This is a genomic window from Vibrio sp. D404a (assembly GCF_030248535.1).
Classification (GTDB): Bacteria; Pseudomonadota; Gammaproteobacteria; order Enterobacterales; family Vibrionaceae; genus Vibrio.
The window spans coordinates 57,672-110,503 of record NZ_JAHGAJ010000018.1; the positions used below are offsets into that span (position 1 = coordinate 57,672).

At 46.5% G+C, this 52,832-nt stretch carries 39 protein-coding genes (1 of these 39 only partly in view); 23 read left to right on the top strand and 16 right to left on the bottom strand.

Annotation, left to right across the window (positions count from 1 at the left end; translation table 11 throughout):
- On the bottom strand, window positions 1-38 hold the start of the coding sequence (locus tag KI655_RS11515) for an efflux RND transporter periplasmic adaptor subunit (RefSeq protein WP_285404973.1). It extends 1,072 nt beyond the left edge of the window; 38 of the gene's 1,110 nt are visible here — the first part of the coding sequence; its start codon is at window positions 36-38; its stop codon lies beyond the left edge, outside the window.
- Between the two features lie 277 nt (window positions 39-315).
- Window positions 316-657 (bottom strand): iron-sulfur cluster insertion protein ErpA, encoded by a 342-nt coding sequence (erpA, locus tag KI655_RS11520; RefSeq protein WP_032551754.1) that lies wholly within the window; start codon window positions 655-657, stop codon window positions 316-318.
- A 297-nt stretch (window positions 658-954) separates the two neighbouring features.
- Here erpA and hemL point away from each other — a divergent pair, with 297 nt between their 5' ends.
- The 14 genes from hemL (at window position 955) to KI655_RS11590 (ending at window position 23,796) form a co-directional block, all read left to right on the top strand.
- On the top strand, window positions 955-2,244 hold the full coding sequence (gene hemL / locus KI655_RS11525; protein WP_285404978.1) for a glutamate-1-semialdehyde 2,1-aminomutase: 1,290 nt from the start codon (window positions 955-957) through the stop codon (window positions 2,242-2,244).
- 310 nt (window positions 2,245-2,554) lie between these two features.
- A complete protein-coding gene (locus KI655_RS11530; protein ID WP_285404980.1) occupies window positions 2,555-3,640 on the top strand; it encodes an AI-2E family transporter in 1,086 nt (361 codons plus the stop codon).
- 91 nt (window positions 3,641-3,731) lie between these two features.
- Window positions 3,732-4,754: a 16S rRNA (guanine(1207)-N(2))-methyltransferase RsmC gene (gene rsmC, locus KI655_RS11535; protein ID WP_285404982.1), complete on the top strand. Its 1,023-nt coding sequence runs from the start codon at window positions 3,732-3,734 to the stop codon at window positions 4,752-4,754.
- A gap of 218 nt (window positions 4,755-4,972) precedes the next feature.
- Window positions 4,973-8,362: a response regulator gene (locus KI655_RS11540; RefSeq protein WP_285404984.1), complete on the top strand. Its 3,390-nt coding sequence runs from the start codon at window positions 4,973-4,975 to the stop codon at window positions 8,360-8,362.
- 857 nt (window positions 8,363-9,219) lie between these two features.
- The gene (locus KI655_RS11545) at window positions 9,220-10,902 is read left to right on the top strand and encodes an ABC transporter substrate-binding protein (protein WP_285404986.1); all 1,683 of its coding nucleotides are present in this window, start codon (window positions 9,220-9,222) and stop codon (window positions 10,900-10,902) included.
- Window positions 10,903-11,072: 170 nt separating this feature from the next.
- Complete coding sequence (locus KI655_RS11550; RefSeq protein ID WP_032551522.1) at window positions 11,073-12,059, top strand: ABC transporter permease; 987 nt, start codon at window positions 11,073-11,075, stop codon at window positions 12,057-12,059.
- A 2-nt stretch (window positions 12,060-12,061) separates the two neighbouring features.
- Window positions 12,062-13,087, top strand: a complete 1,026-nt coding sequence (locus KI655_RS11555; protein ID WP_150869236.1) for an ABC transporter permease — start codon at window positions 12,062-12,064, stop codon at window positions 13,085-13,087.
- A gap of 2 nt (window positions 13,088-13,089) precedes the next feature.
- Window positions 13,090-14,073, top strand: a complete 984-nt coding sequence (locus tag KI655_RS11560) for an ABC transporter ATP-binding protein (RefSeq protein ID WP_150869237.1) — start codon at window positions 13,090-13,092, stop codon at window positions 14,071-14,073.
- An 84-nt stretch (window positions 14,074-14,157) separates the two neighbouring features.
- Entirely contained in the window at window positions 14,158-15,153 is a 996-nt protein-coding gene (locus KI655_RS11565) for an ABC transporter ATP-binding protein (RefSeq protein ID WP_150869238.1), read from the top strand.
- A gap of 120 nt (window positions 15,154-15,273) precedes the next feature.
- Window positions 15,274-16,995 carry a glycoside hydrolase family 9 protein gene (locus tag KI655_RS11570; protein ID WP_285404990.1) on the top strand — a complete coding sequence of 574 codons (1,722 nt, stop codon included), beginning with the start codon at window positions 15,274-15,276 and terminating at the stop codon, window positions 16,993-16,995.
- Between the two features lies 1 nt (window position 16,996).
- On the top strand, window positions 16,997-17,866 hold the full coding sequence (locus KI655_RS11575) for an N-acetylglucosamine kinase (protein ID WP_285404992.1): 870 nt from the start codon (window positions 16,997-16,999) through the stop codon (window positions 17,864-17,866).
- 21 nt (window positions 17,867-17,887) lie between these two features.
- Window positions 17,888-19,801: a beta-N-acetylhexosaminidase gene (locus KI655_RS11580; protein WP_285404993.1), complete on the top strand. Its 1,914-nt coding sequence runs from the start codon at window positions 17,888-17,890 to the stop codon at window positions 19,799-19,801.
- Between the two features lie 104 nt (window positions 19,802-19,905).
- Window positions 19,906-22,311, top strand: coding sequence for a GH36-type glycosyl hydrolase domain-containing protein (locus KI655_RS11585; RefSeq protein ID WP_285404994.1), 2,406 nt, complete (start codon window positions 19,906-19,908; stop codon window positions 22,309-22,311).
- A gap of 72 nt (window positions 22,312-22,383) precedes the next feature.
- Window positions 22,384-23,796, top strand: coding sequence for a phosphoglucomutase/phosphomannomutase family protein (locus tag KI655_RS11590; protein ID WP_285404995.1), 1,413 nt, complete (start codon window positions 22,384-22,386; stop codon window positions 23,794-23,796).
- A 125-nt stretch (window positions 23,797-23,921) separates the two neighbouring features.
- On the opposite strand, the gene KI655_RS11595 is transcribed toward KI655_RS11590, so the two are convergent.
- The 10 genes from KI655_RS11595 to hrpB all read right to left on the bottom strand — a co-directional run bounded on the left by KI655_RS11595 (window position 23,922) and on the right by hrpB (window position 40,467).
- Window positions 23,922-24,950 carry an ABC transporter ATP-binding protein gene (locus tag KI655_RS11595; protein ID WP_285404996.1) on the bottom strand — a complete coding sequence of 343 codons (1,029 nt, stop codon included), beginning with the start codon at window positions 24,948-24,950 and terminating at the stop codon, window positions 23,922-23,924.
- The gene (locus tag KI655_RS11600) at window positions 24,950-26,575 is read right to left on the bottom strand and encodes an iron ABC transporter permease (RefSeq protein WP_285404998.1); all 1,626 of its coding nucleotides are present in this window, start codon (window positions 26,573-26,575) and stop codon (window positions 24,950-24,952) included. Before KI655_RS11600 ends, KI655_RS11595 begins: the two co-directional genes overlap by 1 nt.
- 248 nt (window positions 26,576-26,823) lie before the next feature.
- Complete coding sequence (locus tag KI655_RS11605) at window positions 26,824-27,840, bottom strand: Fe(3+) ABC transporter substrate-binding protein (protein WP_285405000.1); 1,017 nt, start codon at window positions 27,838-27,840, stop codon at window positions 26,824-26,826.
- Window positions 27,841-27,987: 147 nt separating this feature from the next.
- On the bottom strand, window positions 27,988-29,217 hold the full coding sequence (locus KI655_RS11610; RefSeq protein WP_285405002.1) for an ammonium transporter: 1,230 nt from the start codon (window positions 29,215-29,217) through the stop codon (window positions 27,988-27,990).
- Between the two features lie 25 nt (window positions 29,218-29,242).
- Window positions 29,243-29,581, bottom strand: coding sequence for a P-II family nitrogen regulator (glnK, locus tag KI655_RS11615; RefSeq protein ID WP_004738200.1), 339 nt, complete (start codon window positions 29,579-29,581; stop codon window positions 29,243-29,245).
- 214 nt (window positions 29,582-29,795) lie between these two features.
- Window positions 29,796-30,164: a YacL family protein gene (locus KI655_RS11620; protein ID WP_285405066.1), complete on the bottom strand. Its 369-nt coding sequence runs from the start codon at window positions 30,162-30,164 to the stop codon at window positions 29,796-29,798.
- 152 nt (window positions 30,165-30,316) lie between these two features.
- Entirely contained in the window at window positions 30,317-32,905 is a 2,589-nt protein-coding gene (gene acnB, locus KI655_RS11625; RefSeq protein WP_285405068.1) for a bifunctional aconitate hydratase 2/2-methylisocitrate dehydratase, read from the bottom strand.
- A gap of 272 nt (window positions 32,906-33,177) precedes the next feature.
- Window positions 33,178-35,445, bottom strand: coding sequence for a patatin-like phospholipase family protein (locus KI655_RS11630; protein ID WP_306416377.1), 2,268 nt, complete (start codon window positions 35,443-35,445; stop codon window positions 33,178-33,180).
- 103 nt (window positions 35,446-35,548) lie between these two features.
- Entirely contained in the window at window positions 35,549-37,972 is a 2,424-nt protein-coding gene (gene mrcB / locus KI655_RS11635) for a penicillin-binding protein 1B (protein ID WP_285405070.1), read from the bottom strand.
- A complete protein-coding gene (hrpB, locus tag KI655_RS11640; protein WP_285405099.1) occupies window positions 37,969-40,467 on the bottom strand; it encodes an ATP-dependent helicase HrpB in 2,499 nt (832 codons plus the stop codon). Before hrpB ends, mrcB begins: the two co-directional genes overlap by 4 nt.
- A 34-nt stretch (window positions 40,468-40,501) precedes the next feature.
- On the opposite strand from hrpB, the gene sfsA reads away from it, so the two are divergent.
- From sfsA to panC, 7 genes are all read left to right on the top strand, one after another.
- Entirely contained in the window at window positions 40,502-41,224 is a 723-nt protein-coding gene (gene sfsA, locus KI655_RS11645; RefSeq protein ID WP_285405072.1) for a DNA/RNA nuclease SfsA, read from the top strand.
- A 137-nt stretch (window positions 41,225-41,361) separates the two neighbouring features.
- Window positions 41,362-41,808: an RNA polymerase-binding protein DksA gene (gene dksA, locus KI655_RS11650; RefSeq protein WP_032551504.1), complete on the top strand. Its 447-nt coding sequence runs from the start codon at window positions 41,362-41,364 to the stop codon at window positions 41,806-41,808.
- Between the two features lie 87 nt (window positions 41,809-41,895).
- Window positions 41,896-42,771, top strand: coding sequence for a tRNA glutamyl-Q(34) synthetase GluQRS (gene gluQRS, locus KI655_RS11655; protein WP_285405075.1), 876 nt, complete (start codon window positions 41,896-41,898; stop codon window positions 42,769-42,771).
- A 183-nt stretch (window positions 42,772-42,954) separates the two neighbouring features.
- On the top strand, window positions 42,955-44,310 hold the full coding sequence (gene pcnB, locus KI655_RS11660; RefSeq protein ID WP_285405077.1) for a polynucleotide adenylyltransferase PcnB: 1,356 nt from the start codon (window positions 42,955-42,957) through the stop codon (window positions 44,308-44,310).
- Window positions 44,307-44,792, top strand: a complete 486-nt coding sequence (gene folK / locus KI655_RS11665; protein ID WP_285405079.1) for a 2-amino-4-hydroxy-6-hydroxymethyldihydropteridine diphosphokinase — start codon at window positions 44,307-44,309, stop codon at window positions 44,790-44,792. Before pcnB ends, folK begins: the two co-directional genes overlap by 4 nt.
- Window positions 44,793-44,815: 23 nt before the next feature.
- The gene (gene panB, locus KI655_RS11670) at window positions 44,816-45,610 is read left to right on the top strand and encodes a 3-methyl-2-oxobutanoate hydroxymethyltransferase (protein WP_285405081.1); all 795 of its coding nucleotides are present in this window, start codon (window positions 44,816-44,818) and stop codon (window positions 45,608-45,610) included.
- An 8-nt stretch (window positions 45,611-45,618) separates the two neighbouring features.
- Window positions 45,619-46,509 (top strand): pantoate--beta-alanine ligase, encoded by an 891-nt coding sequence (gene panC, locus KI655_RS11675; protein ID WP_285405083.1) that lies wholly within the window; start codon window positions 45,619-45,621, stop codon window positions 46,507-46,509.
- A 135-nt stretch (window positions 46,510-46,644) separates the two neighbouring features.
- Here panC and KI655_RS11680 read toward each other — a convergent pair whose 3' ends face one another.
- From KI655_RS11680 to KI655_RS11690, 3 genes are all read right to left on the bottom strand, one after another.
- On the bottom strand, window positions 46,645-47,415 hold the full coding sequence (locus KI655_RS11680) for an ABC transporter permease (protein ID WP_285405084.1): 771 nt from the start codon (window positions 47,413-47,415) through the stop codon (window positions 46,645-46,647).
- Between the two features lies 1 nt (window position 47,416).
- On the bottom strand, window positions 47,417-48,334 hold the full coding sequence (locus KI655_RS11685) for an ABC transporter ATP-binding protein (RefSeq protein WP_285405086.1): 918 nt from the start codon (window positions 48,332-48,334) through the stop codon (window positions 47,417-47,419).
- Window positions 48,335-48,563: 229 nt separating this feature from the next.
- Window positions 48,564-50,234: a SulP family inorganic anion transporter gene (locus KI655_RS11690; protein ID WP_285405089.1), complete on the bottom strand. Its 1,671-nt coding sequence runs from the start codon at window positions 50,232-50,234 to the stop codon at window positions 48,564-48,566.
- A 243-nt stretch (window positions 50,235-50,477) separates the two neighbouring features.
- Between KI655_RS11690 and can the strand changes: the two genes are divergently transcribed.
- Window positions 50,478-51,146: a carbonate dehydratase gene (gene can, locus KI655_RS11695; RefSeq protein WP_285405091.1), complete on the top strand. Its 669-nt coding sequence runs from the start codon at window positions 50,478-50,480 to the stop codon at window positions 51,144-51,146.
- A gap of 83 nt (window positions 51,147-51,229) precedes the next feature.
- Here the strand turns inward: can and hpt are convergent, their stop codons facing one another.
- Complete coding sequence (gene hpt / locus KI655_RS11700; protein WP_285405093.1) at window positions 51,230-51,760, bottom strand: hypoxanthine phosphoribosyltransferase; 531 nt, start codon at window positions 51,758-51,760, stop codon at window positions 51,230-51,232.
- 337 nt (window positions 51,761-52,097) lie between these two features.
- Here hpt and KI655_RS11705 point away from each other — a divergent pair, with 337 nt between their 5' ends.
- The gene (locus KI655_RS11705) at window positions 52,098-52,703 is read left to right on the top strand and encodes a LuxR/HapR/OpaR family quorum-sensing transcriptional regulator (protein WP_285405095.1); all 606 of its coding nucleotides are present in this window, start codon (window positions 52,098-52,100) and stop codon (window positions 52,701-52,703) included.
- Window positions 52,704-52,832: the final 129 nt, after the last annotated feature.

Here is a 52,832-nt window from a genome sequence, read left to right on the forward strand (position 1 = left end):
CAAAAAGAGAGTCCGATATGAGAGAGTCGGTGTGGCATAACACGTCCTTTTACTTTTCACAGCCCGATGATGCAGCGTCAAATATTCGCTTTGCGTTGTGGTGTGCTACTTCCTGATACACAACCTCAACCATAACAGACCCATTAGAGGCAAAATTCGATGAGACCGACACTTTATTCAATATATCGTTTACTTAAAAGTTAGCCGACCTCCTGTAAAGACAGTTACTTAGATCAAAACTTCGAATCTAAAAGACAAAAAAAACGCCGAACCTAAGTTCAGCGTTTCTATATAACAATACGTTTTTGTCAGCTTTTACACGCTGAACGATGCACCACAACCACAAGTTGTTGTTGCATTTGGGTTGTTTACAAAGAAGCGTGCGCCTTCAAGGCCTTCTGTGTAATCCACAACACCGCCAATCAGGTACTGAAGGCTCATTGGGTCAACCACTAGCGTTACACCACTATTTTCAATAGTCATGTCACCATCATTTACTTTTTCATCGAATGTGAAGCCGTATTGGAAACCGCTACAACCACCACCTGTAATGTATACACGCAGTTTTAGATCTGGGTTTTCTTCTTCAGCAATCAGCGTTTGTACGCGGGTAGCTGCTGCATCAGAAAAAGACAATGGGATATTTGCTTCGCTCACGACAACCTCTCTTACCTGTGTCAAAAACAACATGATACAAATCGAGTTCGAGATCATAGTTGTTGAATATATTTTTCTATTCCGGTGATTATCCAATACCTGACTGAAACGTTCAAGTATTCACCATCTGATCGCCGTTTTTCCTGCTAAAAACTCATCAAATAAAAATAAATTAGCCGCTTAACCCCTCAAAACCACCAGATTCGGGCGATTATCTCAGCGAAACCATTCCTAGTTGGTTTATGGATAGGTACAATGCGAGCCAATTGGTCCCGACAGTCAAAAGAGGATATATCAATGACCAAATCAGCAGAGCTGTACGAAAAAGCACAGCAAACTATTCCGGGTGGCGTTAACTCTCCTGTACGTGCATTCAACGGTGTAGGTGGTTCTCCAATCTTCATCGAGCGCGCTGATGGCCCGCTAATTTTTGATGCTGATGGTAAAGCATATATCGACTACGTTGGTTCTTGGGGCCCAATGATCTTAGGTCACAACCATGCGGTTATTCGTGATGCTGTAATTGAAGCGGCTCAACGTGGTCTTAGCTTCGGTGCTCCAACGGAAACTGAAATCAAAATGGCTGAGCTTGTATCTGAGATGGTTCCTTCAATGGAACAGCTACGTATGGTGAGCTCAGGTACTGAAGCAACAATGAGTGCGATTCGCCTTGCTCGTGGCTTTACTGGTCGTGACAAAATTCTTAAGTTTGAAGGCTGCTACCACGGCCACGCAGATAGCCTACTTGTAAAAGCTGGTTCTGGTGCTCTGACTCTAGGCCAACCAAGCTCTCCAGGCGTGCCAGAAGATTTTGCTAAGCACACGCTAACAGCGACATTCAACAACCTAGACTCTGTACGTGAACTGTTTGAGGCAAACAAAGGTGAGATCGCTTGTATCATCGTTGAACCAGTTGCGGGCAATATGAACTGTATCCCACCAGTTGAAGGCTTCCACGAAGGTCTGCGTGAAATCTGTGACCAAGAAGGCGCACTACTGATCTTTGATGAAGTAATGACGGGTTTCCGTGTTGCTGAAGGCTGTGCGCAAGCTTACTACAACATCAAGCCAGACCTAACGTGTCTTGGTAAAGTGATTGGTGGCGGTATGCCCGTGGGTGCTTTTGGTGGTCGTAAAGAAGTGATGCAATACATCGCACCAACGGGGCCTGTTTACCAAGCAGGTACACTTTCAGGTAACCCTGTGGCAATGGCAGCAGGCTACGCATGTTTGAACCTTCTACGTGAAGAAGGCAACGAGAAGCGTCTAGCAGCAAAAACTAAGCAACTGGCTGATGGTTTCAAGCAACTGGCTGACAAGCACGGTATTCCAATGCTAGTGCACCAAGTTGGCGGTATGTTTGGCTTCTTCTTCACTGAGCAAGAATCAGTGACTTGCTACGAAGATGTAACTAAGTGTGATGTAGAACGCTTCAAGCGCTTCTTCCACCTAATGCTGGATCATGGTGTTTATCTTGCGCCTTCAGCATTCGAAGCAAGCTTCACATCTCTCGCTCACGGCTCTAAAGAGATCGATGCAACACTAGAAGCGGCTGATCGCTGTTTCGCAATCATTGCTGCAGAATAAGGCTATTTAGCTTTAACATATTGATTATAAAGGCTGCCAGGTGCAGCCTTTTCTTTTGGGATTAAAGCATTGTCTCAAAGAGTTGATCGCACAACACTATCATTTCCCCTAGCGTTCCCAGAACAAAAATACCAATAGCATTAAAGTTCCCAGCAGCATTCGAAACCACGGGATCGCTTTTTTCGGTTGTTGCTCATTCTCTTGGCATTTTTTGTCGTTATTACAGCATCCCATAATGAAAAGTCCTCATTGCTAACTCTCTGTTTTGCAGCCATTATAAACTGAGTTAGCAAACATAGAGACCACTACCGTGTCAGAAAAGATCAAAATTAACTCAAGTCATTGGGTGATTATTGTCGCCCTACTTGCGGCGGCGTATGCCTGTTATTTATTGATTGAACCTTACGTCAACTCGATCGTGATGGCGTTCATCATCTCGCTATTGATGTTTCCTATCCATGAATGGCTTGAGAAAAAGCTTCCTAATAAAGCTAATCTGGTCTCTTTGCTCTCGTGCATTATTCTCACATTCATCATTGTGATCCCTTTGCTCGCCGTCTTTGCTGCAATTGTTCAGCAAGGTTCACTGTTCTCGCAAAACACTTATAAATGGGTTACGCACGGTGGTATCCAAACCCTGTTTGAACATCCTTTGGTGGTTAAAGCGCTCGCCTTCATCAATGACTACCTGCCGTTTGATAACATTGAACCACAAGCAATTGCGCAGAAAGTCGGTGAATTTGCTACTAGCTTTGGCTCCAAATTGGTTGGGATCAGTGCCAAGATCTTAGGTGATGCGACCAACTTCTTAATGGACTTTTTCTTAATGTTGTTCGTGCTGTTCTTCCTACTGCGCGACCATGACAAGATCATCAGTGTGGTTCGCCACATATTGCCTCTGTCTCGCAGCCAAGAAGACAAGCTGCTTGCAGAGATCGAACAAGTCTCTAAATCCGCTGTGATGGGGTCATTCCTAACCGCAATTGCACAAGGTTTTGCCGGTGGTTTAGGTATGTGGATTGCAGGATTCCCAGGCTTATTCTGGGGCACCATGATGGGCTTTGCATCCTTTATTCCGGTCGTTGGTACCGCTCTGATTTGGGTTCCAGCAGCAATTTACTTATTCCTGACCGGTGATACCACGTGGGCTATTTTCCTCACGGTTTACTGTGTTGCTGTGGTTGGCTCTATTGATAACCTGCTGCGCCCACTACTGATGCAAGGCAGTGCGGGGATGAATACCCTAATGATCTTCTTCTCGCTATTAGGTGGTATTCAACTGTTTGGCCTAATCGGTTTAATCTACGGTCCACTGATTTTTGCCATCACTATCGTACTGTTCAACATCTACGATGAAGAGTTTAAAGACTTTCTCAATCAACAAGACAAAACGTAAGCGACGTCGAGAACATTAAAACTTCAAGCTTGGGGCGGATTATGCGAAAATCCGCCCCTATTTTTTGCTAACGATTCAATAGAGAGTCCCTATGTCTGCCTATATCGCCCCAAGCCAAATTGCTCAACGCCAACTCGCCTACTTCGAAGGCAAACATGTTCTGGTTGCAGGTGAGGCTGAAGATCTATTCCCTGTTGAATTGGCGAAACACTGTGAATCAGTGACCGTGTTTACCTCTAACTACAGCTACTACCGTCAGTTAGAGAACAGCAAGGGCATTCAACGATTCTACGGCGCTGAATTTACTGAAGAGACACAAGCAGACCTCGTTCTACTTTACTGGCCAAAAGCCAAAGCAGAAGCAGAATTTTTGCTTGCGATGCTAATGGCAAAACTCGGTAAAGGTACTGAGATTGTCGTGGTAGGTGAAAATCGCTCAGGCGTGAAGAGCATTGAGAAGATGTTCAAGCCTTACGGCAAAGTGGTGAAATACGACTCTGCACGTCGCTGTTCATTCTATTGGGGTCAATGCCTAGAGCAAGCTCCAGCATTCAATCTTCAAGATTGGTTTAAAACCTACTCGGTGAATATTGGTGAACAATCACTGACTGTTAAAAGTCTGCCAGGCGTATTCAGCCATGGTGAATTTGATATCGGCAGTAAACTACTACTCGATACACTACCAAGCTTGAAAGGTAAGGTATTAGATTTTGGTTGTGGTGCCGGTGTATTAGGTGCTGTCATGGCCTCACGCAATCCAGAGATCGAACTAGAGATGTGCGATATTAGCGCTTTTGCCGTGGAATCAAGCAAGGCGACACTGGCAGCCAATGGTTTAAACGGTAACGTGTTTGCTTCTGACGTCTACTCTGATACCTCGAAAGACTACCAGTTCATCATTAGTAACCCTCCTTTCCACTCAGGTTTAGACACCAGCTACAGCGCGACTGAGACGCTACTTGCTGAGGCTCCGAGCTACTTGAATGGACAAGGTGAAATGATCATTGTGGCAAACAGCTTCTTAAAATACCCACCAATCATTGAGCAAGCTTTTGGTAAATGCGCGACTCTAAATAAGACCACTAAGTTCGCCATCTATCACGCTGCTAAATAACATCCTCCAGCAAAGTGCAGGACAGTTCCTGCACTTTTTGTTCATATTGCTAGCAAAATTTAATAAATTTGCGCGACTGCACACGCTTTAAATAGCACTTACTTGTCAAAGTAAAAAAACTCGTTAATTTCGTTAAATTAGAAACCACTCAATCTATTCTTTGTACTCAAATTTCAAACATTTTCAGAAGTACATTCAAGGAAAGTAGTACCTAATTTATGTTTAGATTCTATCGAAAGCAGAAGTTTAAGCGCCTTCAAAGTACGCTCATGCTGGCGTTTCTCGTTTTAAGTTTGACTCCTGTTACCCTCATTGCTGTCTTTTTCCTGCAGTCTCATAGCCAAGATCTTCAAGAACAGAGTACCTCTCACTTGGTGTCTGTACGTGATACCAAACAGCAACAGATCATTGATTACCTGCAAGCTCAAGAGTCTCAAGTGATTGGCTTTGTACGTTCAGAGTTGGCTATCGCCAGTGGCGGACGCTTTTACGGTCTAATCAACGCTTTTCAACGTCTCGGCTTAGACATCGAAGAAGCACGCAGTAATGCACAGCAACGCTATATCCAAGGTTCTGGCAATGAGGTAAAAACGTCAATTCTTCCTGAATCAAGCAGTTATGTGGGCAGCGAACGTTACCGATTGCTGCATAAGCGCTACCACAACGCCTATTTAGAGCTGATTAAACGTGCCGATTTTGACGATATTCTTTTGGTCGATATTAACGGTAACGTCGCCTATTCAGTGTTTAAGCAGGACAACTACGGTACTAACCTACTTACTGGCAAATACAAAGACTCAAACCTGGGCCTGACTTTCCAAAAGCTGGCTAAGGATGTTACGGAAAAGCGCAAAACTAACGAAGATTACACGCCTGTTATTGTTTCCGATTTCTTAGATGAAAACGGTAAGCAGAGTGCTTGGCTCGGTGCGCCTATTGTTCAACAAGGCTACCTACACAGCTACGCCATGTTTAGGCTGCCAATCAACGGTATTACTAAGCTGATTGCAGATCTCAACAAGAGTTCAAACATGCAGACGCTACTGGTCGGCAGCGATCATCTACCAAGAAGTCTGGCGCATTCTCAACAAGCCATTGACCTCAGTCTCAAGGTCATTGATAAAGCGTTAGCTGGTGAAACAGCGGTTGGCACCTTTGACAACAGTTCAGATCAAGCCATCATTGCCGCATACGCTCCGATTGAGTTGGATTATGCAAACTGGGCACTCGTGGTTGAACTACCTGAAAAAGAAGCCTTCGCTCGTATCCATCAGCTAGAGAAGATCTTTGTGATCGTAATGCTGACCGCGATTGTGTTGGTATTTGTCGCATCTCATTACTTGTCTAACTTCATTACCTCCCCTCTTCTCAAGCTCACTTGGGCGGCAGAGAAAGTGTCGGCTGGTGACCTTGACGAGGCGATGATCAACACCGAGCGTAAAGATGAGATTGGCCGATTGGCGGTGAGCTTTGAACGCATGCAGCGCTCGATCCGTGAAAAGATGGGCCTGATCAAATCCCAGAACGAAGAGCTTGAAGACAACCTCAAGACCATCCAAAAGCAGAATGAAGAACTTCAACTAGCCAACAAGTTAAAAGATGAATTCCTAGCGACCACCTCACATGAGCTGCGCACACCGCTGCACGGTATGGTTGGTATTGCAGAAGCGCTTATCTCGGGAGCAAATGGTCCGATTCCCGCCAATCAAAAGTACCAGCTGGATATCATCATCAACAGTGGCCAACGACTAGCGACACTGGTTGACGATCTGCTGGATTACCACAAGATGCGTTATGGCAGCCTAGACATTAAAAAGTCAGCGGTTGACCTATCTGCAGCAACTAGCTTGGTGCTTGAGCTGTCGCATCACCTGCTTGGCAATAAACCGATCCGCATCATCAATCAAGTCCCTGCTAATTTGGGTCTTGTTTCATCAGACCCGCAGCGCTTAGAACAGGTAATGTATAACTTGGTAGGCAATGCCATTAAATATACCACTGAGGGTAAGATCGTTATTTCGGCGAGTGTGATTGACGACAATATCCGCGTTCAAGTGGTCGATACCGGCCAAGGGATCCCTGCAGAGCACCTAGAGCATATCTTTGAGCCATTGATTCAAGCGGGTCAAGATGCTAGCTCTTACCGACAAGGTGCGGGGCTTGGTCTGTCGATCAGTCGTCAATTGATTGAACTGATGGGAGGCTCACTCTACGTCAGCAGTCAGCCTATGGTCGGCACGACATTCAGCTTCACTCTGCCACTCGCAACACCGGAAGAACTTGAACACTACAACGAGTCGAGCAGCTACTCACACTTCCAAGCTCCAGAAGTATTGGAGAGTGCACAGCAAGATAATAGTGAAATCAATGAGAACCCAGACGGCCCGTTATTGGTTATCGCCGACGATGAGCCGGTTAACCTGCGTGTACTTGATAGCTTCTTAAAGCTTGAGGGTTACCGTGTTCGCACCGCTTGTGACGGTCCAGAGACCATTGAGCTGATTGAAAAAGAGAAACCAGAGCTGCTGCTTCTCGACATCATGATGCCGGGGATGAGTGGCTACCAAGTGTGTGAAGCGCTAAGAAAGCAGTATGACCACGCTCAATTGCCAATCATCATGCTAACGGCGTTAAATCAAGCTGAAGACCGAGTGCGCGGATTCGAAGTCGGTGCCAATGACTACCTATCAAAACCGTTCAATAAACAAGAGCTGGCAGCGCGCATTACCGCTCACTTGTCAGCAAGCAAGGCTGAGCAGCGACGCATTGAGAACGACCAGTTACAACAAGAGCTCAGACATAGAGCGATGGTTGAAGCCAACCTGCTTGAAACCCAAGGGCGCTTGCTTGAACAATTAGAATCGGCACCAGAAGCTATCATCTGTATTCGTGATGACCAACGTATTCGCTTTGCTAACGAAGCCGCTGCTAAGCTGTTTAAACGTAGCCAAGAACAGCTCAAGCGCTCTATGGCGGATGAAATCATTGCACCTAAGTATCTGCGTGTAGAACAAGCGCACTACTGTGGTGAGATTGATATCTACATCAGTGATACACGTCAGCGAGTCTCTAGCGACATTCTAAAACTGCCAGAGGGTTCAGGATTAGACACCATGTACATTTTCAATGTTGGTGGTGGAGTGAACTCAAATCGCATCAATAACCTAGAAACGGCGGTAGAAGCGCTCTCAAGTTACGCTTTTGAGGGTGATAAAGACAAGCTTCAACAACTTAAAGAACTAGGCGGTGAATTCACTCGCCTTGCAGATAAAGCCGCAGGAGAAGGCAAGAACAAACAAGAACTGATGCGCGAAGTGCTTGTGGAAGCGATGACCAATGCCATCATCTATTGGGAGTCCGTTACTGGAGAGAGCAAGTTTGCGTTTGCCGAGAAGAGTGGCTTGTGGCGTGTTTATCTCGACCGAAGCACGTTACAAACACGAACTCTCGATAAGTACTTGCGCGTTGAGACCCTTCCGAAAACACCTCGATGGCGCACGGTATTAAGCTCTCTAGAATTTATTCTTGAGCACTGTAAAGAACAAACTCCTGAAAGAACGCACATTGAGATGCTCCGAGACAAGCTACAAAAGCTCCTCACTAGCTAAACTGCCTCTTAACCTCTTGACTGTTTAAGGAACTTAGCCCGCTGACCACCAGCGGGCTTTTTTGTGCTTCCAGTCTTGTGCTCTCTCTTTCCGATTGACCATTACTTTCATTTATCCAGCTGGAATCTCAAAAGCCATGTCTAGTGTTCTATCTTGATTCTGAGATACACAAGTTAGCCTCTTGGTCGTCATTTAAAGAAGCGCTAGCACACCAAGTGGCTATCCTTTGTGACGTGCTTAAATCGCTTCACAAAGCACTTATTTAAAGCTATAAAACAAGCCAAAATCCATGTTAATCAGAGCGCTGTAATAGGGTGAAAAACCGGCCCTACACCGCAGCCGTGAGCACTATTTTAAGTCCAACTCTGACTATTTGTTGCACTTTGAGAAGCGAGTCACAACAGAACGGCAGATTTAATTTTTTGTGGAAATTTAACGTCTTTGGCCGAAGTGATAGAGATCTACATATATAAGAAAACAGGTAGAGCCCATATATTGAAAACCCCAAGGGGTAAGTAAACACTTACATAATTTAGTCACCGCTTATTAACTGCGACTCATATCACCCAAGCAACAATTGTACATTTATCCATCACAAGTACACTTTTTGACGTTAATGACGTGTCGATTTGTGGTTTTAACGTTTTTAACGGGAAACGAGTTTGATTAATTCATGAATAAGGTGTTTTCTTACTCCTGCCAAAGGTCTACAGGCCACTCTTAATACTTCACAGAAGCAGCAATGATTCTTGGAACAATGACAAAGAGGTAGACCTTGAACAGAGTGTATATCTACGAATAGCAAAAGATTACATTCAATCCATTAGTGAAATGAAAGCAAATAGTAAGGAACAGCTATGCTTGCCAATATAAAAAAAACAGCACTAGCAACAGCAATTATTGCAACTGCTACGACAGGTTTTGCATCGGTAGCAACAGCTGCAGAACGCAGCGAACTGACTATCCACCCAAAAGAGTACACAACGTTTGTACGTAACTTTAACCCGTACCTAGGTGCGACTAACCTACATACAACGACTGACTTCTTGTACGAGCCACTTGTTGTTTTCAACGAAATGCACGGTAACACTCCTGTTTTCCGTCTAGCTGAAAACTTCAAAATGGCTGACGACCTAATGAGCGTAACGTTCGACATCCGTAAGGGTGTGAAATGGTCTGACGGTGAAACCTTCTCAGCTGATGATGTTGTTTTTTCTTTCAACCTTGTAAAAGAGAAGCCAGAGCTTGACCAATCTGGTATCAACTCTTGGGTAACTTCAGTAGAAAAACTTAACGACTACCAAGTTAAGTTCAGCCTAACAGAAGCAAACTCAAACGTACCTTACGAGATTGCTAAAGTACCTGTAGTACCTAAGCACATCTGGAAAGACATCAAAGATCCAGCAACTTTCACCAATGAAAACCCTGTAGGTTCTGGTCCATTTACTGAGATCGATACCTTCACAGCACAACTCTACATCCAGTGTGAAAACCCGAACTACTGGGATGCTGATAACCTAGATGTTGACTGTCTGCGTGTTCCACAAATCGCAAACAACGACCAGTTCCTAGGTAAAGTTGTAAACGGTGAAATGGACTGGACATCTTCTTTCGTACCAGACATCGACCGCACATACGCTGCAGCAAGTCCTAAGCACCACTACTGGTACCCGCCAGCAGGTACTCAAGCATTTGTTGTGAACTTCAAGCACCCAGATGCTGCGAAGAACGAAGCGCTAAACAACGTTGAATTCCGTCGTGCATTCTCTATGGCTCTTGACCGTCAAACTATTATCGATATCGCGTTCTACGGTGGCGGTACAGTGAATGACTTCGCATCTGGCCTTGGCTATGCATTCGAAGCTTGGTCTGATGAAAAGACTCACGACAAGTACAAAGGCTTCAACACTTACAACGCTGAAGGCGCGAAGAAGCTTCTTGCTGATGCAGGCTTCAAAGACGTAAACAAAGACGGCTTTGTTGATACACCATCAGGCAAATCTTTCGAGCTATTGATTCAATCACCAAACGGTTGGACTGACTTCAACAACACAGTACAACTTGCTGTTGAGCAACTAAACGAAGTTGGCATCAAAGCAAAAGCTCGTACACCAGATTTCTCTGTGTACAACCAAGCAATGCTTGAAGGTACGTACGACGTAGCTTACACAAACTACTTCCACGGTGCGGATCCATACACTTACTGGAACAGCGCGTACAACTCTTCACTGCAATCTGGTGACGGTATGCCTCGTTTCGCGATGCACTTCTACAAGAACGACAAGCTAGACGGTCTTCTAAACAGCTTCTACAAAACAGCTGATAAGAACGAACAGCTAGACATCGCTCACGGTATCCAGAAGATCATCGCAGCTGACCAAGTAACGATTCCTGTAATGTCTGGTGCTTACATGTACCAATACAACACAACTCGCTTCACTGGTTGGTGGAACGAAGAGAATCCAAAAGGTCGTCCAAACATCTGGGCTGGTATTCCAGAGCGTCTACTTCACGTACTGGATCTAAAACCAGTTCAATAAGCAGTCGTTCAATCCTTGCGGCGTAATCCCTTACGCCGCTTATAAAAATCCCCACACTCTCAATTGAAAGTATGGCGCTCGTCGTCAGGGGATTTCTCGTTCCAAATTTTCGCTAGGAGCGACCTGAATCCAGAAACAGGGAAACAATCTGGGTGAGTAAGGTGTGAGTTATGGGTTATTTTTTAAGACGTTTGTCATTTTATTTTGTCGCGCTATTAGTTGCTGCGACGTTAAACTTTGCAATTCCGCGAGCAATGCCGGGCGACCCGGTGACCATGATGTTCGCTAACGCTTCTGTTCAGGTAACCCCTGAGCGTATCGCAGCAATGAAAGAGCTACTCGGCTTCGTCGATGGCGGTCTATTAGTACAATACATTGCTTACATGAAGAACATCCTCAGCTGGGAGCTAGGTACTTCAATTCAATTCTACCCACTGTCTGTAAACTCGTTACTTGGCGGTGCATTCGGTTGGTCACTGTTCTTAGCGGGTACGGCGGTTGTTCTATCGTTCTCTCTAGGCTCTATCTTAGGCATCTTCGCAGCTTGGAAACGTGGCAGTAAATATGATGCATTCGTGACCCCAGGTATGCTAATTCTGCAAGCGGTACCTCAAGTGGTTATCGCAATGATTGCACTGTTCACCTTCGCAATCGGCCTTAAGTGGTTCCCGACTGGCTACGCATATACCGCGGGTACAGTGCCAGATTGGACAAGCTGGGAATTCATTAAAGACGCAGCTTATCATGCTGTTCTCCCTCTATTTTGTGCTTCTGTGGTTCAGATTGGTGGCTTCCTAGTCAACATGCGTAACAACATGATCAACCTTCTTGCAGAAGACTACATCACTATGGCTAAAGGTAAGGGCCTAAGTGAAAACCGAGTGGTATTCAACTACGCGGCACGTAACGCACTGCTACCAAGTGTAACCGCACTTTCAATGTCACTAGGTATGGCAATCGGTGGTCAGCTCATCATCGAAATCATCTTCAACTACCCGGGTCTTGGTACGGTTCTATTCAATGCGATTAACGCGCGTGACTACCAAGTTCTTCAAGGTCAGCTGCTTATCATGACGCTGTTCATGCTGTTCTTTAACCTTGTCGCTGACATGCTTTACGTTGTTCTTGACCCTCGTCTACGTAAGGGTGGTAAATAATCATGAAAGACTTTCTAAAACTCATTTGGCGCAACCCGATGGCACTGACTGGTGTAATCATTCTTGGCGTCTTCATCTTCGCAGCGCTGTTTGCACCATTAATTGCAAAGCACGCCCCAGACAAACGTACGGGTAACCCGCACGAGTACCCAAGCTTCGTAGTGAAATCGGCTCAATCTAACCCTGATGGCTGGGTAGCAACAAACCTAGCAGATGACCGTCGTACGCTGATCATGTCTAAAAAAGCAGACCACGTACTGGGCACAACTCGTATGGGTCGTGATGTTTGGTCTCAAGTAGTACACGGTGCTCGCGTATCACTAGCAGTAGGCTTCGGTGCAGGTATCACGGTATGTCTACTTGCTACTGTAATCGGTGTATCGGCAGGTTACTTTGGCGGTCGTGTTGACGACATTCTTACCGCAGCGATGAACATCATGCTGGTTATTCCACAGTACCCATTGCTCTTTGTAGTCGCAGCATTCATTGGTGAGGCGGGCCCATTAACCATCACCTTAGTTATCGGCTTTATGTCCTGGGCTTGGGGCGCGAGGGTTATCCGCTCACAAACACTGGCTCTGCGTGAAAAAGAGTTTGTGAAAGCTGCTGAGGTATTGGGTGAGTCTTCTTTCCGCATCATCTTCGTTGAGATTCTGCCAAACCTTATCTCTATCGTAGGTGCGAGCTTCATCGGCTCTGTGATGTACGCAATCATGATGGAAGCGACGCTGTCGTTCCTAGGTCTTGGCGACCCGAATACTGTTAGCTGGGGCATCATGCTTTACAACGTACAAGCTTCTTCTTCAATGCTAATCGGCGCTTGGTGGGAACTGCTAGCTCCATGTATCGCACTAACGCTACTTGTAACTGGCCTAGCACTGCTGAACTTTGCTGTTGATGAGATTGCAAACCCACAACTGCGTTCGCACAAAGGTATGAAGCGCTGGAAGAAACTTGCTGCACAAGACAAGCAAGAGCGTGAGCCTGAACTACCACCACAAAATGCACTTTGGAGCGGAGATAAATAATCATGACAGCACCACTCATTTCTATCCGCAACCTTTGCGTAGATTACATCACAGACGCGGGCGATGTCCGCGCCTGTAACAACGTGAGCTTTGACATTGCACCCGGAGAAGTCTTCGGTCTAGCTGGAGAATCTGGTTGTGGTAAATCAACCGTTGCATTTTCACTGATGCGCCTTCATAAGCCGCCAGCGTTTATCACTGGTGGTGAGGTTATCTTCAACGGTGAAAACATCTTAGATTACAGCGACGACCGCATGCAGGCATTCCGCTGGAGCGAGATGTCGATGGTATTCCAGAGTGCGATGAACGCATTGAACCCTGTCTTACCAATGGAAGAGCAGTTCTGTGACGTAATTATGCGTCACACCAACATGACTCGTGAACAAGCAAAACAGCGCGCTGAAGGCCTGCTGGAGATCGTTGATATCCACCCTAGCCGTCTTAGCGATTACCCTCACCAATTCTCAGGTGGTATGCGCCAACGCCTAGTAATTGCTATTGCGTTAGCACTGAACCCGAAACTGATCATCATGGATGAGCCAACAACGGCACTGGACGTGGTAGTACAGCGCGAGATCCTACAAAAGATCCACGCGCTAAAAGAAGAGTTCGGTTTCTCTATCTTGTTCATTACCCATGACTTGTCACTGATGGTCGAGTTCTCAGATCGCATCGGCATCATGTATTCCGGTGAGCTGATTGAAGTCGCGAACTCGCAAGACATTCTAGAAAACCCTTATCACCCGTACACCAAAGGACTGGGTAGTTCCTTCCCTCCTTTAACGGGCCCAAAAACGAAACTGGCCGGTATTCCGGGCAACCCTCTGAACTTACTGGAAATACCAGAAGGTTGCCGCTTCCAAGCTCGTTGTGACCGTGTACATGAAACTTGTACGAAAGTGCCAACCAAACTGCGCTCAATTGAGCCAGGGCATCTTTCAAACTGCCACCTTTATGGTGAGCCAATAGTACATACCAAGCTCTAGCTTGCCTGCTCTTAGAGCATCAATACAACAAGGCGGACAAACCGCCATGCAAGCAAAAAGCGATAAAGGATTCTGGAGACAATTATGAGCAAAAATTACGGTCAATTATTGGTAGAAGGTAAGAACGTCGTCAAAGACTTCCCAATAAGCAGCACCACAATTCAAACTCCAATGATGCGTGCGATCAACGACGTGTCATTCAAGATGTATAAAAGTCGTGGCCTCGCCGTTGTTGGTGAGTCAGGCTCAGGTAAATCAACCACAGCGAAGATGATCGCCAAGATGTACGCGCCAACTGATGGCGTTATCGAATACAAAGGCCGCGATATCCAAACTATTGCGTCTAAGCGTGATTTGATGACCTATCGTGAAGGCGTACAAATGGTATGGCAAGACCCGTTTGGTTCACTCAACCCAACTCACAACATCTTCCACCATATTTTACGTCCACTGCTGATTCACAAAAAAGTGGACCCGCGTAATAAGCGTGAGCAAGAAGAACGCGTATACGATCTTCTTGAGCAAGTTGGCTTGATCCCACCAAAAGAGACGGCTCAGAAGTACCCACACCAACTGTCTGGCGGCCAGCGTCAGCGTGTCAATCTGGCGCGTAATATCGCAGTAGGTGCCGAGGTAGTTCTTGCTGACGAGCCAACCTCAATGCTCGACGTATCAATCCGTGCAGGTGTTCTCAACCTGATGGAAGAGATGAAGTTCGAGAAAGAGATGTCACTCCTTTACATCACCCACGATATCGCGACAGCTCGCTACATCGCGGAAGACCTTTCAGTGATGTATGTAGGACACATGGTGGAATGGGGAGATACCGATGAGGTCATCGCCAACCCACAACACCCATATACACAACTTTTGGTGTCAGCAGTTCCGGATCCAAAGAAATCAATCCATGAAAAATTGGCTGGCAACAAAGGGGAAATTCCACTGTGGACTCCTGAGTCTGCAGGCTGTCCTTTTGCTGGTCGCTGCACGCACGCAACCGACAAGTGTAAAGAGCAACTGCCGGGTGTGACTCAGTTGGGTGAAAACCACTTCGTACGTTGTTACCTACACGAGAGTTAATCATTGGGGTTGGGGGCAGCACTGTCCCTAACCTTTTCACTCTGGTCATTTAACATCGACCATTTTTAACCAAAGATTTAGTACCTAGCCAATAGAAATTAGGACTGTCGGAGACATTTGATGCTGTTACTCACCAATCACATTGGCTATGAAGCCAACGCGCCAAAGCAAGCGATTCTGCAAACTCGCAAGGCTCGTCTTTCCTCTACCTCCGTACTGTTGGTGTGTGCAGATAATCATGTCACCGTTGATAGTTTTGATGTGGTTAAGCACGGCCAAGTTGCAAACTGGCACACAGGAAACTACTTCACAATTGATTTCAGTGAAGTGACCAAACCGGGGCGTTACTATCTGCGCTTTGAAAACCTGCGTTCGGAAATTTTCGAGATTGGTGAAAACCTACTGATGCAGAGAACCTTCTCTGACGTTCTGCACTACTTCAAATCACAGCGCTGTGGCGGCATTTTCGACAAGAAAGATAAACAGGCTCAATTGTTGGGCACAGATCGTTATGTAGATGTGCACGGTGGTTGGTACGACGCATCGGGTGACGTCAGTAAGTACTTTAGTCATCTCTCTTATGGAAACTACCTAAATCCACAACAGATTCCGATGGTGGTTTGGAACATGCTCAAAGGGCTGCGTTTAGCTCAGGATCATGAAGCGTTCCAGAAGTTCACTCAAACTCGCCTTACTGAAGAGGCTCTATTTGGTGCAGACTTCTTAGTGCGTATGCAAGATGCAGCCGGCTACTTCTACATGACTGTATTTGACAAATGGAGCAAAGATATCAACCAACGTGATATCTGTGCCTACGCGACGCAGGAAGGTATCAAATCTGACGATTTTCAAGCCGGATTCCGTCAAGGTGCAGGAGTTGCTATCGCTGCACTAGCCAGTGCTTCTGCTCTAGAAGTTTCTGGAGAGTACTCTAATCAAACCTATTTAGAGACAGCTGAAAAAGGCTACTGGCATCTCAAAGAGTACAACCACCTTTACCTGAACGATGGTGAAGAGAACATCATTGATGAGTACTGCGCGCTATTGGCCACCAGCGAACTTTATCGCGTGACTAAGGATTCTAAATACCTCGCGGAAGCCAGAGTCTGGACTCAGCGCCTTACTCAACGTCAACAGTCTGATCATGCGTTTGACCACTTCTGGTCAGCCAATACGGATGGCTCTCGCCCTTACTTCCACGCAGCCGAAGCGGGACTACCTGTGATTGCTCTATGTGAATACTTAGCGCAGGAAACCGACGCTCAACATCACCAAGCAGCGCGCCTTATCATTGAACAGGCATGCCGATTTGAAGTCGCGATCACCGATAAAGTAACTAACCCATTTGGCTACCCTCGACAGTATGTAAAAGCGGTCGATGGTGATAAACGCGACGCATTTTTTGTCGCGCACAACAATGAAACAGGCTACTGGTGGCAGGGTGAAAATGCCCGACTAGGCTCTCTAGCGACCATGTCGTTACTGGCTCAACCTTATATTCAAGATGAGGCGCTCAAAGCTCGCCTCATCACCCTATCCCAAAATTGCCTAGACTGGATTCTTGGCCTGAACCCTTACCACATGTGTATGTTGGATGGACATGGTCACAACAACCCAGACTATCTACCACAGCTTGGTTTCTTCAATGCCAAAGGCGGTATTTGTAACGGCATTACGGCAGGTTTTGATGACGAAGAAGACATTGCCTTTAACCCACCGGCTCAGAAAGACGACATGCTACAAAACTGGCGTTGGGGTGAGCAGTGGATCCCTCATGGTGCTTGGTATCTGTTAGCAACAGCCGCCCAGTTTAACTTCACCGTTAATCAAGGGGAGCAATAACATGTACTACGTAGGTATTGATGGCGGCGGCACCTCTTGCCGAGCTCGAATCCGTGACGCTCAAGGCCAGTTTATTGGAGAAGCCAAAAGCGGCAGCGCCAATATTCTTCTTGGAACTGATATTGCGATGGCGTCCATCGTTGCTGCAATTCGCGATGCGGGCCTGCAAGGCGGCTTAACAGAATCTGATTTTTCGAAGATGCATGTTGGATTAGCACTTGCTGGTGCTGAACAAAAATCGGCTTGGTTAGAGTTTATGAATATCGACCACCCTTTTGCCTCAATCACACTCAACACGGATGCCTACGGCGCCTGTATTGGTGCTCACAATGGTCAAGATGGCGCGATCATGATTGGTGGTACAGGCTCATGTGGCATCTTGCTTAAAGAGGGCAAACAACACGTCGTTGGTGGTCGTGAGTTCCCTATCTCGGACCAAGGCGGTGGCGCGGTAATGGGGCTGAGATTAATCCAACAAGTGCTGCTTGCGGAAGATAGTATTCGCCCAAAAACATCACTCTGCGAACACGTAATGAATCACTTCAATAATGACGTAGACAATATTGTTGAATGGTCAAAGACCGCGATTCCAAAAGACTACGGGCAGTTCTCACCAGTCATTTTCCAACTTGCTCACGAAGGCGATGACCTCGCTATTGAGATGCTCAAGCAGACTGCTGCTGACATCGAAATGTTTGTTACCGCGCTCCATCGCAAAGGAGCAAACCAAGTATGTCTAATGGGCAGCATCGCAGAGCGCATCCTGCCTTGGCTTTCTCCACCGGTTCAACAGTGGATTGTCCAGCCACAATTCGATGCCATCGAAGGCGCATTGATGTTCGCTGGCAAGCCCGAACATAACTTGTACTAATAGACTCAACAGGGAAGTGATATGAATTACCGCATTGACTTAGCTGTTCTCTCAGAACAAAAGCAAAACTGCCGCTTTGGTCTAACCGTACATAACTTGAGTGATGTTGATATTAATGAGTGGTCGCTGCACTTTGCCTTTGATCGCTTCATCCTTCAGGAAAGCCTATCGCAAGGCGAGCTGACTCAGGTGGGTAGCTACTGCACCTACACGCCAAGCGACCGTCAACTTAAGGCCAATAATCACTGCTACTTTGAATTCAGTATTCAGAGTGCTCCATTCCGTTTTCTCTCTGACGGTTTAAACGATGCGTTTATCCAGACTCTTATCAATGATGAAACGCAAATCTTGCCTGTCGCTGTTTCACCGATTGTTCTGGCTTCTCCGTATCGGGAACGCACTGAAGTTCCTGAGGTTGATGCCGCGCCCTTGGCTCTGATCCCGCAACCAAACTCAGTCATCGCACAAGACGGAGCATTCACGCTCACGCCAAATTCTGTCATCGCGATTGCGTCTACGCTTGCGAACGATGCAAGCGGTTGGTTCAAACAAGAATTGCGCACCCATTTCGAGCTATCACTGCCTGAGCAAGAGGTGGGTGCCATCACCTTTAGAGCAAACCCAACACTGGATGACGCTGAATATAAGCTGACCGTGACGCCTGAAACCATCATGGCGGAATCAGGCAGCCAAAGTGGCTTTATCTATGCAGCAGCAACTCTGATTCAACTCATTCAACAAAAAGACGTCGACCTCTTCTCAGTGTCATGCTGCAAGATCGTCGATAAACCAAGATTCAAATATCGTGGCATGATGCTTGACTGCGCGCGCCATTTCCATCCTCTGGAAGATGTGAAGCGTTTGATCAACCAATTGGCACTGTACAAGTTCAATGTTTTCCACTGGCATCTGACTGACGATGAAGGCTGGCGCATCGAAATAAAACAGCTGCCTCAACTTACTGACATTGGCGCATGGCGTGGTCTTAACGAAGCACTTGAGCCTCAGTACACGCATCTAGCTCAACGTTACGGTGGTTACTACACCCAACAAGAGATTCGTGAAGTAATCGCCTATGCCGAACAGCGTGGTATTACCGTTGTTCCAGAGATTGATATCCCGGGCCACTGTCGCGCGGCGATAAAGTCTCTGCCAGAGATGCTGGTTGAGCAAGAAGACACCACTGCCTACAAGAGTATTCAGCACTATACCGATAACGTACTTAACCCGGGCCTTAAAGGCACCTATGAGTTCTTGGATATCGTTATTGGAGAAGTCGCCGCTCTGTTCCCAAGCAAACTCATCCATATGGGTGCCGATGAAGTGCCACATGGCGTTTGGACAAACAGCCCAGCGGCACAAAAGGTAATGAAAGAGCGCGGCTACCAAGACAGCAAAGAGCTGCAAGGTCATTTATTCCGTTATGCTGAAAACAAGCTCAAGCAACTAGGCAAGAAAATGGTTGGTTGGGAAGAGGCACAACACGGCGACAAGGTCAGCAAAGAGACCATCATCTACTCGTGGCTGAGTGAGGAAGCTGCCGTTAACTGTGCTCGTCAAGGCTTTGATGTAGTACTTCAGCCTGCTCAATTTACTTATCTCGACATGACACAAGATTATGCACCAGAAGAGCCTGGTGTCGACTGGGCTTCAGTGATTCCACTGGAACAAGCCTACAACTATGAGCCACTCGCGGAGATCTCTGACACTGACCCAATTCGCAAACGAATTTGCGGCATTCAGTGTGCGCTTTGGTGTGAAATTGTTACCCATCAACAGCGTATGGATTACATGGTATTCCCTCGGATCAGCGCACTAGCGGAAGGATGCTGGACCCACAAGAACAATCGTAACTGGCTGGATTACCTGTCCCGCCTAAAAGGTCACTTACCACTGCTTGAACGGTTAGATATTCAATACCGCTCACCTTGGTAAGAACATTAGAAAACCCATTAATTTCGGATACATAGCCAGTCGGCTCTGAATCAATATTTGTAAGATTAACTGCCGGAGTGCAGTTTGTTAAAAAGGAAATAACAATGAAATACGGCTATTTCGACAACGAGAATCGCGAATACGTCATCACTCGACCAGACGTTCCAGCGCCTTGGACTAACTACCTAGGAACAGAGAAGTTCTGTACTGTTATCTCGCACAATGCGGGCGGTTACTCGTTCTACAACTCACCAGAATATAACCGTGTTACTAAATTCCGCCCGAATGGCACCTTTGACCGCCCGGGACACTATGTGTATCTGCGTGATGATGAAACCGGTGACTACTGGTCTATCTCATGGCAACCAGTGGCTAAAAGCCTAGATGAAGCGGACTATGAAGTTCGTCATGGCTTGTCTTACTCGAAATTCAAGTGTGAGTACAGCGGCATTACTGCAACTAAAACACTATTCGTACCTAAAGGCGAAGACGCTGAAGTATGGGACGTTGTGCTAAAGAACAACACTGACAAGCCACGTACCATCAGCACGTTCTCATTTGTTGAGTTCTCTTTCAGCCACATCCAGTCAGACAATCAGAACCACCAGATGTCTCTGTACTCAGCAGGTACTGAATACAAAGAAGGTGTGATCGAATACGATCTCTACTACAACACTAATGACTTTGAAGGCTTCTACTACCTAGCTTCAACCTTCTCGCCAGACAGTTATGACGGTCAGCGTGATACCTTCCTTGGTGCCTACCGTGATGAAGCAAACCCAATTGCAGTTGAGAAAGGTAAGTGTTCTAACAGCGCTCAAACCTGTTACAACCACTGTGGTTCTCTGCATAAGCAATTCACAATTCAACCGGGTGAAGAGGTGCGCTTTGCTTACGTACTCGGTATCGGCAAAGGCAACGGTGAACGCCTGCGTGAAAAGTATCAAGATCTCGCTAATGTTGATGCTGCCTTCCAAGGCATTAAGGATCACTGGGATAAGCGTTGCAACAAGTTCCAAGTTAAGTCTCCGAACGAAGGCTTAGACACCATGATCAACACTTGGACACTATACCAAGCAGAAACCTGTGTGGTGTGGTCGCGCTTTGCATCATTCATTGAAGTGGGCGGCCGTACAGGCCTTGGCTACCGTGATACCGCGCAGGACGCGATCTCTGTACCTCACGCTAACCCAGCGATGACGCGTAAACGTATTGTTGACCTACTGCGCGGCCAAGTGAAAGCGGGTTATGGTCTACACCTATTCGATCCTGACTGGTTTGATCCAGAGAAAGCGGATGTTAAGCCATCGAAATCTCCAACGGTAGTTCCGACGCCATCAGACGACGACAAGATCCATGGCATTGAAGACACCTGTTCTGATGATCACCTATGGATCGTTCCAACCATCATCAAGTACGTGATGGAAACGGGTGAACACGACTTCTTTGATGAAGTGATTCCTTACGCAGACGGCGGCGAAGCAACAGTTTACGAGCACATGAAAGCAGCACTGAATTTCTCTGCAGAATACGTTGGTCAAACGGGTATCTGTAAAGGTCTACGTGCGGACTGGAATGACTGTTTGAACCTAGGTGGCGGTGAGTCGTCTATGGTGTCATTCCTACACTTCTGGGCTCTACAAGAATTCCTAGACCTAGCTAAATTCCGCAATAACGACGCTGACGTTGAGAAGTACACTGAAATGGCAGCGAACGTGCGTGAAGCATGTGAAACACATCTTTGGGATGACGAAGGTGGCTGGTACATTCGTGGTTTAACCAAAAATGGCGACAAAATCGGTACTGCTCAGCAAGCTGAAGGTCGAGTGCACCTAGAGTCGAACACGCTGGCTGTACTATCTGGTGCTGTTTCTCAAGAGCGAGGTGAGAAAGCGATGGACGCTGTGGATGAGAACCTATTCTCTGAATACGGTCTGCACCTAAACTCTCCATCATTTGCGACACCAAACGATGACATCGGCTTCGTCACTCGCGTTTACCAAGGCGTAAAAGAGAATGGCGCAATTTTCTCTCACCCGAACCCATGGGCTTGGGTAGCAGAAGCGAAACTTGGCCGTGGCGACCGTGCAATGAAGTTCTACGACGCACTTAACCCTTACAACCAGAACGACATGATTGAGACACGTTACGCAGAACCATACTCGTACGTGCAATTCATCATGGGCAAAGACCACCAAGACCATGGCCGTGCTAACCACCCTTGGTTAACCGGTACTTCTGGTTGGGCATACTTTGCGGTTACCAACTTCATTCTAGGTGTTCGTACTGGCTTTGAAGGCCTAACGGTTGACCCTTGTATCCCAACAGATTGGCCTGAATTTGAAGTGACTCGTCAATGGCGTGGTGCAACTTACAACATCACAGTACAAAACCCGAACGCAGTGAGCAAAGGGGTTGCCTCTATCACTATCAACGGTGAGTCAGTAGAAGGCGCTATCCCAGTTCAAGCAGAAGGCAGCGTCAATGAAGTGATCGTTGTTCTTGGCTAATCACGCAACTTAACCAACAGCTCTTGCCTCAGCCTTGTCGGGTTGAGGCAAAGAGACTAAAAGGATTTTCTCATGATTAAATTTGGTACGGGTGGTTGGCGCGCATTCATTGGCGAAGAGTTCACTCGCGATAACGTACGCTTGGTCGCTCAAGCACTGGCTAACATCATCAATGATGAAGATGCCGCGAAGAACGGTTTTGTGATCGGTTACGACCGTCGCTTCCTTTCAGACAAAGCCGCATGCTGGTTTGCTGAAGTATTAGCCGCTAACAACATCAAAGTCAGCTTCATCGATAAGTTTGTTCCGACCCCTATCGTCATGTTCCAAGCAAAAGAGATGGGCTGTACTTATTCGGCATGTATCACCGCCTCTCACAACCCAGCAGATTACAACGGCATCAAAGTATTCATCGAGGGTGGTCGTGATGCTGATGAGATCATCACTGAAAAGATCGAACAGCAAATTGCTACTCTGACTTGCGAAGACGTTGTCCGTGTCGATTTTGAACAAGCACTGAATGACAAAGAGATCGAAATCATCAACCCGATGAACGACTTTGTCGATTCAATCATCGACTTCATCGACATTGAGGCAATCAAGAAAGCCAATCTGCGTGTTTTGATTGACCCAATGTTCGGTGTTGCGAAAAACGCTCTGCAGACAGTACTTATCAATGGTCGTTGTGATGTCGATGTGATCAACGATGGTAAAAACCCAGACTTCGGCGGTTTGATGCCTTCACCGAGCGCAGCAACATTGTATCGCTTGAAGCACTTGGTTGCGGCTGAAGGTTACGACATCGGTATTGGTACCGACGGCGATGCCGACCGTTTAGGTATTATCGATGAGAAAGGCAACTTCATTCACCCAAACGAAGTGCTGCTTCTACTTTACTACTACTTGCTGGAATACAAAGGCTGGAAAGGCTCTGTTGTTCGTAATATCGCAACCACGCATCTACTCGATAAAGTCGCTGCTGACCATGGCGAAAAGAGCTTTGAGGTTCCAGTAGGCTTTAAGCACATCAGCTCGCAAATGGAAGCCGACGACTCGTTAATTGGTGGTGAAAGCTCCGGTGGTTTAACCATTCGAGGCCACATCAAGGGTAAAGATGGCGTGTTCGCATCTAGCCTACTGGTTGAGATGATCAGCGTGACAGGCAAGAAGCTCTCTGAACTGCTCGACGAGATCTATTCAAAGTATGGATACGCTTATACGGCAGAGGGTGACTGCACCTTCAAACCGTCAGAAAAAGAAGCACTCTACACCAAGATATACGTAGAGAAACAACTGCCTGAATTTGACTATGAGATAGAAAAAGTCAGCTATGAAGATGGCGCAAAAGTCTACTTCAAAAATGGTGGTTGGGTGATCGCTCGCTTCTCAGGAACAGAACCGTTACTGCGCATTTTCGCGGAAATGGAAGACAAAGACACTGCTGAACGTGTTCTTCAAAATATGAAAGCCTTCCTCTCTTTGTAATTTGCGAGGAGAGTTTTCATACCTAGATGTAACCCTATAGGTGAAGAACGCTTGCCCAGTATCGACTTAGTCAGTCTGGTACTGGGCTTTTTTATTCGTATGAGATTGTTTGTTAGATAAACAATTTAGAAAGCAAGAACGCCTTTAGTATCGACTTTTACTGTCACAGGCATCCCCACTTCAAGCGCTTCCGAAGAGGTCGCAAGCAGCTTTTGGCCATGAGCTTCAATCACATAGCGACAGTGATCGCCCATAAATTGCTGTTCAAGAACAGAGATGGCACTGTCTTGCTCATAGCTAGCCAAGATATGCTGAGGTCTTAGGAGCAACTCACAGTCATTACCTAGTTCAATCTCCGTTTGAGATTTGGCTTCAACCACGCCTAAGCTGGTTTCAAATTCATGTTCAGAGATACGCTGCGCATTTAAGTAGCTGCCGCCACCTAAGAAGTCAGCAACAAATTTGCTCGACGGGTGGAAGTAAAGCTCGGATGCCGAACCATATTGCTCGATCACACCATGATTCATCACCGCCATTTTATCTGCAAAGGCAAAAGCCTCTTCACGGCTGTGCGTTACAAAGATCGCGGTAACACCCTGCTTCTTGAATATTTTTCTGATTTGAGAAATCAGCTCATGTCGAACTTGAGTATCGATATTTGAAAACGGTTCATCAAGTAGTAGCAGATCTGGCTTATACGCGAGTGAACGCGCAATTGCGACACGTTGCTGCTGACCACCAGATAATTGGTGAGGGTAACGATCGCCATACTCACCAAGATGAACCAGCTCTAGCATCTCGCGAACTTTGTCTTGCTTATCTTGCTCAGATAGACCACGCAGGCCAAACGCAACATTCTGATTGACTGTCAGGTGCGGAAACAAAGCATAATCTTGAAAGATCATACCGATGTTGCGTTGCTCTGGCGGTAACCAGTTTTTTCCATCATCAATGGTTTGGCAATTAAGATTCATTACACCACTGCTCAGCGGAAGTAGACCTGCAATCGCCTTTAGCAGCGTAGTTTTGCCACAACCACTAGCACCAAGCAGACACACAATCTCACCATGCTCCACCTCTAAAGAGAGTGACTCTAACACCGTCTGAGACTCATACTTACAAGTCAGGTCTTTAATTGATAATGCACAACTCATTAGCTTTTTTGCTCCAAAGAACGGTTAACGATGATAAGTGGAAGAAGCCCGACTAACACCAGTAATACCGCAGGCATCGCGGCCAATTCTAAGTGCTCATCCGAGGCGTAGTTATAGACGTAGGTCGCCAATGTTTCGAAGTTAAATGGGCGCAGTAATAGCGCAGCATTCAGCTCCTTCATTGATTCAATAAATACCAATAGGCCTGCAATTAAAGCACCACGCTTAATCAAAGGCAGATGCACTCGGCGCAACATCTGATTGGTGTTACAACCCATGGTTTTCGAAGCCATGTCCAGTGATGGTGAGACCTTACTCAAGCTACTCTCAATACTACCAATCGCAACGGCAGAGAAACGCACTACCATCGCAAAAATAAGCGCAAACATAGAGCCCGAGAAAATCAGTCCTGGACGGCCCCACTCCATCGCTTTAGCGATATCATTAACCAAGTGGTCCATAAACAGAACCGGAACCATAACCCCGATCGCCAACACCGTTCCAGGTACCGCATAGCCCATCGAGGAGAGACGCATATACGCGAGATTTTTTCTGTTCGGATTGACGCGTTGGTTAAAGTTGACGGTCAAGGCAACCACAATACCAATCAAAGCTGCCGTAACGGATACATATAGGCTGTTCATCGCGTATTCACGGAACTCTGCCGTCCAACTCTGAGCAAAATACTTGTAAGCGTAGATAATCAATTGCCCCAGCGGGAACAAGAAAGCGACACACACCAAGCCCCAACACCAGAACAGTGCTAACCACTTTTTCCAACCCACAAGTTGGTAACGAAAATCTTCACGACTGCTGAATTGGTTTTGAAAGAGTTTTTGCTTACGGCGACTGTAACGCTCAGAGCTCAGTAACAAGACCACAATCACCAACATGATGGCTGAAATCTTAGCTGCCGCAGTTAAGCTTGAGTAACCTAACCAAGTATCGTAAACCGCTGTAGTCAGGGTATTGACCGCAAAATAGCTCACCGTGCCGAAATCACCGACGGTCTCCATTGCAACGAGTGAAAGCCCAACAGCAATAGAAGGACGTACCAATGGCAAGGAGATACGACGGAAACTTTCCCAAGGAGAGCATTTCAACAATCGCGCAGACTGCAGCAAAGAGACGTTTTGCTCCATAAACGCGGCACGACATAGCAGGTAAACATAAGGGTATAGAACCAAGGAGAGCACAATGATTGCGCCGCTTAAGGTTCGAATGTCTGGGAACCAGTATTCGCCCGGCCCCCACCCTGTGATATCACGCAGTAAGATCTGTACTGGGCCCGCAAAATCAAACCAATCGGTAAAGATGTAACCAACGATGTAACCCGGCATAGCTAGCGGCAACACTAATGCCCATTGGAGGACACGCTCGCCCGGAATACGGCACATTGCCATGATCCAAGCGGAAGGTATACCAAACACCAAAGACAAGCACATGGTTCCGAACACCAGCACCACCGTATTGTAGGCATAGGTCGGCATCACCGTAGACATTAGATGAGAGAACAACTCATCTGTTTCGCCAACAGCGGTTGTGAATATAGCTAAGATCGGAAAAACCAGCAGCAAAGCGATCGCTCCACTACTGGCGTTCCATATATAATTCTTTTGTTTCATCGCTTAATTACAACGGAGAGGGATAACTCGAAAATGCGTTTGAAAATACATCTCATATCCTTTTAAAAACTAAGGCTAGTTATACCGATATCACCCTATGACTTCAAGGATCGAAGCTCAGAACTCCGCAGTTCTGGGCGTTGCTTTGTATCAAAAAGTGACTTGCTTAAAAACAAAACAACCCCAAGCCCTTGAAGTAGGAACTTGAGGTTGTTAATCAATCTAGGCCGAAGCCTACATTAATGAAATTAAAGGTCGAATTTAACTTCGTCTAGAAGTTTGATTGCCGCTTCGTGGTGGTTAGCAATCTCGTCTAGAGAAATTGTATCTGCTTTGAACTCACCCCAAGATGCTACAAGCTCAGATGGCTTAACGTCAGCTTTTACTGGGTACTCGTAGTTCACTTCAGCGTACATACCTTGTGCAGTGTTACCTGCTAGGAATTCCATAAGCTTAACAGCGTTCTCTTTGTTTGGAGAGAACTTAGCCATAGCCATACCAGAGATGTTTACGTGAGTACCAGTCGTCTCTTGGTTAGGGAAGTTGATGTAAACAGCGTCAGCCCAAGCTTTTTGCTCTTTATCGTTAACCATCTTACCTAGGTAGTAGCTGTTACCAAGAGAAACGTCACATAGACCTTCTTTGATCGCTTTAACTTGTGCACGGTCGTTACCTTGAGGCTTACGAGCTAGGTTAGCTTTAACGCCTTCTAGCCACTCTTTCGTTTCTGCTTCGCCTTTATGAGCGATCATAGAAGAAACTAGAGATACGTTGTAAGGGTGCTTACCGCTACGAGTACAGATTTTGCCTTTGAATTCTGGCTTAGCTAGGTCAGCGTAAGTGAAATCTTCACCTAGACGGCCAACACGGTCACGTGAAGAGTAAACGCTACGTGTACGAGTTGTTAGAGCGAACCACTCGTTGTCAGTATCTTGGTACTGAGCTGGGATGTTCTTCTCTAGTACGTCACTTTCAACAGATTGAACTAGACCTTGCTTAGTTAGCTCAGAAAGACGGCTGATATCCACAGTTAGGATAACGTCAGCTGGGCTGTACTCGCCTTCTTGAGCTAGCTTCTCTGCTAGACCTTTCTTTGCGAACTTAACGTTTACTTTAATGCCAGTTTCTTTCGTGAACTCGTTGAACATAGGCTCAACAAGGAAAGGTTGACGGTAAGAGTATACGTTTACTTCTTCTGCAGCGATTGCCGCTGTAGGTGCGATAGTTGCGCAAGCTAAAGCAGAAAGAGTTAGCAATTTTTTCATTGGTTCAATCCTTTTTGACATACAAATGATAATATTTATCAGTTTCATTATTATATTTAACAACTAATGAAACACAACGTTAAAGATCAAAAAAACCTGCTCATCCGAGCAGGTTTCAAGTAGGTTAAGTGTAAATCTTTGTAAATATTACTTCACAGATACGAACTCTGGGTAAGCACCAACACCACAGTCGTGCATGTCCATACCTTCTAGCTCTTCTTCTTCGCTTACGCGGATACCAATTGTTGCTTTTAGTACAGCCCATACCGCTAGACTTGCACCGAATACCCAAGCAAAGATAACTGCAGCACCGAATAGTTGAGCACCAAATGTTGCGTCAGCGTTGCTTAGTGGCACAGCCATCAGACCGAAGAAACCACACACACCGTGTACTGAGATAGCACCAACTGGGTCATCAATCTTAGCTTTGTCTAGAGCGATGATGCTGAACACGACTAGTGCACCAGAAACCGAACCGATAGCCACTGCGAATAGAGGCGATGGAGATAGAGGGTCTGCTGTGATTGCAACAAGACCAGCCAGCGCACCGTTCAATACCATTGTTAGGTCTGCTTTACCCCAAGTTGTTTTACATACTAGTAGCGCTGCGATTGCACCTGCCGCTGCTGCTGCGTTGGTGTTAAGGAAGATTTGACCAACCGCTGTCGCATTCTCGAAATCCGATACCATTAGTTGAGAACCGCCGTTGAAGCCGAACCAACCGAACCATAGGATGAATGTACCTAATGTTGCTAGTGGCATGTTTGAACCAGGAATTGGGTAGATTTCACCGTTCTTACCGTATTTACCTTTACGGGCACCTAGTAGAAGTACGCCGGCTAGAGCTGCTGCTGCACCTGCCATGTGTACGATACCTGAACCTGCGAAGTCACTAAAACCAGCTTCAGATAGGAAACCGCCGCCCCATGTCCAGTAACCTTCCATCGGGTAGATGAACGCCGTTAGAACAACAGAGAAGATTAGGAATGACCAAAGCTTCATACGCTCAGCAACCGCACCAGATACCACTGACATTGCTGTTGCAACGAATACTACTTGGAAGAAGAAGTCAGACTCTAGAGAGTGGTCTGCGCCTTCACCTTGTGTGCCAATCAATGCACCAAAAGATGGCAGCCAACCGCCTTCACCGTTGTCTACGTACATAATGTTGTAGCCAACAACTAGGTAAGTCGTACATGCAATCGCATACAGACATACGTTTTTAGTTAGGATCTCAGTTGTGTTCTTTGAACGTACAAGACCAGCCTCAAGCATGGCAAAGCCTGCTGCCATCCACATTACTAACGCACCTGAAATGAGGAAGAAAAAAGTGTCTAGTGCGTAACGTAATTCCGTTACTGTTGTTAAAAGTTCCATATTAAATTCTCCAGTCCTTGAATTCTTAAAGTGCTTCTGCGTCCATTTCACCAGTACGGATACGTACCGCTTGGCTCAGGTCATACACAAAAATCTTACCGTCACCAATTTTACCGGTGTGAGCTGCTTGGCTAATCGCTTCAACAACACGGTCTACATTCTCTGCTTGAGTCGCGATCTCTAGTTTTACTTTTGGAAGGAAATCAACTTGATATTCCGCACCGCGATAAAGCTCAGTGTGGCCTTTTTGACGACCAAAACCTTTAACTTCTGATACAGTCATACCTTCGATACCGACATCAGATAGGGCTTCTCTCACGTCGTCTAATTTGAATGGTTTCACTATGGCATTGATGAGTTTCATAATCGTTCCTTAGATTTTTCAATTAGTCCGTTAATACTCTTTCTATAATCCAAGTAGCGTGCCAAAAAGTTAAACCATTGATAATTAAGAGCTTAGTATTTATTCAGCCTCTATAACAAAAAAAGGCCGCACCATAATGGTGCGACCTTTTCACTATCTTAATGCGTTAACATCGATTTGCTCTATATTTGGGCAATACGCTCTATTCGGGATTTTAGAGCCCTAGGAAATCCACCCAACGTTCGATTAGCAACTCGAAGTCGTCAATTCCACAGCTTGCTTGGCTCTCACAGTTATAGAAGTCGAACTCACTGCCCTCTTCCATCTCGTAGTCATGCCCTAGCACATTTTCTTGGATCGTCACTTCATCTTCATTGATTGATAATGTGATCTCTTTGCCGACCATCGAGAGCTCATTGCTAAAGTTGGTACGTGAACGCTCGACAAGCGCCAACACCTGATCGATCTTACTCTTGTCTTTACCAATCTCTTCTTGAAGCCAGCGCCCAACAATTTCATGCCCCATACTGCATTTCACGTAGTACTCACCCATTAGAGTGTTTCTTGTAAATTCGAATTCCATAGTGGCTCCACGCAATAACTGCAGACAGGGTTAAAAATGAGGCGAGAGTATATAGCGAAGAGCTTAATAGGTCGAGTCGCCCGGTATTCAGACATAAAAAAACGCCTTCTACGAATAGAAGGCGTTTAATCAGTTATTTATCCAGTCAGCGATTAAGCTGGTTCTTGGAAGATAACCGTATCCGCTTTTTCCGTGTACTGACCCATTTTATGGAAGTTCAGGTAACGGTATGTATCCGCAGCCGTTGCGTTAATCTTATCCGCGTACTCTAGGTACTCTTCCTTGGTTGGAATGCGACCCAAGATTGCACCAACCGCAGAAAGCTCAGCAGACGCTAGGTAAACGTTCGCACCTGTACCCAAACGGTTCGGGAAGTTACGAGTAGAGGTAGACATTACTGTCGACTTGTCTGCAACACGCGCTTGGTTACCCATACATAGAGAACAACCCGGAGTTTCGATACGAACCCCAGCACGACCGAAGATACCGTAGTAGCCTTCTTCTGTTAGCTGGTCTTTATCCATCTTAGTTGGCGGAGCCACCCATAGACGAGTGCTTAGCGAGCCGTTGAACTCTTCAAGCATCTTACCAGCAGCACGGAAGTGGCCGATGTTGGTCATACAAGAACCGATGAACACCTCTTGAATCTCAGTGCCTTGAACGTCAGAAAGAAGACGAGCATCATCTGGATCGTTTGGTGCACATAGGATTGGTTGGTCGATGTCAGCAAGGTCGATTTCGATAACGTGAGCGTATTCAGCATCTGAATCAGCAGACAGCAATTCAGGGTTCGCTAGCCACTCTTCCATTGCTGTAATACGACGTTCGATAGTACGTACATCACCGTAGCCTTCAGCGATCATCCACTTAAGCATAACGATGTTTGAGTTTAGGTACTCTTCGATAGACTCTTGAGACAGCTTAACTGTACAACCTGCCGCTGAACGCTCAGCAGACGCATCAGAAAGCTCGAATGCTTGCTCAACAGATAGATGCTCAACACCTTCGATTTCTAGTACGCGACCAGAGAATTCGTTGATCTTACCTGCTTTCTCAACAGTAAGTAGACCTTGCTTAATGCCGTATAGAGGGATTGCATGTACTAGGTCACGTAGTGTGATACCCGGTTGCATTTCACCTTTAAAGCGAACCAAGATAGATTCTGGCATATCAAGAGGCATAACACCTGTTGCTGCTGCGAATGCGACCAGGCCAGAACCTGCTGGGAATGAAATACCTAGAGGGAAACGAGTATGCGAGTCACCACCTGTACCTACAGTATCAGGTAGAAGCATACGGTTTAGCCATGAGTGGATAACACCATCACCAGGACGTAGTGAAACACCGGCACGGTTCATGATGAAATCAGGTAGCGTGTGGTGCGTGTTTACATCAACTGGTTTCGGGTATGCAGAGGTGTGACAGAAAGACTGCATTACTAGGTCTGCAGAGAAGCCAAGACACGCAAGGTCTTTAAGCTCATCACGCGTCATTGGACCCGTTGTATCTTGAGAGCCTACTGTTGTCATCTTAGGCTCGCAGTATTGACCCGCGCGAACGCCTTCAACACCGCATGCTTTACCAACCATCTTCTGAGCTAGTGTGTAGCCTTTGTCAGATGCCGACGGATCAACTGGCTTAGCAAACAGGTCTGTTTCTTCTAGACCAAGAGAAGCACGAGCACGGCTTGTTAGACCACGACCGATGATCAATGGAATACGGCCACCAGCACGAACTTCATCAAGCAATACTTTGCTTAGTTCAAAGCTTGAGATCTCCTCACCGCTCTTACGTACAACACCTTCGTATGGGAAGATGTCGATAACATCGCCCATGTTCATGTTTTGCACATCTAGCTCAATCGGTAGTGCGCCTGAATCTTCCATTGTGTTGTAGAAGATTGGTGCAATTTTACCGCCTAGACAAACACCGCCAGTGCGTTTGTTCGGTACGAATGGGATGTCTTCACCCATGAACCAAAGCACAGAGTTAGTTGCTGATTTACGAGATGAACCCGTACCAACAACATCACCTACATAAGCAAGCTGGATGCCGTCTTTTTGCAGTTCTTCGATTTGAGTGATAGGGCCAACCGTACCAGGTTGATCTGGATTGATGCCATCGCGTTCCATTTTCAGCATCGCTTTCGCGTGTACTGGAATGTCTGGACGAGACCATGCATCAGGTGCTGGAGATAGGTCATCGGTGTTGGTTTCACCAGTGACTTTGAATACTTTTACTGTGATTTTTTCAGCAACTTTCTCTTTTGAAGTAAACCAATCAGCGTCTGCCCAAGATTGAAGTACTTGTTGTGCTGAAGCATTACCTGCCTTGGCCTTCTCTTCTACATCATAGAAAGCATCAAACATCAGTAACGTGTGCGACAGTGCTTTAACAGCAATAGGAGCAAGCTCTGCATCATCAAGAAGTGTAATCAACGACTCAATGTTGTAACCACCCTGCATTGTGCCAAGCAGTTCCGCAGCTTTTGCTTTGCTAACAAGTGGTGATGATACTTCGCCCTTGGTGATAGCTGTTAAGAAACCAGCTTTAACATATGCTGCTTCATCTACACCCGGTGGAATGCGATTTTCTAGTAGGTCAAGAATAAACTCTTCTTCACCTTGAGGTGGGTTCTTTAGAAGTTCAACTAGGCCAGCAACCTGCTCGGCATCTAGTGGTTTTGGAACAACTCCTTCGGCAGCACGTTCTTCGACGTGTTTACGGTAGGCTTCAAGCACGACTTTTTTCCTCTCATTGCGGTCCACCACCTTCCTTCATAATTGTTAGTAAAATAAAGCGGTGAACATCCTTGGAAACTTGGCTCTCCATTGCCATTTTCGTCATTCAATTTGTATTGATGATCGGCATCAGAGAGGCCAAACTGTGGGCGGTATAATAGCAAATTTAACGATTAATTAAAATCTTATCATTTTGACCAACATAGCAAGTTAAGACGAAAGTCCCACTATTTTTGCCTAATTAGTCACCAGTATCACTATTTCTCGCATGGTTATTTATATGACGTTCCGATGATGAGGTAAACAGAATTGTAGTTATCTTCTGTCATACCATACGCCAAAATGATTGGCCCAATCGGTGAGTCTACGCCGGCAAATAGAGAACCTGCGGTATACAGTGGAGCCTCATTGATTTTCAGATCATTGTTCGACCACACACCACCATGCTCAATCGATGCACCTATATAGAACGGGGATTCAAACAAACCAAAGTCGTTCTCAAACCATTTATAGCGATACACTAAACTGGTGAACGCGAGGTTCTGTCCAAGCAAGCTGTCACGCGGTATCCCCGATAGGCTCAGGAAACCACCCAGCTCTTTGGGATCAATTGGGAAAACCGAGTTTTTGCTTTCAACAATACCGTAATCGAGCTTTGCGACCAAAGTATGGCGTTGATAGCTTTGAGCGGCCATCAAATTCGCCGAGAATTCATAAACCGTGTCGCTCTCTTCAACTAAGTTTGGATTGGATATCGCGGTATCTGAATCAAACTCATCGTGAGAGACCAAGTATTGTAAATCGACAAAGTAACCCTTGGTCGGCAAGCTGAAATTATCGAGCGTATCTAAGCGATAACTCATAAAACCGCCAAGGCGCTGATAAGCACCACCACCTAAAGAAGGCAATGACGAGACCTCAATCTCTCCATCTGTGTAGCGCGCACCCACTTTAAACTCTTGCCATAGCGTCGGTTGATACCCCAGAGCTAACTCGCCGATGTTCTCTTTGTAAGTCATAGAGACGAAATCTTGTGTCACATCCAATGAAGGCTCTTCAATCTCATCAATGTTGGCCGGAAGGTTACGCTTTTGATTGCTGTAAACGTACGACAAAGAGGTGAAGAGCTTTTGCTGAGAGAAGAAAGGAGAAAACAACTCCGCTTCGATACGCTTATCGGTGCCCATTTCCAGATTAGTTCGCAGCTCAGCACCATGTTCATTAATGTCTGTAAAGTTCGCTGACATCCCGATCGAATACTGGCTTTCGGTCGCAAAGTCATCTTCTAAGAAGAAACGGAAGTTAAGGTAGTTTGGTCCCCAGCCTTTTTCATTCACATCAACGATCAGTTGATCTTGCCCGTCGATATTATCGAATTCATAAGTGATCAGCTCAAAGCGATCTAGGGCGTATAGGTTCTGTACACTGGTTTCAATTTGGCTGGTTTTAAGTACCTGACCAGCTTGCAGATTAAGACGGTTCTCAATCAACTTGTCGGAATAGTGGCTGTTGTTGTTGATTACTACTTCATCGACCACTGTTTGGTCACCATGCTTAAGCTTGCGGCGCGCTATTTGTTTGTCTTCAACATAGTCTTGATATTGTGCAGAGCTCATCGAGAGACCACGAAGCTGTTCTTCAAATTGGTAAGCCACTTCGTAACCCGCTTCATAGGCGCCGGGCATCTTATCGAACTCGGTGGTTTCCATTTGACCGACATCAGGTCTTAGAAACACATCTTCCTCGGTCAGGGTTTCCGCTTGTTGTTGGGTGCTGCGGCGTACCAAGTAGTTCGAGAGCTGATCTGCGACGGTGAAAAGGTTGGTAAACTCCTCTTCCTCTTTGTAGTTGGTACTTATATCGACTGCAATGACAATATCCGCGCCCATAGCACGCGCAACATCAACTGGCATATTATTGATGACACCACCGTCCACCAGCATCCGCCCATCGACTTCATAAGGCGGCAGTGCACCCGGAACCGACATACTCGACATCATGGCATCAACAAGTTGGCCTTTATCGATCACGACCTCTTCAAGTTCGATGATATCGGTCGCGACTGAGCGATAAGGAATAGCGAGATCATCAAACGATTCCAGTGGTGATAAGTTACCCGTGGTCTCACGCAGAATACGTAGCATGTTCTGACCTTGTACAACGCCCGTTGGCGCGCGCACTTCTCCCCAGCGTAACCCCAAATCCGTGGTTAACTGGTAACGGTCTTCATACTCTTTGTCGCGGACGCGTCGATCACTACGGTTTACCCTATCGCGATAGCCTTTGTTCCAATCCACGGAATAGATAAAGCTTTCAATCTCATCGGCGCTCATACCCGTAGCATAAAGGCCACCTACATAGGCGCCCATACTGGTACCCGTAACGTAGTCGACTGGGATCTGCATCTCTTCAAGCGCTTTAAGCACGCCAATGTGTGCTGCACCTTTCGCACCACCACCAGCCAGAACCACAGCAACGCTTGGGCGTGTTTTCTGTTGAGCCTGTGTTTTGTCAGTAGGCTCAACCACATTGTCAGCCAATACCTGTGTACAAAATACTACCCCAACGACACCCAAGCCACGACTCAGCCAACGAGAAATCATCATTTAAACTCTATCCTTGTCATCCATTTTTTATGCAACTTTACCACTCAAAAAGCTTCTTTAGCCACTGTTTTGGTTGGCTTTCACATCCCTTTTTAATGTCACCTCGTTCATCCCAAACTGGCAATTGAATCGGGCCATCGCAATTAAACTCTAGTGCACCTGAGTTCGTACTTACAAAGTTAGCGGTCGCAATACCATTAGGCCAAGGCAAACTCAGTACTTCTGGGCCGCGTTGCTTAAGGTAATCAGCATAAACTCGCAGCGCGCCACTTGAGCCCGTCAACTTGGTGGGGTTGTTGTCATCGCGTCCTAGCCAAATAGTGGTCACCTCTCGGCCATCAACCCCTACAAACCAACTATCACGACTATCGTTACTGGTTCCTGTCTTACCGGCTAGCCCTGCCCAAGCAAACTGACTCTGCAGGAAGCGGCCCGTCCCTTCAGACACACCTCGTTTCATTGCATAAGTGGTAAGCCATGCAGCCTGTTGGTCGACACTTTGTGAAACACGAGGAATGGACTGGTAGAGCACTTGCCCATCACTGTCGACTACTGAGCGCAGCGCCGAAAGTGGAGCTCTCTTGCCTGAGTTAGTGACCGTTTGGTACATCTGTGCAACCTGGAATGGCGTCAGAGAAAACGCGCCTAAGAACATCGACGGCACAGGGCGAATCTCGTTCTTATCGACACCGAGTCTTTCAATGGTATTCGACACAGAATCGATACCCAGTTGCATCCCTAAGCGCACCGTCGGCACGTTATAAGACTTCGACAATGCCACATACAACGGTACCTCTCCGCGGAACTTGCGATCGAAATTACGTGGACTCCAAACACTGCCCTTGCTGCCTTTTAGACTCAATGGTGTGTCCATCAATGTCGTTGCCAGTGTGTATTTCTCTGGCTGCTGCAGCGCTGTCAGGTACACAGCTGGCTTAACCAATGAACCGATCGGGCGGCTTGCATTCAATGCGCGGTTAAAGCCGTCGTAGCCGGTTCGTTTACCACCAACCATGGCCCGTATTTCACCGGTATTACGATCCACCGCAATGGCCGCAGCTTCAAGCTTATTACCTGCGGTCTTAGCTAATTGTGGTACCTTGCGAGCAATAGAGCGTTCTAATTCTTGCTGTGAGACAGGGTCTAGCGAAGTAAAGACTCGCAGACCTTTTTGCGCCTCAAATCGATCGCCAACAAACTTTTTCAGCTCTATATTCACTTGCTGGAAGTAAGCCGGCTGACGACTGGCAATGCGAGGGTTATCTTGAATATCGAGATCTCGACTGGCTGCAGCTTCATACTGGCTCGCGCTCAAAATGTCTTGCTGCATCATCAGGCGCAATACCAGATCACGGCGCGTTTTTGCACGTTCAGGGTAACGAACTGGGTTGTAGTAAGACGGCCCTTTCACCATCCCGACTAGCAGCGCCAGTTGGTCAATTCTGAGTTCTTGAATCGGCTGACCAAAGTAGAGGCGCGATGCCAGTCCGAAACCGTGAATCGCTTCACCACCATTTTGACCTAGGTAAACTTCATTCAGATAGGCTTCTAGAATCTCATCCTTGCTGTAGCGATAATCCAAGATCAGCGCGATATAGGCCTCACGAACTTTACGCCACAGGGTACGCTCACTGGAGAGGAATAAGTTCTTCGCAAGTTGCTGCGTTAGCGTACTGCCCCCTTGTACCGTTCGACCTGCTTTGACGTTAACTACCATGGCACGGGCAATCGCGACAGGCGATACACCATCGTGTTGATAGAAGTTTCGGTCTTCAGTCACCAATAGGGCATCGACCATCACCTCAGGGAACTGGTTTCGCTTCAAGAATAGACGCTGTTCGTCATTGCGCTTCTCAAGCATGCCCAACATCTTAGGTTCAATGCGCAGGTAGCCCATATCCCCTTTCTTCTCTAATGACTGAATGCGCGTTAACTCATTGCCATTAAAATGCAGCATCACATGGCGATCCGCTTCTGGTCCATCAACAAACTCAAACGGTCGACGAATCAGCTCGATCTTAGTTGAAGAGGAGGAGTACTCCCCCGGGTGGCGAGGCGCACTAACCTTACGATAGTTAAGTACATCTAACTCATTGCGCACCTGCTTGATGCTGATTGGCGTACCCGGTGACAAATCCAATACGCGGGCATACACGACAGTGGGTAGATCAAACAGTTGTCCCTCAAAACGCTGTTTAACCACAGTGTCTAGATAAATGCCCACAAATAGTAGAATGGCCGCGACTGCAAGGCCCGCCTTCCATGTAAAGCCCCACAACATCTTCAACCAACCACGATTCGCTTTACCTCGCTTGCTCGTGGTTCGCTTCTTGGCAGGGGCTCTCGGCTTTCTTGGTTTTGCTTTGGTCGATTTAGTTTGTGGCGACTTAGCTGTCGGTGATTTTTTAGTAGGTGCCTTTTTCGCTGGCCCCTTTTTTGGTGTAAACATTTTTATCATCATCGATTCAACTGTCGTTTGGTTTTAGTGGTAGCTACGTGAGTTGCTGGATCATCCGGCCAAGGATGTTTAGGGTATCGACCTTTCATCTCTTTCTGAACCTCTTTATATGCCCCAGCCCAAAAGCCCGCTAGATCTTGCGTTATTTGCAGCGGTCGCTGTGCAGGAGAAAGTAGTTCAAGGACCACTTTTTTACGCCCTTGAGCAATTAAAGGAGAGTCCTGCTCACCAAAGACTTCTTGCATTCGAACCGATATCACAGGTTCAGCATTGTCTTGATAGCGAATCGCCTTTTTACTGCCCGTTGGCATTACATAGTGCGTCGGTAACCACTGGTCAATCTCTTGATTCAGCGGCCAGCCCAAGTAGGCCATTAGAGCTTGTTCAACATTAACATTCTGTAGCCCTTTTGCTGACTTCACACCATTGAGATAAGGGAGTAACCAATCCTCTAGGCTCGCTAATAAGCTTGGTTCATCAACCGATGGCCATGGATGCTCAGGCAGCCAGTGTACCGCACAGAGAATTCGAGATTGGAGCTGCTTGGCTGCTGGTGTCCAATTCAATAGGTCCAAGCCTTTACGCTTAACGTAATTGAGCAGGGCTTCACTGATCTGATCCGCATCGGGCTCAGGAAGAGCTTTGGTGCTCACCACCAGTTGGCCCAAGCCGACACGCTGCTCAGCCACTAAACGGCCACGCTTGTCATCCCAGTCGACATAGTCGGAAGTGGCAAATACCTCAGGGAAGTTCGCCTCCAGATCCACAATATCAACGGCCGTCGCGAGAAATATCTGACTTGAACGCCCCGCACTGCGCATCAAGTCAATCACGACTAGGTACGAATTGTCGGCCAAAGGATCATCATCACGTACCTCTGCGCCATGCCCATTAGCAAGCAAGAATTGATGGCTCTGTTTCCCACGCGATTGAGCAATCCGGTCTGGAAATGCGAGACACAATGCCAAAGGCAGCAAGGATTCATCAACCGCCTGCAAGTCAAATTTGTGTGCTAACTTAGCCGCGAGCGTTTTAGCTCGCTGATTCATAAACTGATTTCGAGCATGCTTGCCCTGTTTTAAGCGATACAGAGAGTGCTGAATATCAGAGACATTGCGTTCTGGCTCTTCAATCAACGCAGCGGCAGCAATCGCCGCATTTAATAATTCGTGGCTGTGTTGCTTAGCTTTGATCAGCATACTTGCAATACGTGGATCCAGTCCTAATTTCTGTGCTTGCTTACCTTGCGCAGTAAATTGCCTACCATGATCCAAAAGCCCTAATTGCTGCAACAAACCGCTCGCCTGAGCCAGTGATGCTTGAGGTGGAAGGTCAAGCCATTGCAACTCATCAGCACTTGTCGCCCCCCACTGTGTCAATTCAGCCACCAGAGAAGAAAGGTCGGATTGAAGGATTTCAGGGACAGGAACCAAAGGCTGCTGTTGCAATTGAGCTTCGCTGTATAAGCGAACACACAAGCCCTCTTCAATACGACCAGCACGACCAGCGCGTTGCTCAGCGGACGATTGAGAGATCTTAACCTGCTCCAATTTGGTGACGCCGGTTTTTAAATCAAACCTCGCCACTCGCTCAAGTCCGGAGTCGACCACCAGTCGGATACCTTCAATAGTAAGTGAGGTCTCAGCAATATTGGTGGCCAATACCACCTTGCGCTTGCCTTTTGTCGCCGGCGAGATCGCTTTCTGTTGTTCAGCAAAACTCAACTGACCATAGAGGGCAAAGACTTCAACATCATCACTGATGTGTTGCAGCCGCTCTTGCACCTGCTTAATCGCAGAGACACCCGGCAAGAAAGCCAATAGTGAACCCGGCTCTTTGCCAATCAAAGATTCGATGGTCGCTGCCATTTTTGCAGGTAAGTAATCATTGTTCGCGAGGGGTTGATAGCGGTACTCAACAGGAAAAGAGCGCCCTTGCGATTCAATGTACGTCGCTTCAGGCAGTAGATTTTGCAGAGTAGCTTGGTCAAGCGTTGCTGACATCACCACAATCTTGAGATCGTCTCGGAGTGCCTCTTGAATCTCAAGGCTGAAAGCCAAAGAGGTATCAGCATGAATGCTGCGCTCATGAAATTCATCGAAGATAACCATATCGACGCCAGTAAGTTCTGGGTCACTCTGAATCATTCGAGTCATGATCCCTTCAGTGACAATCTCTAGGCGAGTCTTATTGCTGGTTTTATTCTCTCCACGCACTCTAAAGCCTATCGTTTCACCCACCTTTTCTCCCAACTTCGCCGCCAAATAGCTCGCAATGTTACGCGCAGCAAGACGCCTTGGTTCAAGCATCACTATCTTGCCACTCACAATCTGAGACTTAACCAGTTGCAATGGGAAGAAGGTAGATTTGCCAGCTCCGGGGGCCGCTTTAAGGATTATTTGGGAGTGAGAACGAACGCCTGAGAGTAACTCGGGCATCACAGCTTCAATGGGCAGTTGTGACAATGGAAAGACCTTGTGGTGTAATGTTGCCAATATTGTACATAAAAACAGTTATCTCTAAATAAGTAAAATGCGCTTCGATCCTCCTTTAGAGTCTGCGACTCTCATAAAACGCTACAAACGTTTCCTAACGGATATCAAACTTCCTGACGGCAGTGAACGTACTATCCACTGTGCCAACACTGGAGCTATGACGGGTTGTGCTACACCAGGCGATACAGTGTGGTACTCAACCTCCGATAATCCCAAGAGAAAATACCCGAATAGCTGGGAGATCTCAGAAACAGCAAAAGGTGATCGAATTTGTGTGAACACTGCCCGCGCTAACCAATTGGCAGTGGAAGCGATTCAAAATGGCGCTATAGTTGAACTTTCGGGTTATCAAACGCTGCGAACCGAAGTGAAATACGGCAGTGAGAATAGCCGAATAGACATTTTGCTCGAAGATGAAGCCAAAGCGGATTGTTATATAGAGGTAAAAAGCGTCACTCTATTAGCAGATGACCCAAGTGTTCAAAAGGGACAAGGATACTTCCCAGATGCCGTCACCACTCGTGGCCAAAAGCACCTGCGTGAACTCACAGAAATGGCAGAATCTGGTCGAAGAGCAGTACTTTTATTCACTGTTTTACATTCAGGTATTGAAAAAGTCTCAGCGGCACACCATATAGACGCCAAATATTCATTATTACTAAAACAAGCACAAGACGCTGGTGTTGAAGTTCTCTGTTACAAAGCTGAACTCAACAATACTCAAATGGAATTGAATCAAGCGGTTGAATTCATCGCTTGATTCGCAAAGTGCGGAACTCTGCACATTGATAGCAAGTTTACATTTGAGTGTTTGCCACCATACGTTCTTTCTGCTATAGATACCCGCCTTAAAATTAGCTGCTTTGCAGTTGACTAGGTGTAAATAGGAGATGCTGTATGCCAGAATCTAAGAAAAAAGCGCTAGGCATCCTAGCAATCGCAGGTGTTGAACCATATCAAGAAAAGCCAGGTGAAGAGTACATGTCACCTGAGCAAATGGCTCATTTTACAAAGATTTTGGAAGCTTGGCGCAACCAGCTCAGGGAAGAAGTTGATCGTACTGTTCACCACATGCAGGACGAGGCAGCAAATTTCCCAGACCCAGTTGACCGCGCTTCTCAAGAAGAAGAGTTCAGCCTAGAGCTACGTAACCGTGACCGTGAACGTCGTCTAATCAAGAAGATTGAGAAGACACTAGACAAGATCGAAGAAGACGATTTCGGCTTCTGTGACTCTTGTGGTATCGAAATCGGTATTCGTCGTCTTGAAGCTCGTCCGACTGCTGATCTTTGTATTGACTGTAAAACACTTGCAGAAATCAAAGAGAAACAGATGCAAGGTTAATCCTTGTTGATGTGAAGAAAGGGAGCACTCGCTCCCTTTTTTATTTGGTCTTTTATTCCCCATACAACCATTACTTAGGCTTTTACTATGAGTTATATCGGGCGCTTTGCACCTTCTCCTTCTGGCCCTCTTCATTTTGGCTCACTTGTGGCTGCACTCGGTAGCTACTTCCAAGCAAAATCACAAAAGGGTCAATGGCTAGTCCGCATGGAAGATCTCGATCCACCACGCGAAATGCCAGGAGCCGCCGATCTTATATTAAAAACCTTAGAGACTTATCAGTTGCATTGGGATGGTGAGGTGATTTATCAGAGCCATCGACACCCAATCTACCAAGCTCAAATCGAGCAATGGCTCACCGATCAGCAAGCCTACTACTGCGAATGTACTCGCAAACAGATCAAGGCCCTCGGTGGCTTTTACAATGGTCACTGTCGTGATGCTGGTCTTGATGACAATGGGCAGCGTGCGGTACGTTTAGTAATGAACCACCCAATCGAGTCATTTGATGATATTCGTCATGGCACCATGAGCATTCCTGCAGATCTCGCCAAAGAAGACTTTATCATTAAGCGTCGTGACGGCCTGTTTGCGTATAACCTTGCAGTCGTTTTAGATGATATCGCTCAAGGCGTTACAGAAGTCGTGAGAGGCGCAGACCTGATTGAGCCGACAGGCCGTCAAATCAGCCTCTATAAAGCCCTAAATCAGCCACAGGTGAGTTACCTCCATCTGCCTCTAGCGACCGACGCTACGGGTAACAAGCTCTCAAAGCAGAATCATGCAAAGGGTATCGACCTAGACAACCCAAAACCGGCTCTACTGAGTGCGATGCGCTTTCTTGGCTTTACGCTACCGCTCGATATAGAGCAAGGCTCTCTCGGGGAGATTTTAGCTTGGGGATGCCAGCATTGGCATATCAACCAGCTACCCGATACACTGCATAAAGAGCACCGTGATTGACACGTTCGCGGCATGAAATCGTAAAAACGACACATAAAAATGCCATAACCCTTAGGTGTGTATAAGCGGACAATGTTCTCAAATGGCTTCCGCTAGGCTATTATTAGCCGCAATCAAACTCTGCACTACCACTTTGGACTAAGAGAAAAGCAAAGTTGGCGATACCTACTTTGTTGTAAACTAATGAATACAAACGACAATACCCCTAGCGAACAACGTGGATTCCACGATTTAGCTCTGAATATTTACACTCGACAAGAGCACAATATTTCACGCAAGCAGATCAGTGATAACGCATTAAAAGTGCTTTATCGTCTGAATGGTGCGGGTTTTGACGCATTCCTAGTCGGTGGTGGTGTGCGAGACTTGCTACTCGGCTCACAACCGAAAGATTTCGACATCGCGACTAACGCGACGCCAGAGCAGATCAAAAACCTATTCAGGAACTGTCGCCTTATTGGTCGCCGCTTCCGTCTAGCACACATTATGTTTGGTCGTGACATTATCGAAGTCGCGACATTCCGTGGTCACCACCAAGAACCATCGAAAAACGTATCAGCTCAGTCTAAAGAAGGCATGCTGCTACGTGATAACGTCTACGGCAGCGTCGATGAAGATGCAGAGCGTCGTGACTTCACCATCAATGCGATGTACTACAACATTGCAGACTACAGCATTCATGATTATGCGGGCGGTGTTGAAGACCTTGAAGACCGCTTGATCCGTCTGATTGGCGATCCAGAAACTCGCTACCGTGAAGACCCAGTGCGTATGCTGCGTGCGATGCGCTTCTCTGCTAAGTTAGACTTCGACATCGAAGAAGACACTGCAGATCCAATCGAAGAGCTTGCACACCTGTTAAGAGACATCCCAGCAGCACGTCTGTACGAAGAGTCTCTGAAGCTCCTTCAATCAGGTTACGGTCTAGAAACGTATCACTTGATGCGTGAGTACAATCTGTTCCAACAGATGTTCCCTGCTGTGGCGGAGTTCTTCACTGAAGACTACTCATCTCAGACCGAGCAGATGCTGGACTTAGTGTTAGATTCTACCGACCTGCGTATCGAAGATGGTAAGCGCGTTAACCCAGCCTTTATGTTCGCGGCTATCCTATGGTACCCAATGAATAAGCTGGCTGAGAAACTGGCTGACGAGCTTGGCCTTTCTCAGTACGACGCCATCATGGAAGCGAGCAACGTGATTCTTGATCAACAGGTTAAGAGCATCGCAATCCCGCGCCGTCACACAGCAACGATTCGCGAAGTATGGCAACTGCAACTGCGCCTACCACGTCGTAATGGTAAACGCGCGCAGCGTCTCATGGAACTCAACAAGTTCCGTGCTGGCTTTGACTTCCTTGAAATGCGAGGCGAGATCGAAGGCGGTGAAACGCAAGAGCTTGCTAAATGGTGGGAGCGTTACCAAAGCGCAGGACGTAACATGCGCCAAGCAATGGCAAACGATGTTGCGCCACCGTCTAAATCAGGTCATCGACGCCGTAAGACTTACCGCAACAAGAAAAGCAAGTCGTCATCATGATCACAGCGTATATCGCGGTCGGCAGTAACCTCGCCGACCCTGTGAGCCAAGCAAATTTGGCTATCGAAACACTAAAAAGCCTACCGCAATCAAAGTTTCTTGCGACCTCTAAGCTATATAGTAGCACTCCAATGGGGCCGCAAAACCAACCGGATTACATCAATGCGGTGGTTGCGATTGAAACCGAATTAACGCCGATTGAACTGCTCAACTGCACCCAAGCGATTGAGCAAGAGCAAGGGCGTGTCCGTAAGGATGAACGTTGGGGACCAAGAACCTTGGACCTAGACATCATTTTATACGGCAATGAGGTGATCGATTCAGAGCGCTTAACCGTTCCTCACTACGGAATGAAAGAGCGAGAATTCGTTCTTTACCCGCTAGCTGAAATCGCACCAAGTTTACAACTCCCTGATGGGACTGAGCTCAGCGAACTGCTCAAAGTAGTCGACAAAAACGGGCTCAATGTTTGGCAGAAATAAGCCAAACGCATTAAGGAAAACCAATGAAAAAAGTAACCATTAACGACCTTATCAAGTGCAAACGTGAAGGCCGTAAATTTGCAACGTCAACCGCTTACGACGCAAGCTTTAGTCAACTATTTGAAAGCCAAGAGATCCCTGTTCTATTGGTAGGTGATTCACTTGGTATGGTACTGCAAGGCCAAACTGACACATTACCAGTAACGGTTGAAGACATTGCTTACCACACTCGCTCAGTACGCGCAGGTAGCCCAAACTGCCTATTGATGGCGGATATGCCATTCATGAGCTACGCGACACCAGAACAGGCTTGTGAGAACGCAGCGACTCTTGTGAGAGCTGGCGCTAACATGGTTAAGATCGAGGGTGGCAGCTGGCTGGTTGATACAGTAAAAATGCTCACTGAGCGCGCTGTTCCAGTCTGTGCGCACTTAGGCCTAACGCCTCAATCTGTAAACATCTTTGGTGGTTACAAGGTACAAGGTCGTGAAGACGAGCAAGCTGACAAGATGGTTGCTGACGCTCTAGCACTGCAAGAAGCAGGGGCGCAAATCGTTCTACTTGAGTGTGTTCCAGCTTCATTGGCAAAGCGTATTACTGAAGCCTGTGATGTTCCAGTGATTGGTATTGGTGCGGGCAATGTGACCGACGGTCAGATCCTAGTTATGCACGACATGTTTGGTATTTCTGCGAACTATATGCCTAAATTCTCTAAGAATTTCTTAGCAGAAACGGGCGATATGCGTAAAGCCGTGGCAAAATATAAAGAAGATGTTGAGAGCGCACGTTTCCCTGATGACGCTCACACAATCGCTTAGGAGTTAGTATGCAATCTTTCGCTGAAGTAGCGGCTCTTCGTGAGCAGATTAAGCAGTTTAAACGTGATGGACGCACTGTAGCTTTTGTACCAACCATGGGTAACCTCCATGAAGGCCACCTTACTCTGGTAAAAAAAGCACGTGAACTGGCTGATATTGTTGTTGTTAGCATCTTCGTTAACCCAATGCAATTTGACCGTGCAGACGATCTAAACAACTACCCTCGCACTCTAGAAGCTGACTTAAGTAAGCTTACAGGCGAAGGCGTGGAGTTGGTATTCACACCAACACCAGAGATCATGTACCCAGCAGGTCTGGATAAGCAGACTTTTGTTGAAGTACCCGGCATTTCTCATATGCTAGAAGGCGCTTCTCGCCCGGGTCACTTCCGCGGTGTAGCAACGATTGTCACTAAGCTATTCAATATCGTTCAACCTGACTTCGCTTGCTTCGGTGAAAAAGACTTCCAACAATTGGCGGTGATTCGCCAAATGACGGCGGACCTGGCACTCGATATCGAAATCGTTGGTGTTCCAACAGTGCGTGAGATGGACGGCCTAGCGATGAGCTCTCGCAACGGTAACCTCACGATTGATGAGCGCCAGCGTGCACCGGTTCTAGCTCGCACTATGCGTTGGATCAGTAGCGCAATCCGCGGTGGCCGTGACGATTACGCCTCTGTGATTGAAGATGCAACCGATCAGCTTCGCGCAGCCGATCTACAGCCGGATGAGATCTTCATCTGTGATGCTCGCACTCTACAAGCCATCACCCCTGAATCGACTCAAGCTGTGATTCTGATGTCTGCATTCTTAGGTAAGACACGTCTTATCGACAACCAAGTTCTCGACTTGGTAACAGAGACCAAAGAAGAAGTGAAAGAAGAGACGGCTGAATAATCTCAGTATTCTCAATACTCTCTAGTGAAAGGCTGATACTTAAGTGTCAGCCTTTTTTACATCTAGACCAATCATTGCTTTCACATACAAAAAGGGCTGACACTAATGCCAGCCCTTGCTATTTATGCTCAACTCTTATGAGCGTAAGCCAATGCCTTTCGTCACTAGGTAGTGAGCAACGCCGTAAAGCACCACAATAAAGATACCTAACACACCAAAAGAGGTCACGATACCCACATCAGACACGCCCAAGAAGCCGTATCTAAACGCATTCACCATATACACAATCGGGTTCAGCTTAGATACACCTTGCCAGAAATCAGGTAGCAGACTGATTGAGTAGAACACCCCGCCAAGATAAGTCAGAGGCGTCAGGATGAAGGTTGGAATGATTGAGATATCATCAAAGGTGCGCGCAAATACTGCATTGATAAGACCACCCAGCGCAAATACCACTGATGTTAAAAATACAGTCGCAATGATGATACCCCAATGATCAACTTGCAGGTCAACGAAGAACAGCGACACAAAGGTAACAATCGCGCCAACCAATAAGCCGCGCACTACGCCACCCATCACGAAGCCCGCAATAATCACATAATTCGGTACAGGTGCAACAAGCAGCTCCTCGATGTTCTTTTGAAACTTAGCACTAAAGAACGATGACGCCACATTCGAATAGGAGTTGGTGATCACCGACATCATGATCAAACCCGGCACAATGTATTCCATGTAACTAAAGCCGTTCATTTCACCAATTCGCGCACCAATCAGGTTACCGAAGATAATGAAATAGAGCGTCATAGTAATTGCAGGCGGTACCAGCGTCTGTACCCAAATACGAGTAAAACGGTTGATCTCTTTGTTCAGCAAGCTGCGAAAAGCAGTCCAATACAGGCTGTACATATTATTTACTCCCCTCTCGCACGATACTCACAAATAGTTCTTCTAGACGGTTAGCTTTGTTACGCATCGAGAGGACTTTCACATTCTGCTCACTCAACTGAGCAAAGATGGTATTCAAACCTAGGTTCTTATCAATTTCGATTTCTAGAGAGCCATTAACCATAGTTTGGCTATTTACGCCTTCTAATTCGGGCTCCTCTGTACCCTCTTCGAGATCGAGGATAAAGGTTTCGACACTCAGCTTATTAAGCAGAGACTTCATGGTCGTGTTCTCAATCAGTTCACCACGATTGATGATACCGATGTTACGACACAGCATTTCCGCTTCTTCAAGGTAGTGTGTGGTCAAAATAATCGTGATGCCCTGCTTCTCATTGATCTCTTTGAGGAATTCCCACATAGAGCGACGGAGCTCAATATCAACACCTGCAGTAGGCTCATCAAGAATTAGCAGTTGTGGTTCATGCATCAGAGCACGTGCAATCATCAAACGACGCTTCATACCACCTGATAGGTTTCTTGCACGTTCGCTGCGTTTTTCCCACAAATCGAGCTTAGAAAGGTATGTTTTAGCGCGTTCTTTAGCGAGCGATTTAGATACGCCGTAGTAACCCGCCTGTTGCAGTACGATCTGCTCAACGGTTTCAAATGGGTTGAAATTGAATTCTTGAGGCACTAAGCCCAAGTTCTGTTTAGCCAATTCAAGATCTTGGTCGATGTCGAAGCCAAAGACTTTTACCTTACCCGAGGTTTTATTCACCAATGATGAGATAACGCCAATCGTCGTTGATTTACCGGCGCCATTTGGGCCCAGTAGTGCGTAAAAGTCGCCCTTTTTCACCTGCAGACTGATGCCTTTTAGGGCTTCAAATCCACCAGCGTAGGTTTTTCTGAGTTGTTCGATTTCTAATGCGTACATGAAGATTGCTTGCCATTTGCGATTAGTGAGTGCTCATGAGAGAAAGTATGACCTTATTCTCAAGCACGTTTAATTTACCAACAAGTTTATCGTCAAATAACGATTAAGACAAACTAACATTTCCAAATTAATAGAAACATTGACCAATACGAAGACGAAAGGATAAAAAAATACCGCTAAGTCATTAACTTAGCGGTATCTGATCTTTTAGGGCTGTTAGATGAATAATCTAAGCCGAACCAAACTCATGCTCATCACGTGCCACGTAGTTGGTTGCCGCTCTCAGTGCCTCATAACGGAAACGGTAGGTATTCGACTCTGGCACTAGATCAATCACGTGGAATTTCTCAAGCTGTTGACGTGTATTGTCGTTTGGACACAGTAGGTATACCTCACAGTTGGCGTCCAGTGCATCCTTAATCGCATTTTCCAATGCAAGACCAACCGTTACGTCAATCATAGGTACATCGGTCAAATCGAGAATCATCGCGTCATAGTCTGAAATACTGGTGTGCTGACGTGAAATCGCCTTAGAGACACTGAAGATCATTGGCCCGGATAGATAGAAGAACAGCACTTTGCCATTCGCCATATCCAGCAGACCACGTTCACTGTCTGACAGAGGCACATCATCTTCATCGGCATCACTGATCGCTTTTACTTGGCGCGCCTGCTCTCGACTTAAGCGCTCAATAATAATGATGTTAGAGATAAAGACACCAAGGCCAACCGCTACAATCAGATCAACAAATACCGTGAGGAGCATAACGCCATACATGATCGCCATACCCGCAAAGCTCACGCGGTGCGCACGTTGAATAAAACTCCAGTCAAGGATATTGAAACCCACATACACCGCGATGCCAGCCAAAACCGCCATTGGAATAGGTTCCGTCAGACCACCCGCAACTAAGACCACTAACGCAAGCACCAGCGCACGAATCACACCAGACAGTGGAGATCGCGCACCAACTTGAATGTTAGTCACGGTACCCATGGTTGCACCGGCGCCCGGAAGCGCACCGAACAAGCCAGAAATGATGTTTGCTAGACCTTGACCACGCAGCTCTTTATCCGAGTCGTGCTCTTTACGAGTCAGAGAATCTCCAATTACTGCGGTCAACAGGGTATCAATACAACCCAAGGTGCCGAGTACTAGCGCATCAATCACCATCTCAGTGAACATAGAAGCGTCGATATGCGGCACAACCAAAGATGGTAGACCCGCTGGAATTTCACCGATACGACGAATGGCTTCACTATCAAACAGAATCACTGACAGCAGCGTCACAGCAACCAGTGCGACCAACTGTGCAGGGACGTATTTACGATATTGTTTAGGAAAGAAGAACAGAATGCCTAACGTCAGCAAGCCTAAAAACAGCTCGCTAAACTTCATATTAGCGACGGTATCAGGCAGAGCCGACAGCGTCCCCATCACACCACCCGCTGGGGCTGCGTGTCCGAGAAGTGGTGAGAGCTGTAAAATGATAAGAATAACGCCGATGCCGGACATAAAGCCGGAGATCACGCTATATGGCATCAAAGTTATGTATTTTCCTAACTTCAATGTACCGAGTAAAACCTGAAATGCCCCCGCCATCATCACCACAGTGAAGGTCATTGCCAAGCCTGTTTCCGGGTACTTCGCCATCATGCTGGTCAGTACTGCCGTCATAATCACCGTCATAGGGCCAGTTGGCTCAGAGATCAGCGTATTGGAACCACCAAACAATGCGGCAAACAGGCCGACCATGATCGCGCCCCACAAGCCCGCTTCGGCACCAGCACCAGAAGCAACACCAAATGCCAACGCCAATGGCAATGAGATAATGGCTGTGGTCACACCGCCAAACATATCCCCTTTGAGGTTGATATCTGCAAAACGACTTCCAAACAAAATACATCTCCCTGTGATGAGCTGACAAACCGTATCACTTTAACAAATGTATCAACTGCTCAGAAAGTGTTAATTCAATCACAATATTTATGTCTTATAACCGGATGATAGCTTTCAGTCTAAGTTTATGATTTTACGTACTAGAACACGTCAGATGAGTACTTTTTGACGCACTTTTTACAAGATTGAATTTGTAACATTGTGTATAGTTAAGCATCTTAATTGAGGGATGTATGAAGCAAGATGCCAGAAATAAAACAGCTTTTTGAAAACAATTCCAAATGGTCTGATGAAATTCGTTCAGAGCGACCAGAATATTTTACAACGCTTGAAGAGGGGCAAAACCCAGGTTTCCTTTGGATCGGCTGTTCAGACAGTCGTGTACCCGCTGAGCGCTTAACAGGGCTTTATTCTGGTGAACTGTTTGTACACCGAAATGTGGCGAACCAAGTCATTCATACCGACCTTAACTGCCTATCGGTGGTTCAATATGCGGTGGACGTACTTAAGGTTAAACACATCATCATTTGTGGTCACTACGGTTGTGGCGGTGTTAATGCTGCGATTGATAACCCAAAACTGGGCCTTATCAACAACTGGCTGCTGCACATCCGCGACAACTACCTAAAGTACCGCAAAGAGATCGAGACACTGCCTCGTGAACAGTGGGGTGACAAACTCTGTGAGATCAACGTTGCCGAACAGGTTTACAACCTAGGTAACTCAACCATCATGCAAAGTGCTTGGGAGCGTGGTCAAGAGGTTGAAATTCATGGTGTGGTTTATGGTATCGGCGATGGCAAACTAAAAGATCTTGGCGTACGCTGCTCAAGCAACGACACCCTAGAAAACAGCCACCTAGAGGCATTGAACAAGATTCTAACTACGCCTCTTCTAGGCCAACAAGGCTAAATCTGTTCTGAATAAATACACAAAAGCCCGCATCATGCGGGCTTTTTTAATCATTCATCGAAATCAAATCGACGCTGCACTCATTACTCTTGAGGCACAACCTTACCGATGTATGGTAGGTGACGATATTTTTGAGCGTAGTCGATACCAACACCAACAACGAACTCGTCTGGGATCTCAAAACCAATCCAGTTCACTTCTACGTCAACTTCACGACGAGATGGCTTGTCTAGTAGTGTACAGATGCGTACAGACTTAGGCTCACGTAGGCTTAGAATCTCTTTCACCTTGTTTAGCGTGTTACCCGTGTCGATGATATCTTCAACTAGCAGTACATCTTTACCTTTAATGTCATCATCTAGGTCTTTAAGGATACGCACATCACGTGAGCTTTCCATTGTGTTGCCGTAGCTAGAAGCTGTCATGAAATCAACGCTGTGAGTAATATCGATTGCACGAGCTAAATCTGCCATGAATACGAATGATCCACGTAATAGACCTACCAATACAAGATCTTCGCTACCTTGGTAGTGTTCTGTGATCTGTTTGCCTAGCTCTTGCACTCGATCTTGAACTTCTTGCTCAGAGATCATGACTTCAACTGTATGTTTCATACTGCTCTCATTTTATTTGGTGACTGCGACAAGTGTAGATCGTTTCATCAATAGTGCCGCTGGTTTTCGAGCGTAAGTCTAGCACTGCTCAAATACCCACACCACCTCACGTATCAATTTAAATCACAGTTCTCGCATCAAGAGTCGTATTCTCGGCTTTCGAGCTAGATCGCATTACAACGCCCTATGTGGATCACGATTTATGTATCAAGTTTGATGCAATTGTCCATAAAGTAAGCACAAACGATTGACCATTTGCATATGCACCATTACACTCATTCTGGCTTAAATAATAATAAAATCATTAATATAAAATTTCGTTGGCAAGGAAAACATTATGGACTCAATATCTAAGAGACCTAGAACTAGGCTTTCACCCCTAAAAAGAAAACTTCAATTGATGGAGATTGCTCTTGAAGTATTCTCTCGTCGCGGCATTGGCCGAGGCGGACATGCAGATATTGCAGACATCGCTCAAGTGTCTGTAGCTACTGTATTCAACTACTTCCCAACACGTGAAGATCTGGTCGACGAGGTTCTAAACCATGTTGTTCGTCAGTTCTCAAACTTTCTTTCAGACAATATCGACCTTGATATTCATGCTAAGCAGAACCTAACAAACATCACTAATGAGATGGTTGCGCTTGTAGAGCAAGATTGCCACTGGCTCAACGTTTGGTTCGAATGGAGTGCTTCGACTCGTGATGAAGTATGGCCACTGTTTGTGACGACCAACCGCACGAACCAAATGCTGGTACAGAACATGTTCGTTAAGGCGATCGAGCGTGGCGAAGTGTGTGACCAACATGAACCGAAACACTTGGCGAACCTATTCCACGGTATCTGCTACTCACTGTTCATTCAGGCAAAACGTGCTAACTCAACTGATGAGCTGCACTCACTGACTGACAGCTACTTGAATATGTTGTGTATTTATAAGTAGATTCGAGATTCGAGATTCGAGATTCGAGATTCGAGATTCGAGATTCGAGATTCGAGATTCGAGATTCGAGATTCGAGATTCGAGAAGAAGTGTGAAGGGTTGACCTAGTGGGTCAACCCTTTTTGTTTT

Coding starts and splice junctions, on each gene's coding strand:
- hemL (WP_285404978.1), top strand. CDS start 955: ATGACCAAATCAGCAGAGCTGTACGAAAAAGCACAGCAAACTATTCCG.
- rsmC (WP_285404982.1), top strand. CDS start 3,732: ATGTCTGCCTATATCGCCCCAAGCCAAATTGCTCAACGCCAACTCGCC.
- KI655_RS11540 (WP_285404984.1), top strand. CDS start 4,973: ATGTTTAGATTCTATCGAAAGCAGAAGTTTAAGCGCCTTCAAAGTACG.
- KI655_RS11545 (WP_285404986.1), top strand. CDS start 9,220: ATGCTTGCCAATATAAAAAAAACAGCACTAGCAACAGCAATTATTGCA.
- KI655_RS11550 (WP_032551522.1), top strand. CDS start 11,073: ATGGGTTATTTTTTAAGACGTTTGTCATTTTATTTTGTCGCGCTATTA.
- KI655_RS11555 (WP_150869236.1), top strand. CDS start 12,062: ATGAAAGACTTTCTAAAACTCATTTGGCGCAACCCGATGGCACTGACT.
- KI655_RS11560 (WP_150869237.1), top strand. CDS start 13,090: ATGACAGCACCACTCATTTCTATCCGCAACCTTTGCGTAGATTACATC.
- KI655_RS11565 (WP_150869238.1), top strand. CDS start 14,158: ATGAGCAAAAATTACGGTCAATTATTGGTAGAAGGTAAGAACGTCGTC.
- KI655_RS11570 (WP_285404990.1), top strand. CDS start 15,274: ATGCTGTTACTCACCAATCACATTGGCTATGAAGCCAACGCGCCAAAG.
- KI655_RS11575 (WP_285404992.1), top strand. CDS start 16,997: ATGTACTACGTAGGTATTGATGGCGGCGGCACCTCTTGCCGAGCTCGA.
- KI655_RS11580 (WP_285404993.1), top strand. CDS start 17,888: ATGAATTACCGCATTGACTTAGCTGTTCTCTCAGAACAAAAGCAAAAC.
- KI655_RS11585 (WP_285404994.1), top strand. CDS start 19,906: ATGAAATACGGCTATTTCGACAACGAGAATCGCGAATACGTCATCACT.
- KI655_RS11590 (WP_285404995.1), top strand. CDS start 22,384: ATGATTAAATTTGGTACGGGTGGTTGGCGCGCATTCATTGGCGAAGAG.
- KI655_RS11595 (WP_285404996.1), bottom strand. CDS start 24,950: ATGAGTTGTGCATTATCAATTAAAGACCTGACTTGTAAGTATGAGTCT.
- KI655_RS11600 (WP_285404998.1), bottom strand. CDS start 26,575: ATGAAACAAAAGAATTATATATGGAACGCCAGTAGTGGAGCGATCGCT.
- KI655_RS11605 (WP_285405000.1), bottom strand. CDS start 27,840: ATGAAAAAATTGCTAACTCTTTCTGCTTTAGCTTGCGCAACTATCGCA.
- KI655_RS11610 (WP_285405002.1), bottom strand. CDS start 29,217: ATGGAACTTTTAACAACAGTAACGGAATTACGTTACGCACTAGACACT.
- glnK (WP_004738200.1), bottom strand. CDS start 29,581: ATGAAACTCATCAATGCCATAGTGAAACCATTCAAATTAGACGACGTG.
- KI655_RS11620 (WP_285405066.1), bottom strand. CDS start 30,164: ATGGAATTCGAATTTACAAGAAACACTCTAATGGGTGAGTACTACGTG.
- mrcB (WP_285405070.1), bottom strand. CDS start 37,972: ATGATGATAAAAATGTTTACACCAAAAAAGGGGCCAGCGAAAAAGGCA.
- sfsA (WP_285405072.1), top strand. CDS start 40,502: ATGCGCTTCGATCCTCCTTTAGAGTCTGCGACTCTCATAAAACGCTAC.
- dksA (WP_032551504.1), top strand. CDS start 41,362: ATGCCAGAATCTAAGAAAAAAGCGCTAGGCATCCTAGCAATCGCAGGT.
- gluQRS (WP_285405075.1), top strand. CDS start 41,896: ATGAGTTATATCGGGCGCTTTGCACCTTCTCCTTCTGGCCCTCTTCAT.
- pcnB (WP_285405077.1), top strand. CDS start 42,955: ATGAATACAAACGACAATACCCCTAGCGAACAACGTGGATTCCACGAT.
- folK (WP_285405079.1), top strand. CDS start 44,307: ATGATCACAGCGTATATCGCGGTCGGCAGTAACCTCGCCGACCCTGTG.
- panB (WP_285405081.1), top strand. CDS start 44,816: ATGAAAAAAGTAACCATTAACGACCTTATCAAGTGCAAACGTGAAGGC.
- panC (WP_285405083.1), top strand. CDS start 45,619: ATGCAATCTTTCGCTGAAGTAGCGGCTCTTCGTGAGCAGATTAAGCAG.
- KI655_RS11680 (WP_285405084.1), bottom strand. CDS start 47,415: ATGTACAGCCTGTATTGGACTGCTTTTCGCAGCTTGCTGAACAAAGAG.
- KI655_RS11685 (WP_285405086.1), bottom strand. CDS start 48,334: ATGTACGCATTAGAAATCGAACAACTCAGAAAAACCTACGCTGGTGGA.
- can (WP_285405091.1), top strand. CDS start 50,478: ATGCCAGAAATAAAACAGCTTTTTGAAAACAATTCCAAATGGTCTGAT.
- hpt (WP_285405093.1), bottom strand. CDS start 51,760: ATGAAACATACAGTTGAAGTCATGATCTCTGAGCAAGAAGTTCAAGAT.
- KI655_RS11705 (WP_285405095.1), top strand. CDS start 52,098: ATGGACTCAATATCTAAGAGACCTAGAACTAGGCTTTCACCCCTAAAA.